This is a genomic window from Nostoc sp. DedQUE09 (assembly GCF_034530915.1).
Lineage (GTDB): Bacteria > Cyanobacteriota > Cyanobacteriia > Cyanobacteriales > Nostocaceae > Nostoc.
The window spans coordinates 115343-163581 of record NZ_JAVRCE010000010.1 but is presented as its reverse complement, the minus strand read 5'-3'; the positions used below and the strand labels follow the sequence as shown (position 1 = coordinate 163581).

Genomic DNA, 48239 nt, shown 5'->3' with positions numbered 1-48239 from the left:
TGAGTGCTGAGTGCTGAGTGCTGAGTGCTGAGTGTTGAGTGTTGAGTGTTGAGTGTTGAGTGCTGAGTGCTGAGTGCTGAGTGCTGAGTGCTGAGTATTGAGTGTTGAGTAAGAAGGAGAGTACTCAGTACTTTCGCACTTGGTAAGAGCAAAGCCTCTTGTGGGTGATCTTTCAACTCAGCACTGGCTCAACCCTAGCTATCCGCTAACAGCACTCGGAACTCAGTACTCTTCATGTTCCGAGTTTTGAAGCTCAATGGTAATAATCGGCGATCGCTTTCAGAAACAAGAGATATATAGCAATCCTAAATCAATTGTGAGAAAGAAAATGGCTGAAAAGCTTGTAAATAGGTAGTTTTTATTTCAGTATTTTCTCACTTTTCAATTGTGATTGCTATAGCAGATTTAAAGTTGGTAAGCTACAAAAATAATCGAAAGCAGAGAGCGATCGGACTGAAGGAATCAAACTGCTAAAATAGCTAAGTTTTTAAAAGTAATAAACACAAACAATATAAAGTGATTACTATCTCTTTAAAAATTTTGGAAGTAAATTCGTCATGAATGCTGAGGTGCTTCTTAGTTTGAGAAAGAGAAACTGGAGCAAACACTCCACGGCAGAAAACATGGATTTTATCAACGAAGCACAAAAGTTGGCAGATACGGTTAGAGATAAAGCTCAAGAAGCAGCCAACAATGTAGTAAATGGAATGAATGAGGTAGTTGATGGAATTAAGAATACTACTAGCGAGATGACTACTTCAAGTGTCCATGCAGTTAATGATTTACAAAGTTTGTCAACCATCGCAAGACAATCAGGTTTTCAAACTGTTCAAAATGTTAGTCAAACATTTCAACAAACTGCTGTTGGAGTTGCTGCATCTAGCATGGTTATGGCTGATGCTTTACAAAATTTACCAAAGACAGCTGCCGAATTAGCCCAAGAGATGCCCAAGATTGCAAATAGGCTAAGATATCGTGCTGGTGTTCGGGTAGGAGACTTACCTCGCTCTGATGCAGATGTCATGAAGCTTTTTGAGAAAATTCCTGGCACATCAAAGCTTGGAGGTAAAGAATATACAATTCGTCAATTTCTTAGAGATAAGCATGGTAGCCACATCAATCCACGTTCCAAAGGTGGATCGAATGCTGCTGATAATATCCTTTGGGAAGTAGGTGTTGATAATCTCCGCCGAGGAGCCAAAGTCATGACCGTTGGCGAACAGTTTTATATTCGGGTTTATAATGCGGTAGATTCTATTGTCAGCAATTCTGGGACGATCGCGAAACTTGGGATTACTGCAACAGGAACAGCTATTCTTACTCAGGTTGTAGTCACGGCGATTTCTTACTCTTTGGATCTTTATCGGGGCGATATTACTGTTCAAGAGTATAAAAATCTAATTTTTGAAGCAGCAAAGGCAGCAGGTATTGCGACACCAATTGTTTTTTTAGTCTTGGTGGCTGTGTTAGCTTTATTTCCAGAATTTACAGTTATTTTGTCAGCACCAGTTGTTGTTGCAGGCTTCAATGCTTTATTTGGTATTAGTATTGCTACACCCATTATTCAATCGCTAGTTCGTCATATCGAAGCTGGAGGTTTTGGCATAGAAACTACATCGGCAGAGTAATAATAAATTTTGTCCCCTCACCAGGTGTTGACAAGCATTTGATTTGTCCGTTGTGTTTGTCAACAATAATTTGGTAGCTGATCGCTAATCCCAGGCCGGTTCCCTTACCCACAGCCTTGGTTGTGAAAGATTGCTCAAAAATTCGAGATTGCACCTCAGCAAGCATACCGGGGCCGTTATCTTGGATGCAAATTGTGACGGTTTTTTGTTGGGGATCAACCGATGTGGTAATGGTGATGATGTTCGGGCAAGCAGCTATATCTCGATCGCAATTGTTTTGATGAACTTCATCAAATGCATCAATGGCATTGGCGATGATATTCATGAACACCTGGTTCAGTTGTCCGGGATAGCAATTGATTGGAGGTAACTCACCATATTGTGTGACAACCTGGATTTTAGTGCGATCGCCATTACCTTTGAGTCGATGTTTCAACAGCATTAAGGTGCTATCGATTCCTTCGTGAATCTGGAACTTTACCTGAGATGAAATATCTGCGCGAGTAAAAGTTCTTAGAGACAAACTGATATCTTTAAGACGGGTAATTCCTTGGTGCATTGATGCCAGTAGCTTCGGCAGATCCTCTGCCAGATACTCCAAGTCAATTTCTTCAAGAAGCTCTTGAATTTCCGAGTCTAGCTGCGGTAGCTTCTGCTGTTGCAGGCTCACCAGGCGAAGTAGATTATTTACATGTTCCTCAATATAAGATAAATTTCCGCCAACAAAACCAACAGGATTATTAATCTCATGACCAATACCTGCAACCATCTGTCCTAAAGTGGACATTTTTTCACTCTGGATCATTTGTAGTTGGGTTTGCTGTAACTCCTGTAGAGATTGAGTTAATTCTGCGGTGCGTTCTTGCACACGTTCTTCTAGTGTGCGAGTGAGATGGGAAATTTTGAGGTGTAACTTTAACCGGGCAATGACTTCTTCGTGTTGGAAGGGTTTGGTAATGTAGTCAACTGCACCTATTTCCAGTCCGGCTACCTTGTCTGTAGAATCGGATAGGGCAGTCATGAAAATCACCGGAATATTCTGGGTGATCGGATTGGTTTTCAGTCTGCGACAAGTTTCAAATCCATCAATACCTGCCATCATTACATCCAAAAGAATCAGATCGGGATGAGCATATTCTGTTTGTTCGATCGCTGACTCTCCATCTGTTGCCATCAGGGCTTTCCAGCCACACCTCTGAATAGCTTCAGATAGCACCTTGAGATTGTTTGGATTGTCATCCACTAATAGAATATGTATGGGTTTCGAGATCGGAACAGCGATCATGGATGTAACTCCGTTGTGACAAATGATTTGAGTAACTTACGGATTTTTCCGGTTTGGAAATTGGCTGTGAGTTTGCTTAACTCTGCTGCGAAGGGAGCTAGTTGACTGTTTTCCTCAATTAGTTCTCTTAACATTCCCTCAATCGCCGAGATATCTCCCATCATTGCCAAATGATAGAGTTGTTGCAAAACATCTTGGGATGGTAGAACCCATTCACTACCAGTAATCTGCTCACCTTGGGGAGGCGAAGATTCAGCATACATCCATTCCACTCCCAAGAGCGATCGCAATCTATTGAGTAGTTCGTCAATCTGGAGAGGTTTGGGTAAAAATGCTGTTGCCCCTGCCTCTAAACTCCGCTGACGATTTGACTCAAAAACGCTGGCACTAGAGACGATAATCGGAATAGAACAGGTTTGTGGATTCGCTTGCAGGTGAACCATTAGCTCAAAACCATCCATATTGGGCATGGCTAAATCGAGTAGAATCACATCAGGATTGTGTTCAATTGCTACTTGTAGCCCATGTTTGCCATCGGTTGCTTCTAGGGTTCGACAGCCAATTTCTTGCAGCAGATTGGTCAACATAGAACAGTGGATGCGATCGTCATCGACAATCAGAATCTGAGGCGCACTACCCTGAATCCCGGTAATTTTCTGGGGAGTTAGAGTGTAATCCGTTATAAACTTCTCTCCTCCAAGCCAGTCATGATCGAATGGTACTGATACTGTCAAATCCAGCCAAAACAGACTTCCTTCACCCAAGTGACTCTGCACCTGAATTTGGCTCCCCATCAACACTGCAATTTTTTGGCTAATGGCCAATCCCAAGCCAGTACCTTCAGATCGTTGTCCTGCTTCACCCACTTGCTCAAAGGGCAAAAAGATTTTCTCCAGTTGGTCTGGTGACATACCAATACCCGTATCTTCAATCTGAAAACGAATCTTTTGATGTGTCATTTGTCCATTGTCATTAGTCGTTTGTTTAGACTCTTGACTAATGACTTCCACTTTGAACGTTACACTACCGTTGTCTGTAAATTTGATCGCGTTGCCCAGCAAATTAATTAACACTTGCCGCAGCCGTTTTTCATCAACTTCAACGGCCAGTGGTAGGCGATCGCTAATTAAGATATTAAATTTAATTCCTTTTTGTTCAGCCCGGATACCACAAATCTCAGTCACACCATGTAAGAAACTGGGCAGATGCACACTAGTGACAACTAAATCCAATTTCCTTGCTTCTATCTTCGAGAGATCGAGAATGTCATTGATCAGCATCAAAAGATGCGAGCCACATTGGTAGATAATGCTGACTCCTTCTAGGTTTTTAGCTGTCATGTTTGGCGATCCTTTTAGTACCTGGGCAAAACCAAGGATGCCATTGAGAGGTGTACGTAGTTCGTGGCTCATGTTGGCGAGAAACTCACTCTTGGCCTGATTGGCAGCATCGGCAGCTTGCTTTGCCTCTACTAATTCATGAGTGCGTTCTTCGACTTTTGTCTCTAGGGTTTTGGAATAATCCAATAGTTGACTGTTGGCAATTTCTAGTTGGCGATTGGTTTCTTCTAACTTGCGCTGTTTATAGGCATTAGTTGTTGCAATCACACTACCGATAAACGCGGTTAAGGTGGGTGTTACCGGAATTAAAACACCATACAAAAACATCCCATAGCCACCCCATATATAGGCTCCACTGATGCCTACAGTTGCCCAAAGAATTTTGCCGCCGGGTATCCGCAGCTTGCTACTGGATAACAACCAACTGCCTGTAGAACCAATGACAGACGACAAAACAATCCAGAGTGATAAAGAAATGCCAGAAACACCGTGCAGACTGGCATTTCCTGTTTTTGCTCCTCGTACTAGTTGATGAGCAATATTGGCATGAACAACCACACCTGGAGTCGGTTTTTGAGCAGAGATCCAGGAAGAGAAGGGTGTACTGAAGAAATCATTGGTACTGGAGGCAATTGATCCAATAAATACCATGCGATCGCGCATCAAATCTACCGGAATTTTCCCTGCTAACACATCGCGCATCGCAACTGTCCGAAATGCGGCATCTGTTCCATGCCAATTGAGCAGAATTTGATAGCCTCCTAAATCGGCATCGGTATAACCTGCTTCCTGATTTTGCAGTGGTAAGTAAATTTGCTTACCCAACTTAAACTTTTGCTGTTGGGGGTCAATGCTTTCTAAGCTAATTTTTTCAGCTTCAAGGTACTTTAGGGCTACAAGGGTTGCTAGTCCGGCCTTAATGGTGTTTTTTTCTTTGGCATCTTCAGCTGTCAAGAGGGCGCGACGTATAAAGCGATCGCCATCTAAGACTAAATCTGCTAATCCTACCCGATCCTGTTTTTTCAATTCCGGTGGGGGATTGACGCGTTCGCCGGTAATTTTCTCAACACCGATTAAATTGGGAGTGTTGCGAAAGACTTGAACAAGTTGCTCGTGTCCGCTTCCTTCCGGTAAATCTCGATAGAGATCCAAACCAATGGCTCTTGGCTGCTGCGCCCGGATTTTTTCTAGTAATCGTGCCAGCGCCCAGTCTGGAACTGGCCATTTACGCACCGATTGGATATCGCGTTCCTCGATTGTAACAATCACAATCTCATCTGCGTAGGCGTAGCCCGCCATAGGCATCGCCTGTGAAGATCGCTGACGAACCCATTCGTCGCGAATTTTCCATTCCGGTAAATTGAAAAGTCCCAACGATTGCCCAACTATAACCGTCAAGGCAACGCTGGGAGTAATAATCAAAACGCTGCGAGTACGTTGGATAAAAGCCTGGAATCTGCGCCACATATTTGTGTCATGCAATGGGGATTGGGGAAGGTAGGGTTCCCTCTGGGGATAAGAGGTAATGAGGAGTAAGAAGAGGGGAACAAAGGAAATAAGGGGGAATTATTGAACAAGTTTCTTCTTTGTCTACCTTGTCTCTTCCCATACCTAATGCCCAAATTGGGATTAGTTAGTAGATGCTAATAAGTTCGCTGTTACAATCTCCTTCAAACTTACTGAGGATAGAAGTTCTTCCCATTGTTTGCGGAGAGTTGCATTGTTAGGTTGAGCAGTGTATACCGATGCAAGTGTTGCTACACAGTCATACCAAACACCGTTTTTACCCAAAATAGTAGCTCGCTTCAAAGCATCTTGCTCTTGGATTGCTGTTGCCAACTCAGCACTGGGCTGGATACGCTGAATCCAACCATCGACGTAAGGCGTACTCGGACTGAGTTGACCATCTACTTTCAGTGCTAGGAACCATTGATAGTTTTTACCAACGGCTAAAGCGGGTGCATTAGCTGGTAATTCGATCGCGATTACCCCAGTTTTGCCTGCAACTGAAATGTTCATCTGATGTTGCATATTGCCAGCTTCATCTTTGAGGCTGAACACTGCTTCTTCGGCATTGGAAGCTGGTAGATACACCAAGATTGTGGGGCGTTCAGACACTGTTGTGCCATAGAAATTTTGGGGCAAGAGGGCGATTAGCGCTGCTGGTTGCGTTGTATTTGTAATTGATGGATTCAAGTAGTAAGTACCAACGCGAGAAGCACCCGCACTTGCTTGTTGGGGAGCGCCTTTGCCTGCGGCAGGTGTAAATAGCTTGCCGCGAGAAGCTCCTCCAGTTGCCTGTCTGAGCGTACCTTTGCCGACAGCAGGTGTAAAGAGGTTGCCACGAGAAGCTCCTCCAGTTGCCTGTCTGGGCGTACCTTTCCCGATGGCAGGTGTAAAGAGGTTGCCACGGGAAGCGCCTCCAGTTGCTTGTCTGGGCGCACCTTTACCGGCAGCAGGGGCAAACATACTACCGCGAGAAGCTCCTCCAGTTGCTTGTCTGGGCGCACCTTTGCCGACAGCAGGGGTAAAGATACTACCGCGAGAAGCTCCTCCGGTTGCTTGTCTAGGAGAGCTACTGTTGGGGGGTGGGGTAAATGTAACAGCAAGGGCAGTAGTCCATGTACTGCTAGCGATCAGAGCGATGACGCTCAATGTACTAGCTAAATATCGACGTTTCATGATCTTTTTCCTTATGTCATTGAAATGTGATACAAACAAAATACGTTTCTTTCGACTATGGTCAGAAGCTCAGAGAATAAGTCTAAGTAAGAGTAAAATCAAGGAACTTCTACTAGAAGTATAGGCGAACTTGATATCAAGCGCTGTAAAAAATAGCCTAAGTTATTTGCAATAAAGTCCGTCTTATTACTTAGCTAAATCCAGTTGCCGATCAAAACAAAGCCAGACCAAAAGAACGGTTCGTGGAAATCAGTTTGGCGAATTAGGCTAATTTGTGCTTGTCTTAGTGCTTCGGCTTTAGTGATTTTGGGTTGTCGGAGTTGGTCATAGAAGCGAGTCATGAGCATCGCGGCTGCCCGATCTTTGACGGGCCATAGGGTGGCGATAGTTGAACGAGCGCCGGATTTGACAGCCAAGCCCGCCAGTCCCAGGACGGCGCGATCGTCACCTGCGGCAGTATCGCAGGCACTTAGTACCAGCAACTCGATAGCTTTTGAGGGATCGCTACCCCGATTTTTCAGGAGTTCAGATAATTCTTTAACATTGACTTGTCCATCCCAAGTGAGCAAGAAGGTGTCTTCGAGGCGAGAACTAAACTGTCCGTGGGTTGCTAGGTGGACAATACCTGCACTACTAGATTTCACACGTTCAGCAAGGGCTTGACTGGTAAATTCCTGATTCAGTAACATCCTAGAAGATACCGCCTTTGAGATTTGTTTCACTTCTGATTCAACAGCGGGCAAAGCACTAAAGCCAGCGCGAGATTGGCTAATGCCACCGACGATCGCACTGATGTGGTTTTGCGATCGCGTCGCCATCAGTTGCAATCCTGGTGAGAGCGCTACAGCATACTTCTCGATCAGATATTGCTTACCGTCAAAAAGAGCTGCTATGGGAATATTCCGCAATCGACCATCCAAAACAAACACCAATGTTTTGGTATCAATAAATGCTTGCTCTGCTTCCTCTGGACGAATCAACCAACTATAAATTTCTTGAGATAATCGATCTCGGTTTTTAGAATCTGAGACAGGGTTAAGAGCAACCAAAAAATTGTCTAGAGTCTGCTCAATTTCAGCTTGCGATTTATGAGTGACATAAGAACGGAGAGGTTGCCCTGCTTTAGAGAGAATTACTGTTAAACGATCTGGCAAGATAATCGGATAAATGACGGTTGCAGTGGGATCAACCCGATCAATCTGTTGAGTTTTATCTAAACAGGCTTCCCGAAAAAAGTTATCGAGTTCCGCAATTTGCAGTGCCTCAATCAATTCACGAGCTTGGATTAGTTCTGCTTGACTAGGTTGATTCTCTAGAAGTAAATCAACCAGTTCTCGGTAGATCGGCTCCACACTGGTGCGAAAAGAGAACTGGACATCAGGGTTGATAGCCACCAAATCTCCCCGCAGTGCCTTTAAAGCGTTGACTGCTTCTGTATAGGCAGTAATCGCTTTTGAGCGATCGCCTTGTTGTTTATGCAACTGTCCCACCTGCCAAGCAGATTGAGCAATGATATCGTTGGCTTGGAGTTGGCGGGAAATGTTGAGGGATTTCTGAGTTAACTCCTGTGCTTCAGATAACTGCTGTGTACGCTGATAGAGTTTTCCCCACTGATTTAGTGCATGAGCTTCAGCTTGAGTATCTTGAATTTGCTGTGCAGATTTGACTGTGACTGCCATCAGTTGCGCCAAATCTTTCAGGGGTAGAATTTGGTCAGAATTTGACTGGTGGTTGAGAGTGGCAACAAAATTGATCGCTGCGTAGAGTGAGGTGTGGCTGGGGGGCAGTTCTCGGAGTTGTTGGAGTAGTTGAGGTGCCAGTGGGTTAGCAAACTCCAGTTTGTCGTAATTGAGGAAAAGTTTGAACTGAGCTAAACGTGCTTGTAATTGATCGCTTGGGTTAGTTGTTAAGAGTTGAGCCTGTTCAAAGTAATCTAATGCTGATTCTGGATCTTGCAAGTCAACGGCAGTTTGTCCCAGGCTTATAAGGATAGAACTCAAATGGGGTTTAGCTGCAATTTTCTGTGCGATCGCTAAACTTTGCTCTAAAATCTGTTGACTTGTACCAGAGTCACCAATTATTTGCAAGGCTAAACCAAGCGATCGCAGTCCACTGACTTTGATTTCATTATCCGGCATCCCTTGGAGTTTTTGAGCCAGTGCTTCTAACTGTTGTTTAGAACGGCGGTAAAATCCTAAAGTTTGTAAAGCTTGTGCCTGGTTGATTTGACTACCCAGGCTTCCCATTGTGTCGCCTGCTTGCTCATAAAATTTTTGAGCTTGTTGCCAACTTTCGAGGGCGGTTTCGGCTTTGCCAGTGTGCAATTGCAAATTTGCTTGGGTATTGAGTGCTTGTGCCCAGAGAATTGCATCAGCTGAGGGTTTAGCTATTTGTAACAGTTTCAGACTTTGCTCAATAGACTGTTGGGCTGCTTGCCATTGATTAAGCTCCTGTTGTGTCAGTGATAGGTAACTTAAACTGAGAGCTTCGCCCTGGCGATCGCCTTGAGTATGATACTGTTGTGCTGCCGTTTGCCAAATCGTCACTGCTTCAGCAAAGCGTCCTGAATGGTAGAGGTTTCGTCCCTGTTCTAGCCAATTGGTCGGTTGAGAAGTGGATGCTGACACATTCAGGGTAGAAGTTGTTGGTACTGGCAGAGACGCTCTACTAGGTGTAATGGTTATTGCCAAACACAAGCTCAAAATACTCAGACTGATATATAGCCAACGAAGTTGTTTAATTTGGAAAAACATAAGTAATTATCACTAAAATAGTTTAGATAACTGTATACTATATCACTTTAAAATTTAATCGACTTGGTTATAAGATTCCTGAGCAAATTAACTCTTGGGAACCGCAGCACAAGTTAAGGGCTGTTGCACATGAGCGTCTGATTGAGTTGCAATTAACTCAATTTTTCCTTGTGTATTACGTCGCCAACCTGTAGCCTGGACAATAACTGCCTCTTTTGTGGGTATTTGGGCTATCACTTCGCCTGTTTTGCGGTATGCAGTTAGATTGCGGATATCAGACCAAGTGCGTAGGCGTAGCCCGTCGTAGACATCACTCGTCACCTGATTAGGATTTTGCGGCACACCACCTCGTCCCGTTGCCACAAAGCGGCTGCCTTCACTGCCCGCGCAGCCTGTAGCAATTTGCTGGGATGGATCGGTGACATTTACTGGTAGTTCGACTAAGCCGGAATTTGGATCGATACCGATAGTATTAACTTGAACCGTGCCACTGACCCCAAATTGGGAACTGGCGGTGATATCACTTTCTGGGGTGAGTTGGGGACGGAATTTCAGCCCAAAGATGCCTTGAGTGGTGATTTGAATATTTCCACCGCTTCCGAGTACCGCATTGGCAACGATATCGCTATCTTCGTCAGGAAGGGCAATAATAGCTCCAGCAGTAATATCAATGTTACCTCCGGTAGAAGTACCAGTGGCATTAGTTGTAATATTACTGCCACGACGTAACAGCAAAACATCATTTGCTTGGAGGTCAATGTTACCTTGACTACCTCCTTTGACTTCCGATCGCAAACTGGCTTTATTGTCGAGGAAAATATTATTGGCTGTAATATTCAAATTACCTGCATCTCCGCCTCCTATATTGCTCACGGTCACTTCCGCACCATTACGTACTTTAACTGTATCAGATGTAATATCTATGGTTCCGGCGTTAAAATTAGTTGTTGAAGATGCTGCGATCGTACTGGGCACAATTTGACCGTTAGTTAAAGGTTGAGACATACCCTGGATATCAAGGTTTTTAACTTGTAAGTTAATATTCCCAGCATTTGCCTGACCCTGGCTGGAAGAGGTGATCTGTCCTCCATTAAAAAGCCGTAGGTTGTCAGCAGTTAAGGCGATATTTCCACCTGAACCTACTGAATTATCACCCACGGAAACAGTAATGCCACCAGGTAATTTGCTGATAACATCAATTACTGGATCGCTAACTGCTACCTCTTGCGCGTGAATGGTGATATTTCCCGCTTTCCCTTTTCCTGATAAAGTACTGCGGATAGACCCACCATTAAAGAGATGCAAACGTCCAACATCGATTGAGATATTTCCCGCGTCTCCTTCTGTTTGACCAATTCTCGTACCTACTCCAGACAGTAGTAGAGAGGGTGTGTATCCGGAGATATCAAGGCTCTCAGTTGCTCGGATTGAGATATTTCCAGCCTTGCCCGTGGGAGGAGAGATACCGTTAAAGGGTATCAAAGATGTACTGACGATTCCACCATCTTGCACCCGCATTCGATTTGTTTCGATGGAAATATTTCCACTCTGATTGTTCTTGCCACCAAAGAGAGTGGTGGTAATCGAGGTGGGGATTGCAAAAAATGGATGAGAACCTACCACCTCTACATCTGAAGCCCGAACAGTTACATCTCCCGATCGAGAATTGTTGCCATTAGAAGAGGACTGAAGCCAAGCTCCATTTGCTAACTTTAAGCGTCCTGTCTCTACTGTTACATCTCCAGCTTGTCCAGTTGCTGGAGGCCCAAAAAAGACACCTAAAGAAGTTCCAATGCCAGGATTAAATTGTCCTGGGAGAGAAACACCCAGCAGATCAACAAAGTCTGTGGTGTTGACAGTAATTCCCTTACCTTGCCCAGCAAAGGTGGTAGAACTAATATTCGACCCATCCTGCACCGTCAACCCACGTCCACGGATGTTAATTGCACCCCCGTTAATTCCACTTGCATCAACCAATGAAGCTTTTTGTAACGTAATTGTGCCCCAATTTGTCGTAGCCACAGGACTCGTCAGTTGCCATTGAGCTTGATTTTCCATTTTAATCCCAGCATTCTGCACAGCCCATAGTTCGATATGTCCATTTGGTGCCGTCAGTTTTGCGCCTGTCATGTCGATTTGACTACCAACTAATGCTAGTGTTTGTCCGGTTTTAACTCGCAAGTCTGCCCCTTGAACTTGTATCGCTCCAGCATTTGCCCCAAGTTGCAAACCCACAGGTACACTTATAGTCAGCAAAGGAGTACCCGAAGTATTCACAGCACTAAATTCCGTCCCATCGGCAAAGTTAATACTATTCGCCGTCGTCCCCACAAAGGAGCCACCAATATTCAAGCGGGCATTTGCCCCAAACACAATCCCCGCAGGATTCATCAAAAACAAACTTACCGCGTTATTACTATTAAGCGTGCTAATTAACCCATCAATATTGGAAACATTTCCACCTGTAACCCGACTGAATATAGTTGTAATATTTGGTGTGTTAATTAAATCGAATCTTGCTGAACCACCCGTAGGTACAGAGAAATTATTGAAGCTGTGAAATAAATTATTATCTTTTGCACTCCCATTCAGAATTGTGAAATTATTACCATTTGAGTTAATAATGGTGTTCGTTGTACCGTCGGATGTCACCTGTGCGCTAGCAGAGCCACTCCAAGGGAGTATTGCCTTTAGCATCATCTCTGAAGTAAATAACCCAGTTATTAATATCAATAGAAAGGGTACGGCTCTCATCACAAAAAACTTCCTTAACCTGATTTCAAGTTAGTGTTCCCTTTTAGAGCATTATTTATAACATCATTAACTTTTAGGAACAGCAGCACAGGTTAATGATTGTTGCGCCTGAGTAGGAGATTTATCTGTAATTAACTCAATTTTTCCTTGTGTATTACGTCGCCAACCTGTAGCCTGGACAATAACTGCCTCTTTTGTGGGTATTTGGGCTATCACTTCGCCTGTTTTGCGGTATGCAGTTAGATTGCGGATATCAGACCAAGTGCGTAGGCGTAGCCCGTCGTAGACATCACTCGTCACCTGATTAGGATTTTGCGGCACACCACCTCGTCCCGTTGCCACAAAGCGGCTGCCTTCACTGCCTGCGCAGCCTGTAGCAATTTGCTGGGATGGATCAGTGACATTTGCAGGCAGTTCCACTAAACCCGAATTTGGATCGATACCGATAGTATTAACTTGAACCGTGCCACTTACCCCAAATTGGGAACTGGCGGTGATGTCACTTTCTGGAGTGAGTTGGTTGCGGAACTTCAGCCCAAAGATGCCTTGAGTGGTGATTTGGATATTACCACCTCTGCCTCGTACTGCATTGGCAATAATGTCGCTGTTTTTTAAGCCAACGATGATAGGTGCATTGATGTTTATATTACCTCCATTCCCTGAACCGCCAGCTGTTGAGGTTATCTGGCTATTTTCTTGTAGAAGCAACAGGTTTTTAGCGGACAATTTAATATTGCCACCATTACCGGATTCTGTTTGTGCTTGAATAAAGCCTTGATTCTTTAATTGGATGGCATCTGCACTGATATTAATATTGCCACCATTTCCACTACCTTGACTGGTGACACTGACTGTCCCGCCATTCGTCAGCGTTAAGTTCGGTGTGGTAATGCTCAAAGTACCGGCATTCGCCGTTAATATATCTGGCAGACCGAATCGTTTCCGCAATAAAGCATCGGGTCGGATGGTGGAGGCGTTAATGCTACTATTAGTTGCCCGACCTTGACCATTGATTGCGATCGCTTCAGTAGCATTGATACTCAAATCTCCCCCATTACCTGCAAAAAATGAGGTGGTAGCAACTGCTCCCCCATCCAGAATTTGCAATCTTGCAGTATTCAGGGTCAAGGTTTTGGCACTTCCGGTTGCAAATGTAGTTGAGCTAATGTTGCTGTAAAGTCCAGAGGGACTTTCTCCTATCACCGTGGTGTTGGTGTTGCGAATCGTCACTTTACCGCTAGAACCACTGCCAAAGGTAGCCGAAGATAGTGAGGCACCGCTTGATACTAGTAGACTATTGCTATTGACAAAAACATCACCAGCATTCCCAGTGCCTAGTGTAGTAGTGTTGACTGTGGTGACATCAGCAGGATTATTGGGTGAAAAGCCAGACAGTTCAATGGCGGTTGCATCAATGTAAATATTGCCACTGGGAGCTTTTCCAAAAGTTGTGCTATTCAACCCCGCTCCCGACTTGATAGTGAAGTTGGGAGTAATAACGCTGATATTCCCACTAGCTCCCATACCAAAAGCATTACTACGCACTCCGCTCTGAATTGTGCCATCAGTTGTTTTGCCAATCAAATCAACCGCCTCTGTAGCCTGAAGGCGAATGTCACCGCCGGGGAGATTGCCAAAATTTTGCGCCAGTACTAGAGAGCCATCGGTGAATTGAATTTGCCTACCCTGAATTTGAACGGAACCTGCATTCACACCGCTGATATCTAATAGCGATCGCTGTGCCAATTGAATATCGCCAAAGCTTTGTACATTCCCATATCCCAGTGTATAGCCCTGTGCGGTTGGTATCAGGTTGACCAATGCTGTTCCACTTACACTACCCAATTCAACTCGCCCTCTTTCAGCGACTAGGTTTGCCCCATTTAGATGTATGTCGCCACCCACTAAAGCTAGGGTGTTTCCCGGCTGTACCCGCAGTTTTGTAGAACTGGGAGTCTGAATCGGAGGAAGCAGAGCCAATCCACTGACATTCCTCAAAGTATGTCCTGTACCTTGAATGTTGATGGGTGCGGGATTGTTACCCAGTTGCAACCCAATGGGAACATTGATACTCAACAAGGGGGCAGGTTCAGAATTAATTACACTAAACTCAGCGCCATCGGCAAATTTAATACTGCTGGCAGTGGTACCAATAAACGAACCCCCAATGTTTAGTTGGGCATTGGCTCCAAAGATGATCCCACTAGGGTTGATCAAGAAAAGACTAACGGGGTTGTTGCCGTTAATCGTCTGAATCAAGCCATCAATGTTAGAAATATTACCGCCGGTAACACGGCTGAAGATGGTAGAAATGTTGGGCGTGTTTACTAAATCAAAAGTAGCCGAACCACCAGTGGGAACCGAAAACTGCTGGAAACTGTGAAATAAGTTACTGTTGGCGGCACTACCATTAGTAATGGTGAAGTTATTACCGCTTTGGGAAACAGTAGTATTGAGGGTGCCATCGGGAGTTAGCTGGGCACTCACAGAGGTACACCAAAGGAGCATCCCACCTGTCAGCATTATATCGATCAAACCCCAGCAAACAGAGGGTGCTTTCATCGCTCACTTTCTATCAATACTTAATATATATAGGGTTCCCTAAAGGGTATTGTGTTTGAACAGCATCAACAGTTTTAGTAGTTATCTTGGTGTAGCTTTCTGAAAACGAAACTTGCCGCAGGCATTGCAATTGTTGGAATTTAAGTTCGCACCACAGGTTAAATATGGTTGTACACGGGTTGGTTGAGCCGCAGTTAACTCAATTTTGCCTTAAGGATTATTGATTGCCTCAAAACGCTGAATAACTTATTGAGAAGTACAGTCCATTTTCCTGGAGCGATCGCTTTTCCCCGTCCACTGAAATCAAAGGAATGCCCCAATCTATACGGGCCAAGAAGTCATCACCCTGTTTCCATAACAGCCCCAATCCAGTACTAACAAGCGTACTCGGTGATGGATTTTCGCCTTTGGTATTCCAGCCTTTACCTACATCAACGAAGGGTGTCAGTTGCAACACTCCGCCAATTTTGGCAGCGCGGACAATTGGAACTCGAAACTCCGCCGAAAATAACAGACCATTATCTGTGAGTAATGCGTCTTGGCGATAGCCCCGGACACTTAACTGTCCACCAAGACCAAATTGCTCCAAAGGTACTAAGGAATCTGCTGCCAATTGGAAGTCGCCCCTAGCTAAAAATAGAGTATCCGGTGCTAATTGCCGCACCCACTGCGCCTGTCCCCGCCACGCGAAAAAGCGGCTATCTGGTTCATTCTCACTGACATTAGCATCGAACCAATCTACACCAAAACTCAATTGCGATCGCGCCGCAAATACATACTGGTTGCTTCGCTGGGTATATTCTTGAAAAAAGCGCAGGGCAGAAATATTGGTTTTTCCGTTTGCATCTGCACCTGGGGAGAGTCGAAACGGCCCAATGTTATCAAGACCTAACTCAGTTTGGCTTGACTGGCGGGAGAACGATAGCCCCACCGCCAACTCTTGGGTTGGTTTTTGCACCAGTGGTTGCCGATAGCTCAATTCGTAAGAGCGGGTATTTGACTGGATATCAAGGACACTGAATGGTTCTTCAATCACGTGGTTCCATCCTTGGCTAAAACCGAAGGATACAGTGCCATTACGGGCATTAATCGGCAGCGTGTAATTGACATTGATTGTATTACTGCCATCGGTATTGGCGTATCCCACGCTCAGGGTATCGCCCAAACCCAATAAATTGGCTTCTTGCAAATCCACTCCCCGACGAAAACTGCCCACACTTGGCGATCGCCCATTATCCAGGCTTGCTGTCAGTTTAAATGTTTCTGCTTCTTTAACCTCCACTTGCAACACATTGGTTCCGGGTTGCACGCCTGTCTGCAACTCGGCTGACAGGTTTTGAATCCGCGGATTGAGACGGAGTAATTGCAGCTTTTCTATTAAACGTGGTACATTTAAGGGCTTACCTGCACCAAGTTTGATGCGATCGCGAATGTATTGAGTGTGTAATCGCCTATTACCGACAATCTTAATTTCTTGCAAACTACCCTCAATCACCTGGATTTTGATAGTCCCAGCTTCTATTGTCTGGGGTGTAATCAATGCGCCTGTGGTGACATAGCCGTTATCAGTGTAAAGCTTGGTGATGGCATCTTTAACTTGCAACAAGTCTGCAAATGTCAGTTCCCGTCCCACAAAGGGATTTGTGATAGCGGCAAACTGTTCTGCTTTGAAAACTGTACTGCCCACAACTTCAATGCGATCGACCCGAAATTTGGTATTGGGGTCATTCTGCTCCAGAATCAGCTGATTCGGTAGTTTTAGGGATGGAAGCAATTGATTCTCGTCTGGTGGCTTGGGTAGCACATCCGACGGTAACGGAGTCTCAGGAAGATCATCTAACCGACTTGGGGGTAATGTCTGAGGTTCAGGAGTTTGGGCGATTGCATCCTGATAGTTACACAATATTGCGGCGATCGCAAAGCTGAGTGTTATAAATCCAGCAAAAATCCTGAGTTCGCCCAAGGAATTGCTTACCTTCGGCTGATTTATAACCAAGGTTTTTCTAAGCATTATTTGTAATTAAATAAATTAGGAATTAAATTCTTAATACTTTGGAAAGTATAAGTAAATAAGTGGTAAGTACCATATCTAACTTAAATTTTTTCCGAAAAGATCAGTAATATTACTAATTGTCAAAAAATAGTTCAGGAGCGAAGCCAGATACAAGAAGGGTATTCTGCGCGAAAAAATGGATAAATTACTGCTTAAAGACACCCACAAAACTTGAAATTTGGTGGTTTACAAAACACTTGTAGGCTCACTACCGCTACAGGTAAGTAAGCTATAGGACTCATATTTGATTTTTGAAAAAAATTCGGTACACCTTAATCTTCTGAAATTCTCTTGCCTATTGCCTACTAAGCCAAGTGATTTCAGTAATCAAACCGGATTCCTATAGTAAGAACATTTTGATACTGAATTCTACCTTTTATTCAATTAATTTGATATTTTTAATTATGCAAGTGTATCAAGATGATTGCACCATATCCAAAGCAAAAGTCAGAGCGAAGATTTCCTCAGCTCTGAACTTTGTAAGAGAGTATTCTTATTTAAATTCCCTAACTTTAGTTATAGGGATTCACTGTTAGCTGATAACTGTTAAGCAGCATATTTCACTGACAAATTAAGATGTACTTATCCTTTTTCACTTTTTTGCAGTCTGATTCATGAGCTTTCAGAGGCTTTTTCATCTTTAGGATAAAGAGAGCGAATTAACTCGCGAATTACATCAGTTGCTGGTCTGCCAGTCGTTGAACAGTATTGTTCAAGCTTTTGTGCCTCGCCTGATGTGAGATTAATTGTAAGTCGTTTAACAGCCCATTTTTTATTCATGTACTAGACAAGGTATGTTTTTAAACTACTTCTCTAATATCAATCATCTAAACTGCTCTTACAATGGTATAAGTAATGACATTTAGTTTAAGTAATGATGAAGTTAAATAGGATATTTTTCCCAGTAATAGTGAAGAGGTGAAGTATATTCTAAATTATAAAGTTAAGCTACTTTTCGGGCAGTAATTATAAGTATAATGTAAAAATAACATTAAATATATCCATACAAAATAAGTATTCTCACATAACTGTTGAGGATAATAATATATAAAAATTAATTGGTAGCCCTAGCAAATAGAATTTGCGGTTACACACATCAAACCCATCTCCCAATACTTCTCGGTTTTTGGGGGGAAGGGGAAAGGGAAAGGGTTTGAATCTACCTTTCTCGCAAGCCCAGTAACCCTTCCCCAGACTAAAAGAGAGATTATTGGGTTTATCCGAAAAGTATTGACCCATCTCCAGGGGTTTTAAAGCTTGGATCTTCTTTGAGACTACCTAGTGAGAAGGGCTTGCCTACGTTTGTGTCGTAGCGAATTTGATTTTCCCAATCTTTTCCAAACTTAGTTGGTTTTAATTGTTAATAAGTCATGTGTTGATAATGTATCGGCAGCAGATTTAATCGCATCAAATGACATTCCCGACTTTTCTGCAATATCCAATAGAGTATGCTGACCGTCAGATAAATTTAAAACCCACAGGATTGCCATTTCATTTAGCCCGCTATCTTTGTTACCACCAACTGCCCGATATATTCCTCTTTTACCTAACTGTGGCTCACATTTGGGATTTTTGTTGTAGTAGATTTCATTATTGTTGAGGATATGCAACATCGAATGACATTGAAAGAATGACTCAGCAAGATATTGGGGTTGAACGAAATTTAAATCGTCTGCTGAGGTATGGTATTCAGGAAAACTACCATGAGGCGATCGCATGAAGCAACCTACAGCTAAATTAAATCCAGGTGAGCAATATTGTCGCTCATCATAGCCATAGGGGAAGAAATCTATAATTTTGTGATCTTGTGTTGAGTTTTTGAGTACATAAACAGCAACTTTATCGATTTCAGTGTCACCTCGACGGCTTTTTTTGTAAGTAAAGTTGCCTGAATCTCCTAAACAAGTTAATACCAAGCCATGTTTAATGTTATTGACTTTAGCTTCATTGACAGCCAACCATGTAATTGAACCAATAGTTCCGGGAATCCAAAGAAATCTATAGGAATATCTTGGTGTAGTTTGACTTAAATATTTAGCGAGAAAAGTAGCGATCGCAATTCCCGAAAGATTATCATTACAGAGTGAAGGATGACAGGCATGGCAAGAAATCAAGACTTCATCAGTACTGTCTCCGGGAATATAATACTCTCCATAAGTCAAATAACCTGGTTTTAGAGAAGAATCAATACATACTTCATATTCTTCATCTTCTAGTTGCAAATACTGATTGTGAGTCAGGCAAAAACCCCAACTTTCCTTGTAATATGAAGTTCGGTAAGGAATCCAATCAGGATAATCGACAAGTGTAAATAGATGCGATTTAAGTTCTTGAAGAGATATTTTTTGATGTATGGGAATACTATAGTTAACAACGTGCAAATTTGAATTAGTAAAATCTACAATCTTTTCACCTTGAGAGTTTTTAATATAGGCATCTTTAATATTCCACTCATTAGGAACTGTCCAATCAAATACCTCTGTTCCTGTCGGTACTTCATGAACTGACAAAGGAAGATGCTGCTGAAGAATTTTTAAAGTTTCTCTAAAACCATCACCTGTAATACTACGGCAAATGGGGTATAAATCAGAAATTAGTTGGTAAAGCTCTAGACTGATATCCTTGAGGTTAAAAGAATTTTTGATATCAACTGCAACCATAAGTAGAATCCTTTTAAAAGCCTAAGTCATAGGCGTTACAATTTTGGTCGATTCAAATAAACTCCAAGCCCTATCTTTTTCCGAAATTTCAGTCACAGGTAGAGGCCATTCAATGCCAAAGGCTGGATCGTCGTAGCGATAGCCAGTAGCATATTCTGGTGCATATAAGTCACCCATTTGATAAGCCACTTCGGTTTCGTCAGCAAGGGTTTGGAACCCATGAGCACACCTATCTGGGATATAGAGAGCAAGGCGATTTTCAGCCGTCAACTCTATACCAATATGAGATAAATAGCTAGGAGAATCTGGACGCAAATCGATAATTACATCATAAATCGCTCCCCTGATACAACGCACCAATTTTGTTTCCTGAGAAGGAGGCATCTGATAGTGCATACCCCGCAACGTTCCTTTTTTATAGTTAAAAGATAAATTGCATTGGGCAATAGTCGGTTTTAAACCACGATTTTGAAATTCCTGAACGCAAAAAGTCCGAGTAAAAAAGCCGCGAATATCTTGATGCAACTCTAAATCAACAATAAATGCTTCTTTTATTTTAGTTTCAGTAAAGATCATAAATGTTACAAATTATGAGAAAAAATTAAAATTCTAATCTTTTAGAAAAACATTTTTCGACAATAAAAGGCTTCCGCATATTTCCCCGGTGAGTTTGATTCAATCCCGCGAATTCTGAGAATGGAACGAAAAGTCTCTTCTGTAAACCACTGCTTATTACTCTGGGTAGGGAACGCATCCAAAATATATTGAATTTTTCGGCGGCAGAGTGTTTCATTTAAATGAACAAAAAAATTAGGAATACCCAAATCACCATCATATTTGGGTATTTCATATTCCAAAATTAAATGATTTCTAAATGTATTCCAAGTTAACTCAGAAATTAAGCGGTGATCTTGGTGGCGATCGTCTCGGTGATGAGTAAAGATTATATCTGGTGAAAATTCTTGCTTTAACTGCTCAAAACATTCCTTCACCTCTATTCCCTGAAAAGGTAGAAAGCCATCTCGAAAATTTTTAATGATAATTTTCTTGACCGGAATTTCTTTTAAAAAGAGATTAGCACTTGTGGTTGCTTCCTCTGCTCTTTGCTCATTGGAACTAAAGACAACCCAATAGATAACAACATCTTGGTAATTCTCTATCAGCTTTAAGATTGTGCCTCCACAACCTATCTCAATATCATCACAATGAGAACCTAGACAAAGAATTTTGTACTCAGATTCTTCTGTTTTATTCAAACTAAGTTGGATCATACATGGTCGACTTGTACTTGTTCATCTCCCCAAACTTCCCAAGGTCTTTGGCCTTGAGCATACATATCATCCAACTGTTGTTTTTCTTTAAACGTATCCATTACTCCGAAAAAGCCAGTGTATTTATATGCAAAAAGTTCTTCTCTAGCAATCAATCTTTGAAAAGGCTCCATGACCAGTTCTTCACCATAATTTATATAGTTAAAAATCTCTTTTTTAAAGATAAAATACCCTCCATTAATCCAAATATCACATTGCTTTACATCTTGGATATTTTTTACCAAACCATCCTCTTGCATGTCAACTAAGTGAAAAGTTTGGCTTGGTCTGACACATAAAAAACTACCAATTTTATCACGTTGATAAAAATTATTGATATACGTTGGTAAATGTAAATCTGTCAAACCATCACTATAATTAGCTAAAAATACTTCTTCTCCTTCTAGATACTTTTCTACTGCTTTGAATCTTTGACCAATGTTGGCAGTTAACCCTGTATCTACAAATGTAATATTCCAGTCTTGGATATCTCGATTAAACAACTGAATTTGGCTACCGTTAGAAAGGCTAAAGTTATTAGAAAGCCATTCATTGTAATTCAAAAAATAGCTTTTAATTAGGTCAGACTTGTAACCAAGGCATAAAATAAAATCTTTGTGTCCATAGTGAGCATAGTATTTCATTACATGCCATAATATTGGTCGATAACCAATATTCACCATTGGCTTAGGAATACTTTCTGAGTATTCTCTCATTCTGGCTCCTAAACCACCGCAAAATAAAACTACTTTCATGTCACTTACCCCTTTTTAACGATTTTTTGACAATCAAAAATACTAAATACTTAAGAGTAGACATTAACTTCAGGAATTGGTACAACAAATTGGCCTCCCCAATCCCGAATGTAAGCCATTTGTATCATAATTTCATTTTTCAGATTCCAGGGTAATATTAGTATATAGTCAGGTTTTGTTTCGGCAATTTTGTCTGGATGAAAAATTGGAATATGAGTTCCTGGTAAAAATTGACCCTGTTTATAAGGGTTACGGTCTACTGTATAGTCAAGAAAATCTGTGCGGATACCGCAATAGTTTAAGAGAGTATTTCCCTTACCTGGTGCACCGTAACCAACAATCGATTTTCCTTCTCGCTTAACTTTGATCAAAAAATCTAATAAGTTGCGTTTAGTTTCTTTAACTTGTTCTCCAAAAGAAAAATAGTATTCTAATTGCGTAAAACCAGCTGCTTCTTCTCTATTTTTCAGTTCTGATACTTGCTGAGTAACGGGTTTAGAAGAGTCTTCACTGTGGCGCGCATAAATTCTCAAAGAACCACCATGAGTAGTTAATTCTTCTACATCAAAAACTGTCAACCCGTGAGCAGCAAAAATCTTGTCTACGGTAAGAAAGGAAAAATAAGAGAAATGCTCATGGTAAATAGTATCAAACTGATTTTCCTCAATTAACCGCATCAAGTGGGGAAATTCCATAGTAATTACACCATGCGGTTTGAGGATAATTTTCATTCCCTTGACAAAATCATTCAGATATGGGGTGTGAGCAAGGACATTATTCCCTAGTAATAAATCTGCCTGTTTACCCTTAGCAACCTGTTCTTGCGCTGTTTTCTGTCCAAAAAATTTGACAATTGTAGGAATACCTTTTTGAATTGCTACCTCAGCAACATTTGCTGCTGGCTCTATTCCCAGCGCCGGGATGCTTTTGGCAACGAAGTATTGCAGCAAGTAGCCATCATTACTAGCAATTTCTATTACCTGACTTTCCTGGTTTAATTGGAAACGTTCTACTACCAAATCAACATATTTCTTGGCGTGTTGCAACCAGCTATCAGAGTAGGAAGAGAAATAAGCGTAGTCGCTAAAAATATTTTCTGGGCTAATGTATTCTTGGAGTTGAACTAAAAAACATTCTTCACAAACATAGACATGTAGAGGATAAAATGGCTCTACTTCATTGAGTTGTTTCAGACTGCGATAACTTTCGCAGGGAGGAGACATACCTAAATCTACAAAGGTATGCTGTAACCCTGTTCCACAAAATAGACAGTTACCAGTTATTAGTTGATTATTTGTTGATTTTAGTGAATTCATAACTTTATATAAAATTTTTAAACAGTCTGCCAGAAGAAATCTTGATTTATTTGTTGAGTGCGTATGAGGTATTCCAATTGTTTCAGGCGAGTAAAACCTCTCGACTCAAATGTTCCTCTATCCATATCAATTTGCTGGAAGACATTATATAGTTGTTGGGCACCGCGCTGGGCATCCCATTCACATTTGAATCCTGGTAAATTTTGGTTAATTTTATTAAATAAAACCCGATAGCTGCGGTTGTCAGGATCGTGTTTACCAAAGCTCAATTGACAATCTGTAAAAACATCTGCAACTATTTGAGCAATTTGTTTGACTTGATAGTTGCTATTTGTATCACCGACATTGAAAATTTGGTTGTGAATTACATCAAGCGGAGCTTCTAAGGTGCAGATAATTGCTTTGCAAATATCTAATAGATGTACTAGGGGACGCCAAGGTGTACCGTCGCTGTTCATCTTGATTTCTTTAATTGTCCATGCCCAACCTGCTAGATTGTTTAAGACAATATCAAAGCGCATTCTTGGAGAGGCGCCATAGGCTGTGGCATTTCGGAGAAAGGTGGGAGAAAAGCGATCATCAGCAAGGAGTTTCACATCCTGTTCGACAAGTGCTTTGCATTTGGCATAAGCTGTTTGGGGATTGATGGTAGACTCTTCGGTAACGTAGTCTTCAGTGGCAAAACCATAGACACTGCATGATGAAGTATAGACAAAGCGTTGGATTCCAGCTGCTTTCGCCAGTTTCGCTATATGTACTGAGCCTTTATGGTTGATATCGTAGGTGATATCAGGGGCTAACTGACCTAAAGGGTCGTTAGAGAGTTCTGCCATGTGAACTACTGCTTCCACACCTTGCAGGTCTTCTGTTGTAATGTGGCGGATATCTTTGTTGAGGGTTTTGGCAGTTACCTTGGTGCCGTTATATAGCCAACCTACTTTATAAAAGCCAGTATCTAAACCAATAACTTCATGACCTTGTTGGACCAAGAGGGGAGCTAATAATGAGCCGATATAACCTTCAGTTCCAGTTACAAGTATTTTCATATCCTATGGCGCGATCGCAATTTGTGAGGGTTTTAATTCAGTAGGAATATTGTCTTGAGTATTATTATTTACAGCTACTGGTAGGAACTTAGCAATGATTTCTTCTTGTAGGGGAGCAGCTTCATCTTGAGTCAACCAAACGAATAACTTTGCTACTGCTTGCGGGGAACTGTCAAGTTTGAGAATTTCTTGGAGCATACGCAAAGCTCCTATAACATTACCACTGTTCAGAGGAATCGCTGCACGTGTCAAACAATAATTGAAATTATGAGTACGAGCTTGGCTTGTAATATCTGTGCGATGTTCAGCAGGAAGATAACTCTCAGAAATTTCTATACACTGACGGATGGATGTCGCTAAAATACCGGATGATAAGTCATCACCTGTCTGTCTGTGGGAATGTATACGATAACGAGCCAAACTTTCTGGTTCATACCACCAATCATAAGAAACAGTAATGCGTTTATAAAGTTCCCATTCAGGAGTGCAAACTAACTTTGGATAATAACCTCCTATTTGTTCATGAGTCAGGCGACGAATGACAACCGCAGGCATTTGTAACGGACATGTGACACCAATCTGCTGCAAAAAATTCCCACAGATACCTTTCTGGTTTCCAAACCAGGAAATCACTTCCCCTTTTTCAATTACTGTTCCTTTTTCATTGAAATATTCAAAATTTGCAAAAGCGGCTCCTACGGAATCTGGACACCCCTGAAGACTTTGCTGGAGTCGGTCATAAAAACCTGGAACCACACTATCATCATCATGCAGGATATGAATCCACTGACCGCGACTGAGGGAAATGCCTGCATTTTGATTTGGCAATACTCCAATATTTTGCTGATTGCGGTAGTAGCGGATTATTCCTCCCCCAATACTATTTACTAGATCGAACAACGGTGTTGTACTGGCATTATCCATTACTAGAATTTCCATCTGTTCTGGCCCAGTCCATTGCACCAAGACGCTAGCCAGACATTCAAGAAGATAATCGGTGCGGTTATATACCGGAATCACCACAGTCCAAAATGGTCGAGGTTTCTCTGGGTCTGTTACAGGTGGAATCATGGGAAACTGATAGTTGCCAACAGTAACCTCACCTTCAGGAATGGGGGGAGTAACGAGCATTTCTGGAGTGATGGCAGCATTCTGGTAAGCAGACACTGCTTTGGCATAGTGAGGATTGAGTAAAGTTAATGCCTGACGATACACAGAAATCGCCTCTGCTCTCTTATTTTGAGCTTGGTAAACCTGACTAAAACGGATGTAGATTTCCCAGTTTAAAGGATTGAGTTTTAGGGCTTGGCTATAGGAGGCGATCGCTTCTTCCCACTGACCGACTTCTTGCAGGATGTTACTTAAGCTATAATATGCATTTAGCAAATTTGGGTCAAGAGCGATCGCTTGACGATAGTAATTAATTGCTTCTTTGGAATTCCCTGCGATCGTGCGAGAAAGTCCCAATTTGTGATTTAAATCTGCGTAGTGCGCTTGTTGAGCTTTTGATAGTTTACCTTGCGCATTGAGGGCGTTGCCTAAGTTGATTTCTGCTTCAGCGCAGTTAGGCTGAAGTTCTAAAGCTTTTTGATAGCAAGTAACTGCTTCGTCAAACTTACCTTGTTGTTCCAAGGTATAACCCAAGTTATTATATGTTGCTACTAGCTTTGACTCTAGAGATATAACATCAGGCAGAGAAGCGAAATCAAAATACAAGAGAAACTTTTGGTAAGGAATATTTTGAAAATCTTTATTTTCTTGTTTAAATTTTTGAGATAATAAAACTAATTCTTTATCTCTATTTTTTATCTCAATATTGTTCAGTTTTTCTAAAAGTTCGCCATCTAATTCTCTACCGCCATTTCTCGAAAATGCGTTCTTTTTTAACCAATGTGTGTGCCAGAAAATAAAACCTAAATAATAAGGTGTAATTCCTTTAAATTGAATCGCTTCACAGAATGGAATTTTTGCATTTTTATCGAAAATATTTTGCTGTGAAACTGTCCAATATGCCACATCTCCATCGCCAGAAGCAGGACATTTTAAATTTGTGTAGTAGTTGGGATCGTCTGGACGTTGATATAAATTTACTCCTGAAAAAAATAAGGCTGTATTTTGCAGATGATTTTGCTTCAAATAATTATAAATAATTTTTAAGCGTTCAGGAATACCTACGCAATCCCCGTCGATATAAACGCAAATTTTATACTGCGTTTGGCTGAGACCAAAATTAGAATAAAAAACGAAAGAATGAATGTTGTTTACATCCAACTCAACTTGTTCTTTTGTACAAAATGAATAGACGTGGGGTAAGTAATGAAAAGCCCGTATTTTCTGAGGATATTTTTGTGCAAAGGTCTCTATTATTTGGGGAGTGTTGTCCGTACACTGATGAAATACAATTACCAATTCATCTATATAATCAATCCAAGATTCTATCGTTGCTGCCAAAAATTCCTCTTCATTACGAACTCGCATCAAACCGCTGATCCCATCTTTTCGATTTTGTGGCTCAAAAGATAAAGTATTTATGGTAGGATGCTCAACCTGACTAATTGACATAGTTTTTAGTCCAAAACTAGAAAATTTTGCTTTTTCCTAAACAAGTTTTTATAAAGGAAGTGAGATAAATCTTGAGGCAATTTCATCACGCAGAGGAGCTGCTTCTTCTTGTGTTAACCACCGGAATAAGTTTGCGACTGCTTCAGGGCTACGATCTATTTTTAAAGCCTCTTCTAACCCTTGCCAAACTCCAGCTAGATTACCAGCCTGTAGGGGAATTATGGCTGATTCTAGACAATAAAGAAAATAATGACTCCGGGATTGGGCAGTAATCTGTGCCGAGTATTCAGTGGGAAAATAACTCTTGGAAATTTCAATTGCACGGCGGATGGATATCATCTGTTTCCCAGAGAGTAACAGTTCGCTGGTGACATTGTTAGCGTGTTGGCGGTAACGAGCTAAAATTTCTGGTTCATACCACCAATCGTAAACAGAGGCAATGCGTTTATAAACTTCCCAATCGCTTGTATAGGTCAGTTCAGGATGATATACGCCCAATTGTTCGTGCGCTTCTCGACGAATCACTACCGCAGGCATATTCAATAAGTTACTAACTCCAATAATTTGCAGCCAATTTTGGGCAATTCCTCGCTGCTCTCCATAGACTTGTTGGCTGAAAATTACTTCCCCTTTCTCGTTAATATTTTCATAACCTGTAAAAGCGGCTCCTACAGAATCTGAACACCCTTCTAGACTTTCTTGTAGGCGGCAATAAAAACCTGGGAGAATATAATCATCGTCGTGCAGTAAATGAATCCAATGACCGCGAGTGAGAGCAACTCCGGCATTCCAATTTCCTGGCAGACCGAGATTTTGTGGATTGCGATAGTAGTTGATTATTCCTTGTCCAATACTATTCACCACTTCAAATACTGGCGTTGTACTAGCATCGTCCATGACGATGATTTCCATCTGCGCTTCTCCTTGCCATTGGGTCAATACACTGACAAGGCATTCGAGTAGATAATCTATGCGGTTATATACAGTTACCACCACACTCCAAAAAGGACGCTTACCTGTATTTGCTACGGTTGGAATAGTCGGAAAGCTGTATTGCCCTACAATCACCTCCCCTTGGGGAATTGAGGGTGTGACTGGCACTTGTTGAGAAGTTTTAGCATCCTCACTAACAGCTAATGCTTTGGCATAGTGGGGATTAATTAACTTTAACCCTTGTCGATAAACAAAAACTGCTTTCTGATATTGATTGAGTTGTTGGTAAATTTTGCCTAAATTGAGGTATATTTGTCCATCGCTGGGATTAAGTTCCAAGAGTTTTTCATAGGATGCGATCGCCTCTTCTAATTCCCCTTGTTCTTGCAGCGCCAAAGCCAAGTTATAATGAGCTTCTAATAAATTTGGCTGTAGTGCGATCGCTTGCTTGTAACAAGTAATAGCATTTTTCAAATCCCCTGCTTTTTTGCGGGCTACACCCAATTTATTATTTAATTGTGCATAGTAGATTTGTTGATTGCTGGAAAGCTTACTTTGAGCGTGTAACGCATTGCCCAAATTAGTCTCTGCTTCTATAAAATCTGGCTTTAACTCTAGAGCTTTTTGATAATAGTTAATTGCTTCTTCAAATAATCCTTGTTGTTGCAGAGTATAGCCCAAATTGTTGTAAATTGGTAGCGAATTAGGTAATAAAACTAAAGCTTGCCGATAAGCTTTCTCTGCTTGGGAAAACTGTTCTTGAACTAAATATAAATTACCTAAACTGAACCAAGTTTTAACAGAATTTGGTTGAACTTGTGAAGCCGCACTTAGCCACTGTTCAGCAGTTTGGAGTTGCCCCATCTGCTGCGCCAACATCCCTAAACCATATAAAGCTTCAGGGTTATTAGGTTGTTTTTCCAGAACTTGACTATATAGCTGTTCCGCCTCCAATAAACTATTCTCTCGTTGCTGTTGAACTGCTAGTTCGAGGATTTCAGCTACTTCTGTTTGGTCTAGAGATTCAGCTTCATTATTGTCACCTGACTGATGCTTTTGTACCGCAATTTGAATAAGAGATTTAGCTTTAGATTCTGAAATATTTGTAGTATTCATAACTATGTAGTATCTATAACTATAACTATATTTAGGTTGATATTAGATTGTTATAGATTAGTATAGCTTCAGAAGATAGATGATAACTATCAATAAATATTTTACTTATTTTTACCTGTTAAGAAAGCAAAACTATATTTAATAAGATAAAAAAGAAGTTTTGTCAACAGTATGGGCGAGAAATAAGCCTTAAGTTAGTAATCAAAAATTACCAAATCAAGTAATTTCAGTGCGTACACCATAGGGGTTGCTGTTGGCAAAACCTCTCCCAGAAAAGGTATTGACATTTTATTGTGGAATCAGATTTTTTACTCGCCCGATTGCTTTGACTAAGATGCTTGTAAATCAGAGTCTGTTAGTGAATGAAACGAGCAATTAGCTTGCAATACGGTTCGGATAAGCATTTTTCACTTTCCTTATGATCTGGGGAATGGGTTTGCGGGTAAAGGGGAAAGGATGTATTCAAAACCTTTCCCCTTTTCCCTTTACCCTTTAACCGAACCGTATTGAATTAGCTTGAAGCAAATTATATTACCGAGCTGATATCACTTGCACTCACGTTTGAAAATAGTATGCTTTGCTGAGGATTATTACCGATAGACAAAGAATTACCGAGAGACAAAGAAGTACCGAGAGACAAAGAATTTAAGGTGAGAAGAGCGCCATCGCTGGTATCTGTGATGTTACCTCGACTTCCCCAGCCATCTAATACAAGCTTATCAACACCAACCTGGAAATCTTGAATGACATCCAATTCTTTTTTAAGTAAGGTATCGGTACGTTTGAAAGTAAATGTGTCATTACCTTCGCCACCAACTAAGACATCATTACCACTACCACCATAGAGTGTATCATTGCCTTTGCCGCCATAAAGTGTATCATTGCCATCACCACCATTTAGCGAATCATTACCTTGACCGGCGTCGAGGTCATCATTACCTCTGTTTCCAGATAGCTTATCATCCCCCAAGCTGGCATAAAGTTTGTCTGCCCTGGTGGTTCCCGTCAGATTATCCTTCCGAATCGTGCCATAGATAACATCTGTACCCAGGTTGCCGATTAAAGTATCTCCTGCTAATTCAACAGAAGTAGTATTAATTTTGACTATAGTTAGGTTAGTATTGCGCTTAAAATTCCGTTCATAACTCCCAACAGCACTACCATTGAGAAACTCACTACCATTGTTGCCATCAACATCGGAGCTTTTATCGCGATCGTCAATCTTAACATTGCTACTACGACCAAAGGTTAGATCCCCGATTTTATCAGAGGAGATTAATTTACCCTGGATACCAAAATAATCTAAAACTCTGGCCCTGTTAGGATTTGTAGTATCTAATACCAAAAAAGTGGTTGTAGACTGAGCCTTGTTATATTCAACGTCAGGATTTTCAATTTCTTTAGCTGCCAATTTTAAATCTGCGGAAAAATCAAAAGAGAAGCTTTCATTACGACCAACTGCAAAACTAGCAAGTACCTTTGCTTCGCTGTTAGAAGCACCTTCAAATTGACCACTTAATCCAACTACAGCAGCCTGAGTGAAAAGTGATGAAAAAGTTGGATCAAAACTTGCTTGAGCCTCAGCAATTGCAGCAGTTATGCCACCTTTAACTAATGTATCTGCCTGGGTAGCAGTTAAAATGCTTGCAGCACTTTCACTATAGTTAGAAAAAGTAGCATCCCCTTCAGCGGTAACAAAATTAGGACTAGGATCGGGCTTGGGATCGGGCCTATTATTGAGATTAGTTCTACCATTGAAAGAAAGTAACTTTTGAGGTGTCAGTCTTAGACTTACTCTTGATACCATAAAAAACCTGTGTTGATTTTGTTCGTTAACAAATTGGCTCGTAAACATTCGGAGAGTAATTCTCTCCTAATTTACGAGCTAAATCTCTCGATATCCCTAATGAACTTGTCAGCTTTTATCCAGGATTTGCTTTGCTTTTAACAGCACTTTGAAATAGCTTAATTGACTATTCCAAGCGGAACGTGGAAGTAGTGGGATTTTCTCTAATTCTTGAGATGGTGATGGCTCAAGGTCAGTTTTTTCCTCTGAAATTGTGTTAATTTCGGAATTTTCTGCCATGATTTATTATCTCACTAAAGAGTAATAAAATTCGGGTTCTTGTTGCCAACTTTCCGACCACTGAATGCTGTCAGCAGTAAAGTGTAATCGGTCGTTTGCTGGCAATAAAGTATCTGTAGACTCGACAATTAGCTCAAATTCGCCATTATCAAATGGCAATCCTTGCGCCTTTACTTTGGGAACTACACGCTCTCTCATGCCTTGTTTGGCATGAACAAGAGCGCGATGATGACAGTAAGGATTATTACCTCTTTTATTAAAGAAAACATGGGCTGTCCAACTGCAACCCCCACGACAAAGTTCAGCATATTCGCAGGTTTTACAGAAACCCCACAGGTGTTTTGTGCCTTCAGGTGTTCCTGCTCCTAGATTGAAGCGAAGTTCTTCTGCACCTTCGATAATATCATGCAAGGTATGTTCTCGAATATTACCACCTGTATAGGCAGTAGTCGGCAGTGAGGGACAACCTTTAATCGCTCCGTCAGCTTCAATTCCCAAAGTGGAAAGTCCTGCACCGCAACCTTGCCAAAATGAGAAGTCATCCTCCTTTCCCCGTCCCCGCAACAGTCGTTCATAAGGGCCGTAGTAACCAATGTTATTTCCCGCTTGAAGTTGCACACCTTCTTGATAAGCACGACGCGCTACACGAGCAAGCATGGGGTAAATATCTAACAGTTCATGGGGTTGGAGGAGGATATCTGCGTTATCGGCTGCATTCCCCATTGGTACAGTTAGCTGAACTTGCCAAGCACGGGCACCGACATCACGAATACACTCATAGATGCACGGAAACTCTGGTGCTGACAGGCGGTTAATTTGGGTGTTGCAACCAAAATAAATACCTACTTCTCGCAGATGACTCATGGTCTTAAATGCATATTTCCAAGAGCCTTTCTTTCCCCGCAGGCGGTCATGAGTTGCTTCCAAGCCATCAATAGAAACAGAGACGGTACGAATTCCCGCTTCTTTCATTTTGTGGGCAGTTTCTAAGGAAATGCCATAACCGCCTGTAGTCATACCACATAACATTCCCGCCTCGTTGATAGCTTTGGCAATTTCCAGCCAGTCTGGACGTAGAAAAGCTTCACCTCCAATGAGAGTAACTTCTTTAATTCCAACTTCTGCCATCTGCTTGACGAGATTCAAAGCTTCTTCTGGGGAAAGTTCGTTGGCGCGCTGATGTCCTGCACGGGAACCACAGTGACTACAAGCTAGATTGCACTTTAAGGTAATTTCCCAAACTGCGTAGCTTTTGCGGTGATATGTCATAGGTTAACTCTCAATCTCAACCCTCAAAATAAACTAACGCCTTCTATTTTTTCGTCGTTTTATCGGGTTATTGTACTTCTGTTGAACTAACAACTACTCCATATATCGCTTGTACAGGTGGGTCTATTGCTTGACAAGGAAGCGGCCATGGTTTTGGAAGTGGTCTAGGAATCAATTTAATTGGTTTAATTGGTGGTTTTCCAAAGTTTTCGGGAGGTGAAAGTACAACATCACGTAATTTTGGCTGAGTGATTAATGGTGGCTGAATGACTGGTTGATTAATACTTATAAGCCCGCCAAATGCTCCCACTAATTCTTCTTCACTGAGATCATCAAACTGACCTCGTTCTTTTAATTCCAAAATTTTAATGGAGGCTGTTTCAAATTCTTCTTGAGAAAAATTATAGCCACCTTCTTCCATCACTTTTATCACTTCCTCAATCTTATCACTCATCAATTGAGTGTAAAAAGCCTCGTCTTTGACTAGTCTGACCAGGAAGTCTTTAACTTTCTCGAAAATTGTTAATGACATAAATTTTACCCCCTTAAGTTTGAAAGTTGAAGTTTATATTGATGAAAATTGACGATCGCGTCAAATAATCCGTTTAGCTTGAAACTTTTAGTGAGTCCACTTGTGTAACTTTTTGTTGCTGGGTTTGGTAAATCTCTCCTAATTTGATGTTGGCTTCCTGGTGTTGGGGATTGAACTCCAAAGCTTTTTGATAGCAAGCAATTGCTTCTTCCAACTCCCCTTGTTCTTGGAGTGCCACCCCCAAGTTATAATGGGCTTCTACCAAATCAGGCTGTATTGCGATCGCAGTTCGATAGTAAACAACAGCAGTTTGCCAATCAGCTCCTTCTTGGTGGGCAAAGCCCATCTGATAATTCAATTCTGCATAATAGGCTTGTTTCTCTGGTGAAAGCTGACCTTGAGCAAACAGCGCATTCGCTAAATTGATTTCTGCTTCTATACAGTTGGGCTGAAATTCCAGAGCTTTTTGATAAGATGCGATCGCATCCTCCCACTTATCTTGTTGTTGCAAGGTATAGCCCAAATTGTTGTATATTGTCCCTGCATCTGGTCGCAACGCAATCGCTTTTCGGTAAGCGGCTTCAGCTTCTGGTAACTGTCCTTGGCCTTGCAGCAAATTGCCTAAACTAAACCAAATTTTCACCGAGTTAGGCTGAACTTGCGAAGCTGCACTCAAATGCTTCTCGGCTTCCTGCAACTCACCTTTCTGCTGTGCCAGCATCCCTAAACCGTATAATGCTTCTGAATAGTCTGGTTGTTTTTCTATCACCTGACGATATAGCTGTTCGGCTGTATCTAGGCGATTAGCTCGATGATCTTGAAGTGCAAGTTGATAGAGTTCAGCAATTTCTTCGGCGTTAAATTGTCTTGGTTTATTAACCAGTTGCAAAATAAAATCTTCCAGCGCTCTGACTGGCTTTAAATCGCCATATAATTTATGTTTATTTTCTGCAACTTGCTGAGAAATATATTGCCGATATTGAGCATCTTTCCCCAGACGGATGGCAATTTGGACGTATTCTGATTTATTTGAAGCGATCGTCTCTTCTATACCCATCATCTGCAAAATTGCCAGAGAATGCCGCGATCGCATCAGTTCTCCTGGTAAAGTCACAACCGGAATATTATGAGCAATAGATTCGAGCGTGGAGTTACATCCAGACCAACCAATACTATCTAAGAAGACATCTGCTAAAGCTGTAGTTCCAGCAAACTTCCTGTCATGGAGGAAAGACAAAAACAAACAGTGATTTTGATAATCTAATCCTAATGCTGCAAAAGCATGATTTAAGCGCTGGCGAAATCTTTCTGTTATTTCTTCACTTTTGCTTTTAATAAACACAAACTTAGAATTACTTAACTCTTTAGCAATAGAGGGGAAAACATCATCATGATTGGGCAAATATTTATATAACGACTGACAACACCAGAAGAAAATATCATCGTCTTTTAAACCTATATCTGATTTCTTAATTTCTTCGGGTGGAATTGCTAAAGGGATGTAATGAATAGATAGATTAGGTAATCTAACTAATTTTTCTGTATAATGTTCTTGAGCATTGTCTGGTTCCATTAAGTCACTGCTCAAGTAATAGTCAATTGTCGGGAGTCCACTAGTCTCAGGGTGTCCCCAAGATGTCATTTGAATTGGTGCTAATCTCAGACAACCCAGTTTGAGCGTCATTGGGTCCATCCCAAATTCTGGGAAAATCAGAATATGTAATTTATCTTTTGTGATTACCTCACACCATTGTTCAGTTGAGCGAACACCTTGGACAAATTTATCAAAAGCCTTGGTGGCACTTATTGTTGAGTAATCTGTTTTGTCTCCGGTGTAATAACCAAATAATTCAAACTCGCTTCGATCTATATTTTCTACCCAACCTTTAATCGGGATTTTCCAATTAGAATGACTAGATAAAAACCCAGAAACAATACCAATACGAACCTTTTGATTTTTATCTAAATTTGGCAGAACAAGCGGTTGGCAATCTTGGGGATACCGACTCGACATAATCTGGAAAATCATTTTCCCATAAGTTCGCTGTAAATCTCGGTCATTTAAACCTTGATATGTCAAATAAAAAGGTTGAAATGCTCCCACAGCCTCAGATGCTTTGGCCCGTTCTTCCTGATTAGTTAATTCATAATATTTAGCTAAATCTTGCAAATACTGTTGATACTGATTTCGTCTGAATGCAATTTCATCAACATTAGAATAGATAACTGGTAGTTGGCTCATACAAGCACCAAATTTAGCCAGATCATAGTTTGGTGTTAATTTGACTGCTTGCTCAAATGCCTGGATTGCTGCTTCTATTTGGTTATCATCTCTCAATGCTGTTCCCAAGTTGCTATATATGTAATCAATATCAGGTCGAATTTTAATCGCTTTTTGATAGGATTCTATGGCAGCATCAAATTTATTTTGCGCCCTGAAAATATTTCCCAAGTTGTTATAGGTGATTGCAAAATCAGGTTGAATGCTTAAAGTTTTTTCATAAGCTTCTATTGCTTCTGCAAATTTTCCTTTTTCCTGGAAAAGATACCCTAAGTTGTGATAGGCGTAATGATAGTCTGGTTTAATTTTTAGTGCTTCTTGGTAAGAATCGATGGCATCATTCAATCGCCCTTGTTTTTGGAGTACCTCTCCTAAATTAGTATGAGATGATACCAAATCTGGCTGCAATGCAATAGCTTGGCGATAATATAATTCTGCTATCTTGAAATCGCCTGCCTGTTGCCTAGCTAAAGCAAACTGCTCATTCAACTCTGCGTAGTGGATTTGTTCTTCTGGTGACAGCTTACCTTGAATGTGAAGAATATTTTTGATATTAATTTGTACTTCTATGCTGTCAGGGAGAATTAAGAGTGCTTTTTCATAACAGGCGATTGCTTCTTCTAGCTTACCCTGTTGTTGCAGAGCAAACCCCAAGCTGTTATGTATTGACCCTGCTTCAGGTTGTAATTGCAAGGCTGCTTGAAAAAATTGTTCTGCATTTTGATATTGTTCCCGTTGCTGCGCTAGCAGACCTAATCCATATAATGCCTCTGACTGCTGGGGATCTAAATCTATAATTTGACGATAAATCTCTTCGGCTTGGATGAAGCGCTTGGTTTGGTGATATTGACTTGCGAGTTGGAGAGCATCAGGAATTGTGGTCACGTCGCTTTGCTCCAAATTCAAAATTAACAATCCCCATAAATAAACTCAGGAGCTTATATCCTTTTACTTATGGACTATAATCTATACAATCTTTTTTATTTAAAATGTCTTTTGTTCCAATATCTGCAAGGAACTCAAGCTTTTGAAACTTATAACTGATATCGATTGATATCATGTCTGCTTGGTTACTTCTTAAACTGAAATTAACAGAAATTTTACTCTTCTCTACCTTTGGGGGGTCTACGAGAAGCTTAAGGCTACGGTAAAATCTTCCTCTTATGACTATTAGCCCAGAGTTTTAATTCAGGGCGGGCAAACAACACAGACTGCAAGCTGGGTTGAGGATTAAATGTGGTAAGTTGTAAAATTTTATTGCAGAAACATTTTTTTAAGGCCAAAAGATGTATTTTTGGTAAAAGCCGAAGGCTCAAATGAGCAAAGAGCCTTCGGCATTTATCAATATACTAAGCTTTCGAGCGTAACTCTACTTGCAGAAGTTAATACTTTTTGTAAGTAGAGTTTAATTATTACTACTTGTTACTACTTGGAAGCAGTAGAAGCATAGCTTGAGGATGTAGCAGTAGCACTGTTAGGAGTAACGGTAGCGTTAGTAAAGGTTACAGCTATGTTGTTAACGCCGCCACTTGCTGAAGCATCTGCATCTGCTTGTGCAATGCTAATGAAGGATGGCTTTTTGATAGGTGGCTTTTTGACAGGTGGCTTCTTAGTACCACCAATAATTTCTTCAGAGGTAATTTCCAAGTAGTTCAGATCAGAAATGATCATTTGAGTTCTCCTAAAATTTGTAACTGTTGTTGGGAATTTTGGTCTAACCAACTTGTTTCGTTTGGCTATACATCTAATATACTTTATTCCTCAAAAAAGTCAACACTTTTTTGAGGAATTTGTGATTAAAAAAACTAATGTATTTATGTTGAAAAATCATTATATATAGTCCTATTTGAAATTAGAAAAAATTGCATGACAAATTTAAGCAGAAATTTAAAAAATACTGCCTAGCAAGACTTATAGCGATTAAACTTAATTTTAAATAACGCAAATACAGCACTTTGTAGATATATTCACAAAACACTAAAAAGGAAAAATTATTAAGTTTTGAAGTAAATTAAAACCTGTATCTGCAATATTTTTGAAGACTAGAGAAATCTCCCATGACTTAGGGTAGATATTGAGCAACAAAAACATTTGAAAATTATTAAATTATTTAGTCTTGGTGAATAACATATCTATTAATTCCTCTTCTGAACCGTCTGAGTCTATTTGAGTAACTATTTTCATCGTGGTGATTTGTTGCTTTAACCAATCAGAAAAGGATTCTGTAATGATTTTTTGGCGCAACTGTTCATCTAATTGGGGTTGAATTATTTCTTCCACCCAAATTAAATACACTCCCTTGGGAGTAGTTATCGGCTTGAGAGCTTCTGGTGGTGCAGCAGCAAAGACAGCGGCTGCAATCTCTGGACGAAAATCTTTGCGGTATCGGAGTCCTTTGTATCCATAAGCACGACGGGCTTCTGGTTCTGAGATATATAGACGAGCAATATCTGGAAAATTGATTTCGCCTTCTTCTAGAGCATAAAAAAGCTCTAAAGCTAAATCTCGATCCTCGAAGACAACTTCGTAGGTAACGGCAGCGATATAATCTAGCTGATGTTCGTAAAAGTGCTTTTCCAGTTGATTGGAAAATAGATGATTCGCTAACTTCCGCGAAAGGATGTTGTTGTAGGCTAATTCTTCAAACTGATCCACAGAGAGGTGGTGTTTTTCTAGCCATGACCAGGTGTCTTTAGCTTTGACAAGCTTCTTGGCGAACCTTAAGTTATCTCCTTCTTGCTGTAGTTCTTCTGGCGTGACTGTAATTCCTGCCGCTTGCGCTGCTTCGGCAATAACACTTTGCGATGCGATCGCTTCCACAACAGCAGGTATCTGACAGGAGAGTTTAAGACTGTGAATGATATCTGAGGTAGAAATAGTCAGATTGTCGGGCATAACGCGATATCTCCAATAATTAAGGGGATTAAGCATCCCTTCTCTGCGAGACGCGAGGCGAACGGCTTACCTCGGCTTCGGTTCGTACAAATCGCTCAGGGCAGGTGGGTACGGGACATAATTATTCCTCCAATGTCCCTTGTTCTATTTCCTGATTGCAGTGCGATAGTTTTAACTACATCTCCAAACCGCCCTTTTTCAATTTCTTGAACGGATCTAGAACAAAGTCAATTACTCGCCGTTGACGAATGATGACTTCAGCATTTGCTGTCTGACCAGCACCTAATGGAATACGTTTGTTGCCATTTTGGACATACTGCTGGTCTAAGATGATTTCTAATTCATAGGTTTCGATGTTGCCTTGGGGTGTTTGGCTAACTTTCGAGTCAGGTGAGATCCAAGTAACTTTTCCTTGCACGATGCCATACTCTTGGAAGGGATAGGCATCAAACTTAACTTTTACTGGCATTCCTACCTTCAAGAAACCGCTATCCTGATTAGGCATATTCGCTCTAAGTACAAAGTCTGTTTTTGTAGGTGCAATTTGGGCAATCCTTTGACCGACTTGTACCACTGCTCCCGGTTTAGTGGTGGGTAATTCAAAAATCACCCCATTAATCGGCGATCGCACCACGCGCTGCTGAATTTGCAATCTTGTAGATACAAGCTGGCTTTTAGTCTGAGCGATTTCTGATTGCGTTGCTGTTATTTGTGCCTGTATGTCTTTTAGCTGCTCCTGATTTTTCATTACAGCTAGTTGTCCGGCTTGCGTGGCACTTTTATAACTACTTTGTTCTTCTTGCAATCGGAGTTTTGCTTGTTTGATATCAGACTCTAACGTTTTGATAGTTACTTGATAATTATTTAGCTCTTGGGCTAAACGCAATTCGGCTTGTTTAATATCTGATAGAGACTTTTTATAAAGTCTTTTGCTTTCTTGCTCTTGTTTTTTGATTTCATCAAATTGGGTTGCAGCAACTACCTTATCGTCAACGAGTTTGCTAAAGCGTTCAACTTGCTTAGAATCTATGCTCAAACGGCCTTCAGCCGATTCTTTATCGTCACGACTGGTAGCAATTTGCTCCTCTGCTTGTTTAACTAATGATTGTTTTTCTAATTTTTGCAGGTTATAGCTACTCAGTTTGGCATCCAGGTCTTGCTGCACCTGGTTAACTTGAGCCATTTTTTCTAATTCTTGGGATTTATTTTGTTGTTCTAAAAGACTCGTTGACATTAAAAGTTGATTTTTCAGCAGTTCCAGTTGGGATTGCCGATTTTGTAGCCCTTGCAATTTGCTCTGGACTTGTTGCAGTTCCGTTTGTAGCAACTCAGAATCCAGTTCCAGTAAAACCTGTCCGGCTCTAACTGTATCTCCTTCTTTGACTGTTACTGTTTTGACACTCCCAGCAGCTTGAGCGTCTAATTTTTGAGTTGCGCCTTTAGGTTCCATACGCCCTCTGGCGCTACCAGTTTCATCTACTTTCGAGAGAGTTGCCCAAGGCAAGAATAGACCAGCAAAGCCGATGAGCGCATACAACAAACCACGAGTCCAAATTCGAGGTAAGGCATCGAGTAGTTTTTCTGTACCGTAGTACAAATCTTGACTTTCATTTTCTGCCTCTATCTGCTCGTCAAATACCGATTCTTCTTGCTGTTTGTAACCTTGATATTCATCTTGCTTATCTTGGGGAAATGGGGACGATCTATTGGGATGTGGCATGGTTTTATTTCCGATAACAGTAGATGGGGTGTGGGGGAGAAATCAATTCAAAATTCAAAATTCAAAATTGTTTGTGTAGAGTCTCGTCGAGAATAAAAAGACTGCCCAATGCCCCATCAACTAACTTGAGACATCTGTTGTTGATTCAGGTAGTAATAATGACCTTTTTTAGCGATTAATTCGTCGTGGGTACCGCTTTCTACCAAAATACCTTGATCTAAAACCAGGATTAAGTCCGCGTTGCGGACTGTAGAGAGGCGATGGGCAATAATTACACTTGTACGTCCTTTAAGAATTGTTTTGAGGTTGTTTTGAATAATCCGTTCTGATTCTGAATCTAGGTGACTAGTGGCTTCATCAAACAGTAATAACCGAGGATTTCCGAGCAAAGCACGAGCAATTGCTAGGCGTTGGCGCTGTCCACCAGACAGCATTCCGCCGCTTTCACCAATTTCTGATTCGTAACCCAGCGGTAATTTTTGAATAAATTCATCGGCTCCAGCATATTTTGCTGCTTGGATAATTTCTTCTGAAGAAGCATTTGGATTAGCGATCGCAATGTTTTCGCGAACAGTTCCACCAAACAGAAAAGTATCTTGGTCTACAACGCCGACTTGGGAACGGAGCGATCGCATAGATACGCTGGTGATATCGTTACCATCAATGAGGATTTTGCCATCTGTCGGTGGGTATAAACCCAAAATCAATTTACTGAGAGTTGTTTTTCCAGAACCGCTGCGCCCTACGACTGCAACCATCTGTTCTGGCTTAATTTCAAAGTTGACATTTTCTAATACGTTAGTGTCGCTTTCTGAGTGATAACGAAAGGTAACATTTTGAAAACAAATGTTACCGCGAAGTTTACCCAACGACTTGCGGGGTTTATTTGCTAAGTCTTCTTCTGGTTCTGCCTCCAACACATCATTAATGCGTTCTGTGGAAATCACGATTTCCTGTAATTCATTCCACAGCAAAGCCAGTCGCTGGAAAGGACTCAAGACGTTACCCACCAACATATTGAAAGCAACTAATTGTCCAATAGTTAGTTCGTTATTAATTACCTGGGTTGCTCCATACCACAGCAATGAAGTATTGACAAAGGTGTGAATGACGCCACTGATAATTTGCAAGCGATTGTCAATTATTTGAGCATTAAAGTCTTTTTTGATTAAATCATTTAGCAGTTCCTCCCACCGCCAACGCACTGTCTGTTCAATTGCTAATGAGCGGACGGTACGAATTCCGCTTAGGGATTCTATAAGATAGCTTTGTTCTTTGGTAGCTGCATTAAAAATATCTCTGGAGATGCGGCGTAAAATACTTGTGCTGGCCAGTGCCAAGATAAAAAATGGCGGTACAGTACACAGCACGAATAATGCCATCCGCCAGCTATAGGAAAACATCAAAGCCAGATAAACCACTAATGTCAGCATATCCAATACAATGGAGAGTGTCTGACCAGTCAGGAAGTTCTGAATTTTCTGGTTTTCTTGGATGCGCGAAATTATATCCCCAACGAAACGCGACTCAAAATAAGCAAGGGGTAAACGGAAGGTATGTTTGATGAAGCCTACGAGTAAGGCAATACTAATGCGGTTAGCAGTGTGAAATAAGAGATATTGCCGTACACCGTTGACAGCAACACCAAACAACCCAAAAACAATCATTCCCAAACCAATGGCGTTTAAGGTTGGAACACTGCGTTGCACAAGTACTCTATCGAGCAACAACTGAGTAAATACTGGCGTTACTAACCCAAATAATTGAATGACTATCGAAGCTATGAAAATTTCTAGCAGTGTTCGATAGTGAGGTTTGACTAATTCAAAAAATTTCCAGAAGCTTCTACTTTCGTCCTTAGCACTTTTTAGTAGAGCTGTCGGTTGCAGTAACAATGCATAACCAGTCCAACCCTCTTGAAATTCAGCTTTTGTCAGACTGCGTTGACCAAGAGCCGGATCACATACAATCACCCGCTTTTTGGTGATTTCATAGACGACAATAAAGTGTTTGCCTTCCCAGTGAGCAATTGCAGGTAAAGGTTGTTCTGCTAATTTATCAAGGGTAGCTTTCACTGGACGGGTGGCAAAACCCAGGTATTCTGCTGTTGCTGCCATAGCCTTTAGGGATGCACCGTTGCGAGTGACATTGGTCATATCCCGTAGGCGATTGATACTAAAATGTTTGCCCCAATAGTTACCAATCATCACCAAGCAAGCAGAGCCACAATCAGCTGCACTTTGTTGGGCATAGAAGGGATAGCTTTTGGTAATCCGCTTCCACCAATGCCCCATTTGTACTTTCGGACTGGGAAAGTAAAAACGTGATTTTTTTGTTGGCTGTTGTTCTGACTGCTTCTCTTTTTGAGGAAAAGGAATAATTTTAGATTTTGGAGATTGGGAAGTTTTTTCTCTAGTACCCAGTCCCCTGCGATGCACTGAGCCTGTCCTTGTGTCCTCAGTCTCCGATTCCGTTTCGCTGACGCTCATGGCAAAAGTCCACTCCCCCAACTCTGGGAAGTATTCTAGTGCTGTTTGCATCTGGTCGTTTTTCAGAATGTAAGCAATCGTTGGTTGCGTTGTTTGCCAATCTCCTTGTTTTGGTTGAGCAAAGATTGTACCTGGTGCCAAAGAATCGCCTTCTGAATGCCGCAGTTGACCTTTGTATAATAGCCACAACTGTGAATCTTGAGATATTTCTGGACTTACAGAGCCAGTGTCTAACTGGTGTCGCTCAAACAAAGATAAGGCTTTGAGCATTCCTGAAACTTGTGAAGTATGGCGTGGGAACTGTGATACTTGGCGACATAACAACAACAAATCCCAAAGTTCTGCACGGGCAAACAGGCGATCGCGAATGTTAGGATACTTGTCTATCAACCTTTGCAATGCTTCTTGCCTGAAATAGCCAAGTTTTAAGCTTGTCGAAGCTCTAACTACATAAGGACTAAAGTTAGCTTCGGGAAATAAACTCAATTCACCAAAAACAGACCATGCACCAAAGGTAGTAATTAAATTCTCAGAGCTATCTAATAGCCGTACTTTACCTGTAAGAATAATGTATATACCAGGATTTGTCTGTGCAGATTGCCAGAATTGCTTTGCTGATGGTGGCTCCACAATCTCCATTTCTGCCAATAAATTCTCTAATTCTTTTTCTGAAAGTTTTGTACCCAAGGTATACAAAAGTCTTTCACCCACATGTTGCTCAGAAAGCACTGGTGGCATTTTCTAATCTCCACAAAAAAATTTAGTTATTAGTCAGAATCCAATTCAAAACTTCATTAAAAATATTATTTAATCCAGTATTTTCACTGAGGAGACTCTAAGCTTTATTAGAGTAAAGTTAGAGACAAATAGCATGGTACCAAAGCATCTATATTTTACATACAAGGTATCTTTACTATGCAGAAAACCCCCTTGTTGCAGCCAGTTATTGATGTAGCAATAACTAGTGTAAATGCCAAAATGTCGAGCTAGAGCTTTGTTTACTTACATTTAGCTTCAAGAGCAACTAACTGCATTCAGATACTCCACACAAATATGGATAGCTCATTTTGGCAATTAGCGGCAGTTGTAAGAGGAATTATTTTTGGAGCATCATTTGCTATATGCTGCAATAGCTACGCAAAGTGTTTCATTTATCAGTCACAAACTCTCGAAGTTTTTTCTATTTTGGGCAATGTTCTAGTTGAAAGTTAGCTTTCATACTTTTGAACAACACCTGACTTGGAATAATTCTTAAAAGAATGTTTTCAGAGATTCCTAACTTCTTAACAGCCTTGTCTTGACTTAAATGGTGTGACATAATTGTATTTAGAAATTGCATTGAGTCGTAAATTATGTGAAAACGTAATTCATTGCAGTTGTGTGATAAAAGCCTGACAGCAAAAAAACCACAACTACAAATCTGACTAACCTTGTAGTGTTAATCAGAAATTTACACAATGTGCAATTACCGCCCGGCATATTCCCTAGTGCTTTGGCGAGTCTAGGGGATAGTCTCCGGGATAGCTTCATCGTTATCATGCAACCTGCAACAAAAGAAAATTTTGAGTTGGCTACAAGAAATAGAAGACTAAAGCAACTATAAAGCTATAAAAGCACATCGTAATTTTTGTTTAAGTAGTATTTTACTAATTAAGCAAAACTACACTTAAACAAATGTTGCTTGAGTTTGCTTGGAAATTCCAGAATGGATCTTTCTCCAGCACTGCTTAGTATTTTTAAGGGAGCATCTAGCAAGTTATTTAACGTTTGTATTATACCTCCTCTAGTGTAACAAATGCAAGTGACCAAAACAGACTTGCGAACATCATCATATTTACATAGAAACATGATATTTACATAATTAGCTTACACTCCTTAGCTCTTAAATTTAGATATTTTACTAGTTTCTTAATGTAAATTTTCTCACAAGTCATCTAATAAATGATTTTTAACAAAAAAAATATATTTTACAACCATTTATACATTAAATCTTTAAATAGCTAGGCGGCATAACATGATGGTAGTCATAACGGCGACTATTGTTTGCTTAAAGGTGATATTTAAGTTGTTTGAATTAGCTGTGAGGTAAAACACATTAATATTGTGATCCGGCACACACACTAGTTAACTACCTTAATCTTAGCATTTTTCTCATCAAGGATGTAGCAGCAATACATATTACAGCTTGATAGAAGTTGATAAATAACCGTCATGTTTAAATGAGCTTATAGTTCAAAAAATGACAATAAGCCGCAAATTCTTCTTTTAAAACCTAAGATTGCGATGCGATCCAGTTAAGTAATAAATGGATAAATTTAATGGTGGTTATAGAGCCAGTGCCCTGACGAAAGTGTGACACCATAGATTTGGTTAAATATCGGAAATCACCCATAGCAGTTCTCAATCAAATAAGGTACATCTTCAAAGTTGAAAAAATTTATATACGAAGTCCAGTTATACCTCATTAGCAGAGGAACCGCTATAAAAGCAACCAATATCAGCTTGGTTGCCCTCGCCAATGCTGCTGCTGTATATTTATCCATCGGAAAATCTACTTGATGAGAAAATGATCCCTCTGTTATATAGGGATCTTTATATTACTCTCAACAGAGAATATTTCGCTTGCTTCTCCGTGCTTGGTTACAAATGCGGAGATTTAATTCTAATGATGATTAGCTTAAAAAACCAGTAGAGAATTCAGTTCCTAAGTTGTGGGGCGATCGCTAAATCCTTTGGTTAGCTTGCTCTATGAAAGGAGTTTGTGTCATACTTAGAGAAATAATTAATTACTAAATCTCAGTCGATTTTAAGTAGTATTTTAGAAGCTTAGAAGTAAGACAGTTAGGGCAATGAGGATTGGGGATTGAGGGGAGACTGGCATCGTGCGAAAAATTGATGTTCCTGCAAACTTGAGATGCTTCCATATTGAAAAACATCTCTGATTTAGTATTACAGTGAATTACGAAGGAGTACTTATGTCACAGTTGGAGCAAGCAGTGCCAGACACCTTTGTAGCCCAAGGCTTAGAAACTCTCCCCAATCTTTTCGACCGAGTTGAGGCTCTGGCCAAAGATTTTGCCACCCGCGCAGGGGCACACGATAGAGATGCTTCCTTTCCTTTCGAGAATTTTACAGCTTTGCATGAGGCAGGATTACTCAACCTCACCATTCCGGCTGAATTCGGTGGCCAGGATTTGGGGTTGAGAACTATCTGCCGGGTGATTGAAGGGATAGCACATGGCGATGCTTCGACTGCATTAGTACTAACAATGCACTATCTTCAACATGCTCATGCAGCGCGTAGCCGTCGCTGGCATCCAGAAGTATATAAGCAGCTGTGTCGTGAATCAACTGAAGGCATTGCCCTACTGAATGCTGCCCGTGTTGAACCAGAGTTAGGAACGCCAGCGAGAGGCGGATTGCCAGCGACAATTGCCGAACGAACAGCAGAGGGCTGGCGTTTAACAGGACATAAGCAATACACCACGGGCAGTCCTATCCTCAGCTATTTTGTTGTTTGGGCACGGACAACTGAAGATGAACCACAAGTTGGGAATTTTCTAGTTCCACGCGATCTGCCTGGTTTGCGAATTGTCGAAACCTGGGATCACTTGGGGATGAGAGCTACGGGCAGCCATGACCTCATTTTAGAGAATGTATTAATTCCTTCAGAGTATGCTCTAGATATCAACCCCGTATCTGCTGTGCCATCTTTTGATCCACTGATTTCCACTTGGGGCAGTTTGACAGTGAGTGCTTTATATCTCGGTGTTGCTAGTAGTGCGCGAGACTGGCTTGTTAAATATCTTTGGGAGCGATCGCCTTCTAATCTCAAAGAGCCACTGGCAACTTTGCCACGCTTCCAAACTGCTGTAGGTGAGATAGAAGCACTGCTGTTTGCTAATAATAGATTGATTTATAGTTTGGCTCAAGATATTGACAAGGGCGAATATGAGCCTAGCGTAGGATTACAGGCACAGGCTGTGAAATACCTTACTACAACCAACTCAATTCGTGCTGTGGAGATTGCCTTAGAACTAACTGGTAATCCTGGTCTATTAAAAAGAAATCCTTTAGAGCGACACTACCGTGATGTTCTGTGCAGCCGTATCCATACACCACAGAATGATGTTATTTGCCAGTCACTGGGTAAGTCGGTGCTGAAAGTCAAGTGATTGGGGACGGCAGGGGAGCAGGGGAGCAGGGGAGGAGCGATGCCTACGGCGGTAAACTACGCCACTCATCAGCACCTACAACTTGGTCAAAATTCGCTAGGGGTTCGGGATGGCGGCGACTACCCCAAACTGTGACTCCAAAGGCTTTGGCACGAGATGCGTTGGCGTAGCCCGCCGAAGGCATCGCTTGACCGATATTTCCTGTGCCGAGAATTAATAAAGTCGCGTCTGCCAACTCTTCGAGAAACATTCCTCTTACCCAAGTCTGTTCATTCTGCAAAGTTTGCAATTTCCGCAGATTCTTGGCGTGATAGAACATAAATGCCAGTACAAATTCCGAAATTGGAATTGCATGAACCCCTGTACCATTCGTGAGGATAAAATATCCTTTTGCAAAAAAGTTGGCGTGAGGATGTGATTCACACCAGCACTCGGTGACTGTTGCCAACGCAGCACGGGTGCTGCTGTCAGTACTTTAGACTTCTGGGCATTTGTCGGGAAAGGGGGAAAGGGGAAAGGTTCTGTATTGTCCCCTTCCCCCTTAACCTTTACCCTTTTTCCCCTCTTGCAAAAAGCACTTTTGCAAGAGGTCTTTTGTCAAGGGTAGAGGTTCTCAGGTAAAATCCATTGATATAAATCTCTGCATCACCAGCATCACCATCGAGATTACCTTCACTATCCACCTCTACTACATCTATGATGGTAGGTGTGGCTCTATATCTGCAATGAGATGATCGGGTAAAATTAATTTCACAATTTGCTACTCCCTAATTCCATTTTGGATTTGGATTTTAGATTATGCAACCCAATCGGCAGCACTTCTTCATTTTTAGTTTTTAATTTTTGATTGTTTAGTATCCTGCTTTTTTATCTACTACATTTCGTAACGGCTGACCAGCTTGGTAACGCTTTAGATTGTCGATAAATAAAGCTATTGAACGCTGTTTACTCTTGGGTGAATGACCGGAAGTATGAGGGGTGATAAAAATATTAGGAAGTGACCACAAAGGACTTTCTGGTGCTAACGGTTCTGAGTTAACTGTGTCTAATGCTGCACCTGCAATCCAACCTTCTGTGAGCGCTTTTATTAATGCTGATTCATCGATTACGCCACCGCGAGCAATATTAATTAGGTAGGCATGATTTGGGAGCGAACGCAATACAGATTCATCAATAAATTCTTTGGTTTCGGGAGTTAGGGGTGTTGCAATAACTACATAATCTACCTCTGGCAGGAGCGATCGCCATTCATCAGCACCCACTACTTTATCAAAATTTAGTAGCTCTTGGGGATGACGGCGACTGCCAATAATTCTTAAGCCGAAGGGTTTAGCACGGGCGGCAATTTCTTGACCAATACCACCAGCGCCAATAATTAGCAAGGTTGCATCTGTCAACTCTTGGATGGCAAACCCTCTTTTCCAGTGACGTTCAGCCTGTAAAGCATATAATTCTGGCAGGTGTTTGGCATGAGCCAGTATGTAAGTAATTACAAATTCTGCGATCGGAATTCCATGCACTCCCGCCCCATTAGTGAGAATAATATCTCTTTGCAAATAAGTTGGTGTCAGGATGTGATTCACCCCTGCATTAGGTGCATGATGCCAACGTAGTGCAGGTGCTGCTTCTAATATTTTATGCAGTATAGGACTTCTCGATAAAAACCAACTGAAATAAACTTCAGCATCGCTGGTATCCCCATCTAAATTTCCTTCAACATCTACTCTTACAATCTCTGTATTGGGTGGTAGATGTGGTTCAATGTCAGCAACCAGATCGAGGGGCAAAATGAGCTTCATTGTAGATTATCTCTTCTTTATTTACAAGGCTATCTCTGAAAATTAACTATATGTGACAAAAAAATGAGTACCATTTTTCTTGGCACAAATTATGATGATATTTACCAATATTTCAGGGATGATTATTTAATTTGTAAACACATAAGTTCTAGATGAAAATATTTGTTATTATCTTTATACGCCATTTTCTCCGTTGCATATATTTGAAAGCCCAATAATAAATAAAGTGGTTTTGCTA

30 protein-coding genes (1 of these 30 cut by a window edge) are annotated in these 48239 nt (G+C 41.1%); 2 read left to right on the top strand and 28 right to left on the bottom strand.

Features of this window, described 5'->3' with window-relative positions:
• Positions 1-623 precede the first annotated feature (623 nt).
• Positions 624-1628: an HNH endonuclease gene (locus RMY27_RS09275; protein ID WP_322662466.1), complete on the top strand. Its 1005-nt coding sequence runs from the start codon at positions 624-626 to the stop codon at positions 1626-1628.
• On the opposite strand, the gene RMY27_RS09270 is transcribed toward RMY27_RS09275, so the two are convergent.
• The 25 genes from RMY27_RS09270 to RMY27_RS09150 all read right to left on the bottom strand — a co-directional run bounded on the left by RMY27_RS09270 (position 1612) and on the right by RMY27_RS09150 (position 42765).
• A complete protein-coding gene (locus RMY27_RS09270) occupies positions 1612-2913 on the bottom strand; it encodes a response regulator (protein WP_322662464.1) in 1302 nt (433 codons plus the stop codon). The genes RMY27_RS09275 and RMY27_RS09270 overlap by 17 nt on opposite strands.
• Complete coding sequence (locus RMY27_RS09265) at positions 2910-5720, bottom strand: CHASE2 domain-containing protein (protein ID WP_322662462.1); 2811 nt, start codon at positions 5718-5720, stop codon at positions 2910-2912. Before RMY27_RS09265 ends, RMY27_RS09270 begins: the two co-directional genes overlap by 4 nt.
• Positions 5721-5882: 162 nt before the next feature.
• Complete coding sequence (locus RMY27_RS09260; protein ID WP_322662460.1) at positions 5883-6935, bottom strand: DUF928 domain-containing protein; 1053 nt, start codon at positions 6933-6935, stop codon at positions 5883-5885.
• 194 nt (positions 6936-7129) lie between these two features.
• Positions 7130-9688 (bottom strand): CHAT domain-containing protein, encoded by a 2559-nt coding sequence (locus RMY27_RS09255; RefSeq protein WP_322662458.1) that lies wholly within the window; start codon positions 9686-9688, stop codon positions 7130-7132.
• Positions 9689-9775: 87 nt separating this feature from the next.
• Entirely contained in the window at positions 9776-12442 is a 2667-nt protein-coding gene (locus RMY27_RS09250) for an S-layer family protein (RefSeq protein ID WP_322662456.1), read from the bottom strand.
• 66 nt (positions 12443-12508) lie between these two features.
• Positions 12509-15004, bottom strand: a complete 2496-nt coding sequence (locus tag RMY27_RS09245; protein WP_322662455.1) for an S-layer family protein — start codon at positions 15002-15004, stop codon at positions 12509-12511.
• Positions 15005-15233: 229 nt separating this feature from the next.
• The gene (locus RMY27_RS09240) at positions 15234-17015 is read right to left on the bottom strand and encodes a ShlB/FhaC/HecB family hemolysin secretion/activation protein (protein WP_322662453.1); all 1782 of its coding nucleotides are present in this window, start codon (positions 17013-17015) and stop codon (positions 15234-15236) included.
• 654 nt (positions 17016-17669) lie between these two features.
• Entirely contained in the window at positions 17670-17837 is a 168-nt protein-coding gene (locus tag RMY27_RS09235; protein ID WP_322662451.1) for a CopG family transcriptional regulator, read from the bottom strand.
• Positions 17838-18400: 563 nt separating this feature from the next.
• The gene (locus RMY27_RS09230; protein WP_322662449.1) at positions 18401-19717 is read right to left on the bottom strand and encodes a DUF4910 domain-containing protein; all 1317 of its coding nucleotides are present in this window, start codon (positions 19715-19717) and stop codon (positions 18401-18403) included.
• Positions 19718-19738: 21 nt separating this feature from the next.
• Positions 19739-20293, bottom strand: a complete 555-nt coding sequence (gene rfbC / locus RMY27_RS09225; protein WP_322662447.1) for a dTDP-4-dehydrorhamnose 3,5-epimerase — start codon at positions 20291-20293, stop codon at positions 19739-19741.
• A gap of 41 nt (positions 20294-20334) precedes the next feature.
• The gene (locus RMY27_RS09220) at positions 20335-20988 is read right to left on the bottom strand and encodes a PIG-L deacetylase family protein (RefSeq protein WP_322662445.1); all 654 of its coding nucleotides are present in this window, start codon (positions 20986-20988) and stop codon (positions 20335-20337) included.
• Entirely contained in the window at positions 20985-21782 is a 798-nt protein-coding gene (locus tag RMY27_RS09215; RefSeq protein WP_322662443.1) for a sugar phosphate nucleotidyltransferase, read from the bottom strand. The genes RMY27_RS09220 and RMY27_RS09215 overlap by 4 nt, the downstream gene beginning before the upstream one ends.
• Positions 21783-21832: 50 nt before the next feature.
• Positions 21833-23098, bottom strand: a complete 1266-nt coding sequence (locus RMY27_RS09210; protein ID WP_322662441.1) for a class I SAM-dependent methyltransferase — start codon at positions 23096-23098, stop codon at positions 21833-21835.
• A gap of 17 nt (positions 23099-23115) precedes the next feature.
• Positions 23116-24144, bottom strand: a complete 1029-nt coding sequence (locus RMY27_RS09205; RefSeq protein ID WP_322662439.1) for an SDR family oxidoreductase — start codon at positions 24142-24144, stop codon at positions 23116-23118.
• Positions 24145-24147: 3 nt separating this feature from the next.
• A complete protein-coding gene (locus RMY27_RS09200; protein ID WP_322662437.1) occupies positions 24148-26706 on the bottom strand; it encodes a glycosyltransferase in 2559 nt (852 codons plus the stop codon).
• 48 nt (positions 26707-26754) lie between these two features.
• A complete protein-coding gene (locus RMY27_RS09195) occupies positions 26755-28755 on the bottom strand; it encodes a tetratricopeptide repeat protein (RefSeq protein WP_322662435.1) in 2001 nt (666 codons plus the stop codon).
• A 526-nt stretch (positions 28756-29281) separates the two neighbouring features.
• Positions 29282-30562, bottom strand: a complete 1281-nt coding sequence (locus RMY27_RS09190; RefSeq protein WP_322662433.1) for a calcium-binding protein — start codon at positions 30560-30562, stop codon at positions 29282-29284.
• A gap of 108 nt (positions 30563-30670) precedes the next feature.
• Entirely contained in the window at positions 30671-30841 is a 171-nt protein-coding gene (locus tag RMY27_RS09185) for a hypothetical protein (RefSeq protein ID WP_322662432.1), read from the bottom strand.
• A 6-nt stretch (positions 30842-30847) separates the two neighbouring features.
• Positions 30848-32110: a nif11-class peptide radical SAM maturase 3 gene (locus RMY27_RS09180; RefSeq protein ID WP_322662431.1), complete on the bottom strand. Its 1263-nt coding sequence runs from the start codon at positions 32108-32110 to the stop codon at positions 30848-30850.
• A 67-nt stretch (positions 32111-32177) separates the two neighbouring features.
• Positions 32178-32642, bottom strand: a complete 465-nt coding sequence (locus tag RMY27_RS09175; protein ID WP_322662430.1) for a Nif11-like leader peptide family RiPP precursor — start codon at positions 32640-32642, stop codon at positions 32178-32180.
• Positions 32643-32715: 73 nt separating this feature from the next.
• Positions 32716-35808 carry a tetratricopeptide repeat protein gene (locus RMY27_RS09170; protein ID WP_322662429.1) on the bottom strand — a complete coding sequence of 1031 codons (3093 nt, stop codon included), beginning with the start codon at positions 35806-35808 and terminating at the stop codon, positions 32716-32718.
• 540 nt (positions 35809-36348) lie between these two features.
• Positions 36349-36594, bottom strand: coding sequence for a hypothetical protein (locus RMY27_RS09165; RefSeq protein WP_322662428.1), 246 nt, complete (start codon positions 36592-36594; stop codon positions 36349-36351).
• A gap of 435 nt (positions 36595-37029) precedes the next feature.
• The gene (locus RMY27_RS09160; protein ID WP_322662427.1) at positions 37030-37818 is read right to left on the bottom strand and encodes a peptidylprolyl isomerase; all 789 of its coding nucleotides are present in this window, start codon (positions 37816-37818) and stop codon (positions 37030-37032) included.
• 175 nt (positions 37819-37993) lie between these two features.
• Positions 37994-39538 (bottom strand): HlyD family efflux transporter periplasmic adaptor subunit, encoded by a 1545-nt coding sequence (locus tag RMY27_RS09155; RefSeq protein ID WP_322662426.1) that lies wholly within the window; start codon positions 39536-39538, stop codon positions 37994-37996.
• A gap of 116 nt (positions 39539-39654) precedes the next feature.
• A complete protein-coding gene (locus tag RMY27_RS09150; RefSeq protein ID WP_322662424.1) occupies positions 39655-42765 on the bottom strand; it encodes a peptidase domain-containing ABC transporter in 3111 nt (1036 codons plus the stop codon).
• A gap of 2237 nt (positions 42766-45002) precedes the next feature.
• On the opposite strand from RMY27_RS09150, the gene RMY27_RS09145 reads away from it, so the two are divergent.
• Positions 45003-46202 (top strand): acyl-CoA dehydrogenase family protein, encoded by a 1200-nt coding sequence (locus RMY27_RS09145; RefSeq protein ID WP_322662423.1) that lies wholly within the window; start codon positions 45003-45005, stop codon positions 46200-46202.
• A gap of 43 nt (positions 46203-46245) precedes the next feature.
• On the opposite strand, the gene RMY27_RS09140 is transcribed toward RMY27_RS09145, so the two are convergent.
• From RMY27_RS09140 to RMY27_RS35485, 3 genes are all read right to left on the bottom strand, one after another.
• A complete protein-coding gene (locus tag RMY27_RS09140; protein ID WP_416212320.1) occupies positions 46246-46650 on the bottom strand; it encodes an NAD(P)-dependent oxidoreductase in 405 nt (134 codons plus the stop codon).
• Between the two features lie 403 nt (positions 46651-47053).
• Positions 47054-48001: a D-2-hydroxyacid dehydrogenase gene (locus RMY27_RS09135; protein ID WP_322662421.1), complete on the bottom strand. Its 948-nt coding sequence runs from the start codon at positions 47999-48001 to the stop codon at positions 47054-47056.
• Between the two features lie 122 nt (positions 48002-48123).
• Positions 48124-48239: the 3' portion of a GNAT family N-acetyltransferase gene (locus tag RMY27_RS35485; RefSeq protein ID WP_416212321.1), read on the bottom strand. Its footprint extends 67 nt past the window's final position; only the last 116 of its 183 coding nucleotides appear in the window; its start codon lies off the right edge, out of view; it ends in the stop codon at positions 48124-48126.

Excerpts from the sequence above, each read along its gene's own strand:
- RMY27_RS09155 (WP_322662426.1), bottom strand. The coding sequence starts at position 39,538 with ATGCCACATCCCAATAGATCGTCCCCATTTCCCCAAGATAAGCAAGAT.
- RMY27_RS09195 (WP_322662435.1), bottom strand. The coding sequence starts at position 28,755 with ATGAATACTACAAATATTTCAGAATCTAAAGCTAAATCTCTTATTCAA.
- RMY27_RS09220 (WP_322662445.1), bottom strand. The coding sequence starts at position 20,988 with ATGATCCAACTTAGTTTGAATAAAACAGAAGAATCTGAGTACAAAATT.
- RMY27_RS09215 (WP_322662443.1), bottom strand. The coding sequence starts at position 21,782 with ATGAAAGTAGTTTTATTTTGCGGTGGTTTAGGAGCCAGAATGAGAGAA.
- RMY27_RS09230 (WP_322662449.1), bottom strand. The coding sequence starts at position 19,717 with ATGGTTGCAGTTGATATCAAAAATTCTTTTAACCTCAAGGATATCAGT.
- RMY27_RS09185 (WP_322662432.1), bottom strand. The coding sequence starts at position 30,841 with ATGGCAGAAAATTCCGAAATTAACACAATTTCAGAGGAAAAAACTGAC.
- RMY27_RS09265 (WP_322662462.1), bottom strand. The coding sequence starts at position 5,720 with ATGTGGCGCAGATTCCAGGCTTTTATCCAACGTACTCGCAGCGTTTTG.
- RMY27_RS09200 (WP_322662437.1), bottom strand. The coding sequence starts at position 26,706 with ATGTCAATTAGTCAGGTTGAGCATCCTACCATAAATACTTTATCTTTT.
- RMY27_RS09255 (WP_322662458.1), bottom strand. The coding sequence starts at position 9,688 with ATGTTTTTCCAAATTAAACAACTTCGTTGGCTATATATCAGTCTGAGT.
- RMY27_RS09235 (WP_322662451.1), bottom strand. The coding sequence starts at position 17,837 with ATGAATAAAAAATGGGCTGTTAAACGACTTACAATTAATCTCACATCA.
- RMY27_RS09145 (WP_322662423.1), top strand. The coding sequence starts at position 45,003 with ATGTCACAGTTGGAGCAAGCAGTGCCAGACACCTTTGTAGCCCAAGGC.
- RMY27_RS09160 (WP_322662427.1), bottom strand. The coding sequence starts at position 37,818 with ATGCCCGACAATCTGACTATTTCTACCTCAGATATCATTCACAGTCTT.
- rfbC (WP_322662447.1), bottom strand. The coding sequence starts at position 20,293 with ATGATCTTTACTGAAACTAAAATAAAAGAAGCATTTATTGTTGATTTA.
- RMY27_RS09165 (WP_322662428.1), bottom strand. The coding sequence starts at position 36,594 with ATGATCATTTCTGATCTGAACTACTTGGAAATTACCTCTGAAGAAATT.
- RMY27_RS09135 (WP_322662421.1), bottom strand. The coding sequence starts at position 48,001 with ATGAAGCTCATTTTGCCCCTCGATCTGGTTGCTGACATTGAACCACAT.
- RMY27_RS09260 (WP_322662460.1), bottom strand. The coding sequence starts at position 6,935 with ATGAAACGTCGATATTTAGCTAGTACATTGAGCGTCATCGCTCTGATC.
- RMY27_RS09180 (WP_322662431.1), bottom strand. The coding sequence starts at position 32,110 with ATGACATATCACCGCAAAAGCTACGCAGTTTGGGAAATTACCTTAAAG.
- RMY27_RS09205 (WP_322662439.1), bottom strand. The coding sequence starts at position 24,144 with ATGAAAATACTTGTAACTGGAACTGAAGGTTATATCGGCTCATTATTA.
- RMY27_RS09245 (WP_322662455.1), bottom strand. The coding sequence starts at position 15,004 with ATGAAAGCACCCTCTGTTTGCTGGGGTTTGATCGATATAATGCTGACA.
- RMY27_RS09275 (WP_322662466.1), top strand. The coding sequence starts at position 624 with ATGGATTTTATCAACGAAGCACAAAAGTTGGCAGATACGGTTAGAGAT.
- RMY27_RS09190 (WP_322662433.1), bottom strand. The coding sequence starts at position 30,562 with ATGGTATCAAGAGTAAGTCTAAGACTGACACCTCAAAAGTTACTTTCT.
- RMY27_RS09150 (WP_322662424.1), bottom strand. The coding sequence starts at position 42,765 with ATGCCACCAGTGCTTTCTGAGCAACATGTGGGTGAAAGACTTTTGTAT.
- RMY27_RS09210 (WP_322662441.1), bottom strand. The coding sequence starts at position 23,098 with ATGAATTCACTAAAATCAACAAATAATCAACTAATAACTGGTAACTGT.
- RMY27_RS09175 (WP_322662430.1), bottom strand. The coding sequence starts at position 32,642 with ATGTCATTAACAATTTTCGAGAAAGTTAAAGACTTCCTGGTCAGACTA.
- RMY27_RS09250 (WP_322662456.1), bottom strand. The coding sequence starts at position 12,442 with ATGAGAGCCGTACCCTTTCTATTGATATTAATAACTGGGTTATTTACT.
- RMY27_RS09270 (WP_322662464.1), bottom strand. The coding sequence starts at position 2,913 with ATGATCGCTGTTCCGATCTCGAAACCCATACATATTCTATTAGTGGAT.
- RMY27_RS09240 (WP_322662453.1), bottom strand. The coding sequence starts at position 17,015 with ATGCTTAGAAAAACCTTGGTTATAAATCAGCCGAAGGTAAGCAATTCC.